This window comes from Trinickia terrae, from assembly GCF_005144415.1.
GTDB classification, from domain to species: domain Bacteria; phylum Pseudomonadota; class Gammaproteobacteria; order Burkholderiales; family Burkholderiaceae; genus Trinickia_A; species Trinickia_A terrae.
Genome location: NZ_SWJE01000025.1, coordinates 1 through 57116, shown reverse-complemented (window position 1 = coordinate 57116; position 57116 = coordinate 1). Strand labels below are relative to the sequence as shown.

Annotated in this window: 50 protein-coding genes (1 of these 50 running past the window's edge); 19 read left to right on the top strand and 31 right to left on the bottom strand. The window is 65.3% G+C overall.

Features of this window, described 5'->3' with window-relative positions; genetic code table 11:
- A protein-coding gene (locus FAZ69_RS31195; RefSeq protein WP_136899010.1) for a LysR family transcriptional regulator crosses the window boundary here: on the bottom strand, positions 1-953 show its 5' portion. It extends 19 nt beyond the left edge of the window; only the first 953 of its 972 coding nucleotides appear in the window; its start codon is at positions 951-953; its stop codon lies beyond the left edge, outside the window.
- A 101-nt stretch (positions 954-1054) separates the two neighbouring features.
- On the opposite strand from FAZ69_RS31195, the gene FAZ69_RS31190 reads away from it, so the two are divergent.
- The 5 genes from FAZ69_RS31190 to FAZ69_RS31170 all read left to right on the top strand — a co-directional run bounded on the left by FAZ69_RS31190 (position 1055) and on the right by FAZ69_RS31170 (position 6107).
- Positions 1055-2131, top strand: coding sequence for an ABC transporter ATP-binding protein (locus tag FAZ69_RS31190; RefSeq protein ID WP_136899008.1), 1077 nt, complete (start codon positions 1055-1057; stop codon positions 2129-2131).
- Between the two features lie 78 nt (positions 2132-2209).
- Positions 2210-2920, top strand: a complete 711-nt coding sequence (locus FAZ69_RS31185; protein ID WP_136899006.1) for an HAD-IA family hydrolase — start codon at positions 2210-2212, stop codon at positions 2918-2920.
- Positions 2921-2955: 35 nt separating this feature from the next.
- A complete protein-coding gene (locus FAZ69_RS31180) occupies positions 2956-4260 on the top strand; it encodes an NAD(P)/FAD-dependent oxidoreductase (RefSeq protein WP_136899004.1) in 1305 nt (434 codons plus the stop codon).
- Positions 4261-4431: 171 nt separating this feature from the next.
- A complete protein-coding gene (locus FAZ69_RS31175) occupies positions 4432-5301 on the top strand; it encodes an ABC transporter permease (protein WP_240702542.1) in 870 nt (289 codons plus the stop codon).
- Positions 5302-5306: 5 nt separating this feature from the next.
- Positions 5307-6107 carry an ABC transporter permease gene (locus FAZ69_RS31170; RefSeq protein ID WP_136899051.1) on the top strand — a complete coding sequence of 267 codons (801 nt, stop codon included), beginning with the start codon at positions 5307-5309 and terminating at the stop codon, positions 6105-6107.
- Between the two features lie 24 nt (positions 6108-6131).
- On the opposite strand, the gene FAZ69_RS31165 is transcribed toward FAZ69_RS31170, so the two are convergent.
- The 3 genes from FAZ69_RS31165 to FAZ69_RS31155 form a co-directional block, all read right to left on the bottom strand.
- Entirely contained in the window at positions 6132-7862 is a 1731-nt protein-coding gene (locus FAZ69_RS31165; protein WP_136899000.1) for a GMC family oxidoreductase, read from the bottom strand.
- A 61-nt stretch (positions 7863-7923) separates the two neighbouring features.
- A complete protein-coding gene (locus FAZ69_RS31160) occupies positions 7924-8955 on the bottom strand; it encodes an ABC transporter substrate-binding protein (RefSeq protein WP_439654817.1) in 1032 nt (343 codons plus the stop codon).
- Between the two features lie 288 nt (positions 8956-9243).
- Positions 9244-10170 (bottom strand): helix-turn-helix domain-containing protein, encoded by a 927-nt coding sequence (locus tag FAZ69_RS31155; protein ID WP_500809261.1) that lies wholly within the window; start codon positions 10168-10170, stop codon positions 9244-9246.
- 177 nt (positions 10171-10347) lie between these two features.
- Between FAZ69_RS31155 and FAZ69_RS31150 the strand changes: the two genes are divergently transcribed.
- Positions 10348-11259, top strand: a complete 912-nt coding sequence (locus FAZ69_RS31150; protein WP_136898996.1) for a DMT family transporter — start codon at positions 10348-10350, stop codon at positions 11257-11259.
- Positions 11260-11385: 126 nt separating this feature from the next.
- On the opposite strand, the gene FAZ69_RS31145 is transcribed toward FAZ69_RS31150, so the two are convergent.
- The 3 genes from FAZ69_RS31145 to FAZ69_RS33495 form a co-directional block, all read right to left on the bottom strand.
- Positions 11386-11739, bottom strand: coding sequence for a NirD/YgiW/YdeI family stress tolerance protein (locus tag FAZ69_RS31145; protein WP_136898994.1), 354 nt, complete (start codon positions 11737-11739; stop codon positions 11386-11388).
- Between the two features lie 92 nt (positions 11740-11831).
- Complete coding sequence (locus FAZ69_RS31140; protein WP_136898992.1) at positions 11832-12272, bottom strand: DoxX family protein; 441 nt, start codon at positions 12270-12272, stop codon at positions 11832-11834.
- A gap of 15 nt (positions 12273-12287) precedes the next feature.
- Positions 12288-12449, bottom strand: coding sequence for a hypothetical protein (locus FAZ69_RS33495; protein WP_169708828.1), 162 nt, complete (start codon positions 12447-12449; stop codon positions 12288-12290).
- A gap of 571 nt (positions 12450-13020) precedes the next feature.
- Between FAZ69_RS33495 and FAZ69_RS31135 the strand changes: the two genes are divergently transcribed.
- The 3 genes from FAZ69_RS31135 to FAZ69_RS31125 all read left to right on the top strand — a co-directional run bounded on the left by FAZ69_RS31135 (position 13021) and on the right by FAZ69_RS31125 (position 18333).
- Entirely contained in the window at positions 13021-13671 is a 651-nt protein-coding gene (locus FAZ69_RS31135) for a response regulator (protein ID WP_169708827.1), read from the top strand.
- A gap of 99 nt (positions 13672-13770) precedes the next feature.
- Positions 13771-17136, top strand: a complete 3366-nt coding sequence (locus tag FAZ69_RS31130) for an ATP-binding protein (RefSeq protein ID WP_136898988.1) — start codon at positions 13771-13773, stop codon at positions 17134-17136.
- A gap of 171 nt (positions 17137-17307) precedes the next feature.
- Positions 17308-18333, top strand: coding sequence for a class I fructose-bisphosphate aldolase (locus FAZ69_RS31125; protein WP_136898986.1), 1026 nt, complete (start codon positions 17308-17310; stop codon positions 18331-18333).
- Positions 18334-18360: 27 nt separating this feature from the next.
- Here the strand turns inward: FAZ69_RS31125 and FAZ69_RS31120 are convergent, their stop codons facing one another.
- From FAZ69_RS31120 to FAZ69_RS31105, 5 genes are all read right to left on the bottom strand, one after another.
- A complete protein-coding gene (locus FAZ69_RS31120; protein WP_136898984.1) occupies positions 18361-20019 on the bottom strand; it encodes an NRAMP family divalent metal transporter in 1659 nt (552 codons plus the stop codon).
- A gap of 103 nt (positions 20020-20122) precedes the next feature.
- A complete protein-coding gene (locus FAZ69_RS33490) occupies positions 20123-20272 on the bottom strand; it encodes a hypothetical protein (RefSeq protein WP_169708826.1) in 150 nt (49 codons plus the stop codon).
- A gap of 789 nt (positions 20273-21061) precedes the next feature.
- Entirely contained in the window at positions 21062-21337 is a 276-nt protein-coding gene (locus FAZ69_RS31115; RefSeq protein ID WP_136898981.1) for a hypothetical protein, read from the bottom strand.
- 95 nt (positions 21338-21432) lie between these two features.
- Entirely contained in the window at positions 21433-23229 is a 1797-nt protein-coding gene (locus FAZ69_RS31110) for an IlvD/Edd family dehydratase (RefSeq protein ID WP_136898979.1), read from the bottom strand.
- A gap of 85 nt (positions 23230-23314) precedes the next feature.
- Complete coding sequence (locus tag FAZ69_RS31105; protein WP_136898977.1) at positions 23315-24088, bottom strand: Mut7-C RNAse domain-containing protein; 774 nt, start codon at positions 24086-24088, stop codon at positions 23315-23317.
- A gap of 174 nt (positions 24089-24262) precedes the next feature.
- Between FAZ69_RS31105 and FAZ69_RS31100 the strand changes: the two genes are divergently transcribed.
- Complete coding sequence (locus FAZ69_RS31100) at positions 24263-25132, top strand: NAD(P)-dependent oxidoreductase (protein WP_136898975.1); 870 nt, start codon at positions 24263-24265, stop codon at positions 25130-25132.
- A 75-nt stretch (positions 25133-25207) separates the two neighbouring features.
- Positions 25208-25855, top strand: a complete 648-nt coding sequence (locus tag FAZ69_RS31095) for a LysE family translocator (RefSeq protein ID WP_136898973.1) — start codon at positions 25208-25210, stop codon at positions 25853-25855.
- Between the two features lie 111 nt (positions 25856-25966).
- Here the strand turns inward: FAZ69_RS31095 and FAZ69_RS31090 are convergent, their stop codons facing one another.
- Entirely contained in the window at positions 25967-27232 is a 1266-nt protein-coding gene (locus FAZ69_RS31090; protein ID WP_136898971.1) for a DUF3443 domain-containing protein, read from the bottom strand.
- A gap of 10 nt (positions 27233-27242) precedes the next feature.
- A complete protein-coding gene (locus FAZ69_RS31085) occupies positions 27243-27692 on the bottom strand; it encodes a DUF2844 domain-containing protein (protein WP_439654816.1) in 450 nt (149 codons plus the stop codon).
- A 655-nt stretch (positions 27693-28347) separates the two neighbouring features.
- Here FAZ69_RS31085 and FAZ69_RS31080 point away from each other — a divergent pair.
- Entirely contained in the window at positions 28348-28713 is a 366-nt protein-coding gene (locus tag FAZ69_RS31080; protein WP_136898967.1) for a response regulator, read from the top strand.
- A gap of 432 nt (positions 28714-29145) precedes the next feature.
- On the opposite strand, the gene argC is transcribed toward FAZ69_RS31080, so the two are convergent.
- Both argC and FAZ69_RS31070 read right to left on the bottom strand, forming a co-directional pair.
- Positions 29146-30093, bottom strand: a complete 948-nt coding sequence (gene argC, locus FAZ69_RS31075) for an N-acetyl-gamma-glutamyl-phosphate reductase (RefSeq protein WP_136898965.1) — start codon at positions 30091-30093, stop codon at positions 29146-29148.
- 247 nt (positions 30094-30340) lie between these two features.
- Entirely contained in the window at positions 30341-30943 is a 603-nt protein-coding gene (locus tag FAZ69_RS31070) for a YbhB/YbcL family Raf kinase inhibitor-like protein (RefSeq protein WP_136898963.1), read from the bottom strand.
- Positions 30944-31219: 276 nt separating this feature from the next.
- Here FAZ69_RS31070 and FAZ69_RS31065 point away from each other — a divergent pair, with 276 nt between their 5' ends.
- Positions 31220-31891: a response regulator gene (locus FAZ69_RS31065; protein WP_136898961.1), complete on the top strand. Its 672-nt coding sequence runs from the start codon at positions 31220-31222 to the stop codon at positions 31889-31891.
- A 121-nt stretch (positions 31892-32012) separates the two neighbouring features.
- Here FAZ69_RS31065 and FAZ69_RS31060 read toward each other — a convergent pair whose 3' ends face one another.
- Positions 32013-32699 carry an orotate phosphoribosyltransferase gene (locus FAZ69_RS31060; RefSeq protein WP_136898959.1) on the bottom strand — a complete coding sequence of 229 codons (687 nt, stop codon included), beginning with the start codon at positions 32697-32699 and terminating at the stop codon, positions 32013-32015.
- Between the two features lie 507 nt (positions 32700-33206).
- On the opposite strand from FAZ69_RS31060, the gene FAZ69_RS31055 reads away from it, so the two are divergent.
- Both FAZ69_RS31055 and FAZ69_RS31050 read left to right on the top strand, forming a co-directional pair.
- A complete protein-coding gene (locus FAZ69_RS31055) occupies positions 33207-35477 on the top strand; it encodes an NADP-dependent malic enzyme (RefSeq protein ID WP_136898957.1) in 2271 nt (756 codons plus the stop codon).
- Between the two features lie 316 nt (positions 35478-35793).
- A complete protein-coding gene (locus FAZ69_RS31050; RefSeq protein WP_169708825.1) occupies positions 35794-39546 on the top strand; it encodes an ESPR-type extended signal peptide-containing protein in 3753 nt (1250 codons plus the stop codon).
- 126 nt (positions 39547-39672) lie between these two features.
- Here the strand turns inward: FAZ69_RS31050 and FAZ69_RS31045 are convergent, their stop codons facing one another.
- Positions 39673-43269 (bottom strand): indolepyruvate ferredoxin oxidoreductase family protein, encoded by a 3597-nt coding sequence (locus FAZ69_RS31045; RefSeq protein WP_136898953.1) that lies wholly within the window; start codon positions 43267-43269, stop codon positions 39673-39675.
- Between the two features lie 384 nt (positions 43270-43653).
- Between FAZ69_RS31045 and FAZ69_RS31040 the strand changes: the two genes are divergently transcribed.
- Positions 43654-43836: a hypothetical protein gene (locus FAZ69_RS31040; RefSeq protein WP_136898951.1), complete on the top strand. Its 183-nt coding sequence runs from the start codon at positions 43654-43656 to the stop codon at positions 43834-43836.
- A gap of 129 nt (positions 43837-43965) precedes the next feature.
- On the opposite strand, the gene hppD is transcribed toward FAZ69_RS31040, so the two are convergent.
- Positions 43966-45063: a 4-hydroxyphenylpyruvate dioxygenase gene (gene hppD / locus FAZ69_RS31035; protein WP_136898949.1), complete on the bottom strand. Its 1098-nt coding sequence runs from the start codon at positions 45061-45063 to the stop codon at positions 43966-43968.
- Positions 45064-45206: 143 nt separating this feature from the next.
- Here hppD and FAZ69_RS31030 point away from each other — a divergent pair, with 143 nt between their 5' ends.
- Positions 45207-45731: an Lrp/AsnC family transcriptional regulator gene (locus FAZ69_RS31030; protein ID WP_136898947.1), complete on the top strand. Its 525-nt coding sequence runs from the start codon at positions 45207-45209 to the stop codon at positions 45729-45731.
- Positions 45732-45807: 76 nt separating this feature from the next.
- On the opposite strand, the gene FAZ69_RS31025 is transcribed toward FAZ69_RS31030, so the two are convergent.
- The 8 genes from FAZ69_RS31025 to paaA form a co-directional block, all read right to left on the bottom strand.
- Positions 45808-46476, bottom strand: coding sequence for a GNAT family N-acetyltransferase (locus tag FAZ69_RS31025; protein ID WP_136899046.1), 669 nt, complete (start codon positions 46474-46476; stop codon positions 45808-45810).
- 234 nt (positions 46477-46710) lie between these two features.
- Positions 46711-47316 (bottom strand): TetR/AcrR family transcriptional regulator, encoded by a 606-nt coding sequence (locus FAZ69_RS31020; RefSeq protein ID WP_136898945.1) that lies wholly within the window; start codon positions 47314-47316, stop codon positions 46711-46713.
- 29 nt (positions 47317-47345) lie between these two features.
- A complete protein-coding gene (locus FAZ69_RS31015) occupies positions 47346-48182 on the bottom strand; it encodes a DUF1835 domain-containing protein (RefSeq protein ID WP_136898943.1) in 837 nt (278 codons plus the stop codon).
- Between the two features lie 103 nt (positions 48183-48285).
- On the bottom strand, positions 48286-49374 hold the full coding sequence (gene paaE / locus FAZ69_RS31010) for a 1,2-phenylacetyl-CoA epoxidase subunit PaaE (RefSeq protein WP_136898941.1): 1089 nt from the start codon (positions 49372-49374) through the stop codon (positions 48286-48288).
- Between the two features lie 2 nt (positions 49375-49376).
- Entirely contained in the window at positions 49377-49916 is a 540-nt protein-coding gene (gene paaD, locus FAZ69_RS31005; protein ID WP_136898939.1) for a 1,2-phenylacetyl-CoA epoxidase subunit PaaD, read from the bottom strand.
- Positions 49917-49957: 41 nt separating this feature from the next.
- Positions 49958-50761 carry a 1,2-phenylacetyl-CoA epoxidase subunit PaaC gene (gene paaC, locus FAZ69_RS31000; RefSeq protein ID WP_136898937.1) on the bottom strand — a complete coding sequence of 268 codons (804 nt, stop codon included), beginning with the start codon at positions 50759-50761 and terminating at the stop codon, positions 49958-49960.
- 7 nt (positions 50762-50768) lie between these two features.
- Entirely contained in the window at positions 50769-51053 is a 285-nt protein-coding gene (paaB, locus tag FAZ69_RS30995; protein WP_136898935.1) for a 1,2-phenylacetyl-CoA epoxidase subunit PaaB, read from the bottom strand.
- A gap of 81 nt (positions 51054-51134) precedes the next feature.
- Positions 51135-52136 (bottom strand): 1,2-phenylacetyl-CoA epoxidase subunit PaaA, encoded by a 1002-nt coding sequence (paaA, locus tag FAZ69_RS30990; RefSeq protein ID WP_136898933.1) that lies wholly within the window; start codon positions 52134-52136, stop codon positions 51135-51137.
- A gap of 275 nt (positions 52137-52411) precedes the next feature.
- Here paaA and zwf point away from each other — a divergent pair, with 275 nt between their 5' ends.
- Positions 52412-53884, top strand: a complete 1473-nt coding sequence (gene zwf / locus FAZ69_RS30985) for a glucose-6-phosphate dehydrogenase (protein WP_136898931.1) — start codon at positions 52412-52414, stop codon at positions 53882-53884.
- 55 nt (positions 53885-53939) lie between these two features.
- On the opposite strand, the gene FAZ69_RS30980 is transcribed toward zwf, so the two are convergent.
- The 3 genes from FAZ69_RS30980 to FAZ69_RS30970 are packed head-to-tail and all read right to left on the bottom strand — an operon-like array spanning position 53940 to position 55270.
- Positions 53940-54422 (bottom strand): lytic transglycosylase domain-containing protein, encoded by a 483-nt coding sequence (locus FAZ69_RS30980; protein WP_169708824.1) that lies wholly within the window; start codon positions 54420-54422, stop codon positions 53940-53942.
- Positions 54423-54448: 26 nt separating this feature from the next.
- Positions 54449-54874: a hypothetical protein gene (locus FAZ69_RS30975; RefSeq protein ID WP_136898929.1), complete on the bottom strand. Its 426-nt coding sequence runs from the start codon at positions 54872-54874 to the stop codon at positions 54449-54451.
- Positions 54875-54889: 15 nt separating this feature from the next.
- Positions 54890-55270 (bottom strand): hypothetical protein, encoded by a 381-nt coding sequence (locus FAZ69_RS30970; RefSeq protein WP_240702538.1) that lies wholly within the window; start codon positions 55268-55270, stop codon positions 54890-54892.
- Between the two features lie 253 nt (positions 55271-55523).
- On the opposite strand from FAZ69_RS30970, the gene FAZ69_RS30965 reads away from it, so the two are divergent.
- Positions 55524-56804, top strand: coding sequence for an SGNH/GDSL hydrolase family protein (locus FAZ69_RS30965; RefSeq protein WP_136898927.1), 1281 nt, complete (start codon positions 55524-55526; stop codon positions 56802-56804).
- A gap of 28 nt (positions 56805-56832) precedes the next feature.
- On the opposite strand, the gene FAZ69_RS33630 is transcribed toward FAZ69_RS30965, so the two are convergent.
- A partial coding sequence (locus FAZ69_RS33630; protein WP_206171251.1) for a hypothetical protein occupies positions 56833-57116 on the bottom strand: 284 nt, incomplete at its 5' end.

Genomic DNA, 57116 nt, shown 5'->3' with positions numbered 1-57116 from the left:
GCCCGCTTCATCGCATCGCGCAGCCCGAGATCCGGATAGATCCGATCGACGGTGAGCATGTCGCGGTGCGTCTCCGCGATGATCCAGTCGCGGACTTCGGAGACGATCGGCCGCTCCGGGCGATTGGCCGGCGTCATCAGCACGCAGCGCCGGTTCGTCACGATCAGTTCCTGTTCGGCAGGCAGCAAGGCCCCTTGCGCGAGCCAATGCGACACCACGGAAAGCCATCCCAGCGCGACGCCCTGGCCGAGCAGCGCCGCCTGCACGACGATCGCGTAGTCGTTGAAGCTCAGCATGCTCGCTGCGCGCCGCCGGTGTTCGGCGAACGCGGCAAAGCGCTCGTGCCAGCCGCGCTCCTCGTCGTCCATCACGATCACGGTGTCGCCGTGATCGCCGCCCGCATCCGCGAGCAAGGCTTCGTGATAGCGCGCGTTGCAGACGGGCAGCAGCGTCTCGGGCATCACGAGGCGGCAGTGCTCGTCGATGTCGTCGTCCTTCACGAAGCGCATGCCGAGATCGACGTCGACGAGCGGCCCGCCGAGCCGCCCGGAAATCAGCTGAAAGCGCAAATCGACTGACGGAAACGCCTGGTTCAACCGATTGAGCCGCGGCATCAGCCAATGCGTGGTGAACGCCGTCGACACCGACAGCGAGACCGCTTCGACGCCGGTCTTGCGCGCCTCGATCTCGCGGATTGCATCCTCGATGCCGGCGAAGCCTTCGGAGATCCTGCGATAGAGGAGCCTGCCGCTCTCGGTCAACTCGATGCCGCCGTGCACGCGCTCGAACAGGCGCACGCCGAGCCGGTCCTCCATCCGCGCAAGCATGCGGCTCACGGCGGGCTGGCTGACGTAAAGCTCCTCGGCCGCGCGCGTGAAGTTGCCGCAGCGCGCGGCGGCCTCGAAGACGAACAGCGCGTTCGCGCTCGGAAGTTTTCGGCGGAGATTGGGCATGACTTGATGTTATGCCCAATCCAACAATTCGGGAATTGCCGTCAAAAACCTCGCCGCCTATATTGGACACATCCCAGTGTTTTTCGAGAGGAAGACGGGCAATGGATGCGAGAGCAAAAACCGGCGTATCGATCCGCTCGGCAAGCAAACGTTATGACGCCGTCGTCGCGCTCGACGACGTGTCCCTCGACATCGCGCCGGGCGAATTCGTGTCGCTGCTCGGGCCGTCGGGCTCGGGCAAGACGACGCTGCTCGGCATCCTCGGCGGCTTCGTGCAGCCGAGCTCGGGGAGCGTGTGGGTCGGCGAGCGCGACATTACCTACGCGCCGCCGCACAAGCGCGACATCGGCATCGTCTTTCAGAACTACGCGCTGTTTCCGCACATGACGGTCGGCCAGAACGTGGCGTTTCCGCTGCGCGCGCGCCGCCAGCCGAAAGCGGGCTGGGCGCAGAAGGTCGCCGACGCGCTCGCGATGGTCGAGCTCTCGGGCTACGAGCATCGCCATATCTCGCAGCTCTCGGGCGGGCAGCGCCAGCGCGTCGCGCTCGCCCGCGCGATGGTGTTCGAGCCGCAGCTGATCCTGATGGACGAGCCCCTTTCCGCGCTCGACAAGCAACTGCGCGAGACGATGCAGATCGAGCTGCGGCGCCTGCATCGCAAGCTCGGCGCGACGATCGTCTACGTGACGCACGACCAGCGCGAGGCGCTCACGATGAGCGACCGCGTCGCCGTGATGAAGAGCGGCCGGCTCGTGCAGATCGATACGCCCGAGCGCCTCTACGACCGTCCTGCCGACGCGTTCGTCGCGAGCTTCATCGGCGAGGCGACGCTGTTGCGCGTCGCGCGCGCGGGCGACGATGCCGTGCGCCTGGGCGATACCGTGCTGCGCTCGACGCAGCCGCTGCCGCGCGGCGAGAACCTGCTGCTCGCGGTGCAGACCGAAAAGCTCGTGATCGACGGCGGTCAGCACGCGGCGCACGTGAACCGCCTCGCGTGCCGCGTCACCGATGTGCTCTACCAGGGCGAAAGCCTGCGCGTGTTCGCGACGCTCGCCGACGGCACCGCGATCAGCCTGCGCCAGCCGGGCAGCCGGGATGCGCGCCTGCGCATCCCGGAGCCCGGCGGCGAAATGACCGTGGTGCTCGATCCGCACGACACGATTGTGGTTCCCGCATGAATTTCCGCGATGCCTGCCATGAAGCGGGCGCTGATTCTTCCATCGAAACTCCTGATTCAACTCATAGGATCACTAAAGATGAAACTGACTGACTTCAAGGTTCTGACGTTCGACGTGGTGGGCACGCTGATCGATTTCGAAACCGGCCTGCTCGCCTCGGTGCGGCGCCTGGGCGGCGCGGCCGCCAAAAACCTCGCCGACGACCAGATCTTCGAGCCCTACATGCGCGGCCGCGCGGCGTTCCCGGGCCGCTCGAGCCGGGCAATGGCGGACGTCTACAAGTCGCTCGCGAAGGAGCTCGACCTGCCCGCCGACGATACGAGCGCCGCAGCCTTCCAGCGCGACGTGCTCGACTGGCCGGCGTTCAAGGACTCGGTCGACGCCTTGAAGCGCCTGCGCAAGCATTTCCGTCTCGTGGCGATGACGAACGCCGACCGCGTCGCGCTGTCCGCCTACGCGCACACGCTCGGCGATCCGTTCGACGACAGCGTCTGCTGCGACGAGACCGGCGTTGCCAAGCCCGATCCGCGCTTCTTCGCCTACAACGCCGGGCGCCAGTCGGCGTTCGGCTACAAGTTCCGCGAGATCCTGCACACGGCGCAGAGCCAGTACCACGACATCGGCGTGGCGACGCAGCTCGGCTACGCGACCTGCTGGATCGAGCGCCGCCAGGGCCTGAAAGGCTTTGGTGCGACGCCGACGCCCGAGGCGGTGACGGCGCCGACCTTCACGTTCGCGACGCTCGGCGCGCTGGCCGACGCGGTCGAAGCCGAAACGCGCGCGGCGTAGGCCTGGGCCGGCGATAACAAAGGAGACGACGAGCGATGCAAGACGCGCCGTCACTGTGGAGAGCGATGGCCGGCCCGCTGGAGCAGAGGGTCAGCATGGGCGCGCCGCTCGATCGCGACCTCGTGACCGAGGTCGCGATCGTCGGCGCGGGCTACACGGGCCTCGCCGCTGCCTATGCGCTGCAAAAGCGCGGTATCGGCTCGATCGTGCTCGACGCGGGCGAGATCGGCTGGGGCGCGAGCGGGCGCAACGGCGGCGTGGTGTCGTCGAAGTTCCGCTTGTCGTTTCCGCTGATCGCGCGGCTGCACGGCCTCGATACGGCGAAGACGATGCACAGGCTCGCCCATGACGGCGTGCGCGCCGTCGAGCAGCTGATCGACGAGTTCGACATCGGCCGCGCGCAGTTCGAGCACACGGGCAGCCTGCGTTGCGCGCATACGGAACGTGCGTTGGAGAGCATCAAGTCCGAGGCCGACTGGGTGCGCACGGCGCTCGGCGACCGCTCGATGACCGTGCAGTCGCGCGCCGAAGTCACGCGCGAGACCGGCTCGAACGGCTTCGTCGGCGGCGTGCTGAGCGCGGACGCGGGCACCATCCTGCCGCTCGAATACGTGCGCGGGCTCGCGGCCGGGCTGGTGAGGCGCGGCGCCGAGATCTACGAATCGTCGCCTGTGCTCGACATGCACCGCGCCCCGGGCCACTGGGGCGTCATGCTGCGCACTTCGCGCGGCACCGTGCGCGCGAACCAGGTGATCGTCGCGACCAATGCCTACTCGAATCTCACGGCGGCGACCTCGCCGTTCACGCGCGAGCTCGTGCCGTTCCGCAGCGCGATGATCGCGACCGAGCGGCTGCCCGCCGAGCTCGACGCGAAGCTGATGGTCGAGCGCCGCAGTTACACCGAAACGCGGCGCATGATGAAATGGTTTCGCAAGGTCGATGGCCGCATGCTGTTCGGCGGCCGCGACGCGTTCGGCAAGGAAGGACAGACCGCGGGCCTCGACGCGCTGCGGCGCGCGATGGTGGCGCTCTTTCCCGAGCTGGCCGGCGTGCGCGTCGAGTACGGCTGGTCCGGCTACGTCGGCATGACGTTCAACGCGTTGCCGCGCGTCGGCCGCAGCGACGAGCGCACGACCTTCTGCCTCGGCTACAACGGCGCGGGCGTCGCGATGGCGAGCCTGCTCGGCCAGCACGCGGCGGCGCTCGCGCTCGGCGAGAAGCCCGAGCTCGCGCTCCTCGCGCAACGCGGGCTCAAGCCCGTGCCGTTTCATTCGCTGCGCGCGCCGGGCGTACGCGTCGTCGCCGCGTGGTACAAGATCCTCGACGCGATGGGGGCATGATGAACCACCCCCACGCTCACTATCGTTCGCTGCCCCCGGAGGGGGCCCATGCCTCCCTTGGGGCGGCCCTCGGCTTTGCATGGGGCCAGAGTAAGCGCTAAGGCGCTAACTCTGGCCGACACGGGAGGCATGATGCCGACAATCAACCGGCCTTTACATGGATGGGCTTCGATGCACGCTGTCGCGCCCGATCACGCGGCGCAATATCAGCGGCGCGAGGATCGCAAGATGCTGTTCCTGCTGGCGCCCGCGCTTGCCGTGATCGTCGTGCTCTTGATCGTGCCGCTCGGCTGGCTGTCGTGGCAGTCGGTCTATCACGACGGCGTCTTCACGCTCGCGAACTACCGGCGCATCTTCACCGGCACCTACCTCGACACGTTCCTGCTGACGTTCAAGCTGAGCTTCATCGTCACGGGAGTGACGCTGCTGCTCGGCTATCCGGTCGCGTACTTCGCGGCGTCGTGCTCGCCGCGAGCCGGCTCGCTGATTCTCGGGATGGTGGTGCTGCCGTTCTGGACCAGCGTGCTCGTGCGTACCTACGCCTGGCTCGTGCTGCTGCAGCGCACGGGCCTCGTCAACAAGACGCTGATGTCGCTCGGCATCGTCGATACGCCGCTGCAGCTCGCCTACAACCAGCTCGGCACCGTCATCGCGATGGTGCACATCCTGCTGCCGTTCATGGTGCTGCCGCTCTACTCGGCGATGCAGAAGATCCCGGCGAACCTGATGCAAGCGGGTGCGAGCCTCGGCGGCTCGCCTTCGCACGTGTTCCTGCGCGTGTTCCTGCCGCTCTCCATGAGCGGCGTGCTCGCTGGCGTCACGCTCGTCTTCGTGCTGTGCCTCGGCTTCTACATCACGCCGGAGCTGATGGGCGGCGGCAAGTCGATCATGGTATCGATGGTGGTGAGCCGCAACGTCGAGATCTACAACAGCTGGGGCGCGGCGAGCTCGGTGAGCCTCGTGCTGCTCGTCTGCGTGTTCGCGGTCTTCTATCTCGCGAGCCGCTTCGTGCCGCTCGAAAAGACCCTGGGGGCGAAATGAACAGCATGAAGCCGATCCCGTTCGGACGCATCGCGCTCGGCGCGGCAGTCGTCCTGATCCTCGCGTTCCTGATGCTGCCGGTGCTGATCGTCGTGCCGATCTCGTTCTCCGACACGCGCTTCATGACGTTCCCGCCGCCCGCCTATTCGCTGCGCTGGTACGGCTCGTTCTTCGGCAACCCCGAGTGGATCGAGGCGGCGAAGACATCGTTCACCGTGTCGGCGTTCGCGACGCTCTTCGCGACGCCGCTCGGCATCGCTGCGGCCTACGCGATCCAGAACGGCAAGCACCGCTTCATGCGCCGCCTGCGCACGCTGCTGATGCTGCCGCTGATGGTGCCGATCATCATCGTCGCGGTCGGCGTGTTCTTCGTCTATGCGAAGACCGGCGTCGTCAACAGCCTGCCGGGCCTCATCGTCGCCGATACGATGCTCGGGCTGCCTTACGTGCTGATCTCGGTCGGCGCGGACCTGCGGACCTTCGATCCGACCCAGGAGATGGTCGCGCGCAGCCTCGGCATGAACCGTTTGCGCAGCTTCATGACGGTGACGCTGCCGCAGATCAAGTCGAGCGTGATCGCAGGCGCGGTGTTCGTGTTCATTCAGGCGCTCGACGAAACGGTGGTCGCGCTCTTCATCTCGGGCGGCGACAACCAGACGCTCACCAAGCGGATGTTCGTCACGCTGCGCGACGAGATCGATCCGACGATCGCGGCGGTCAGCACGATGCTGACCGCGCTGACACTGTGCCTGATCCTGGTGGTGGCGGTGAGCCGGAAGTCGAAGGGGGCGGCGGTGCGGGCTTGAGCGTGGGTTGCGCCAGGCTCGCGCTTACTGCTGCTGCTGCTGCTGCTGCGCCTGGCCGGCTTCGAGGCCGGCGCCCGCTTCGGCGCGGATCATGTCGGCGATGCGCTCGGCGATCATGATCGTCGGGACGTTGGTGTTCGCGCACGGAATCGACGGCATCAGCGATGCGTCGCAGACCCGCAGGCCCGTCACGCCGCGCACGGCGCCGCTCGCGTCGGCGACCGCGAGCGGGTCGCCGGCCGCGCCCATCCGGCAGGTGCCCGACGCGTGCCAGGTGCAGCCGACCGAGCGTCGCACGAAATGCGTCAGCGCTTCATCGTCGGCGAGCAGGCGCTCGAGCGTCACACCCTGTGTGACGACGGTTCGGATCAGCCATCCGCGCAACGGGCCGGCGATATCGAGCAGCGCGCTCAAGAGCCCGCGCTGGAGCGCGTTGGCGAGGCCCGGTACGGCCACCTTGGCGACGCGCGGCGAATAGCTCGACGGAAAGACGGCGCCGTCATGTTGTGTCAGCGCGGGAATCGCGCGCAGCGTTTGCGCGCCGAAGCGAACCGCCTCCTTGAGCCTTGCGAGATCGCGCGGATCGGACAGCATGTCGAACTCGACGACGGGTTCGTCGGACGGATCGGTCGAGGCGAGCGTGAGCCGGCCGCGCGAATACGATTTGTTGACCCAGAAGAAGATCGTCCCGAGGCGGTAGCCGATCGAATGCCAGCCCGAGCGAGACAGGATCGCGCCGTGCATGTCGCCCGGCGCGGTGTCCGGCAGACGCGACGAGAAGCGCACGATCGCCTGCTCGTGATGCTCGGCGGGAAACGGCGTGCGCGCCGCTTTCGGCAGGAACGCGGAGACGGCAATCGACGGATGCTCCATCAGGTTGCCGCCGACGCCGGGGACGTCGGCCACGACGGGAATGCCGAGCGCGTCCAGGTCCCGGGCCGGCCCGATGCCGCTGCGCAACAGGATCGCCGGGCTGTGGATCGCGCCGGCGCAGACGATCACCTGCTTCGCGCGCACGTCTTCGCGCCGGCCGTCCGGCAGGACGAGGCGCGCACCGGCGGCGCGCGCGCCGTCGCACAGCACGCGCTCGACGAGCACGCCCGTGCGCAGGCTGAGGTTCGCGCGCTGGCGAACCGCGCCGGTGAGGTAGGCGACCGAGGTCGGAATCCGCTCGCCCGCTTCGCTGACGGCGATTGCGCCGATGAACGTGCCGTCCTCCCACGGCCCGTTCTGGTCGGCTCGGTGCGGATGGCCGAGCCGCTCGAGCGCGTCGAGCACGGATCGCACGAACGGCGAAATGCGCGGCCGTTCCGTGCGGCGTATCCGCACCGGTCCCGCCTGGCCGTGCAGCTCGCCGTCGAAGTCGCAGTCGCTTTCGAGCTTGCGGAAGTACGGCAGGCATGCCGCCCAGCTCCACCCGCGCGCGCCGAGCGCTTCCCACTCGTCGTAATCGGCGGGTGCGCCGCGGTTGGCCATCAGCGCGTTGATCGCCGAGCCGCCGCCGAGGATGCGCGCCTGCTCATAGCGCCGCGGCGGCGCGATGGCGCTCATGCGCGCGGCGAGGCGCTTCCAGATGTTGTTCGTGTCGAGATAGGCGCGGCCCGGGTAGCGGCTGCGAATGGCGTCCGGCATCGTCGCGCGCGAGATGTCGCGTCCGGCTTCGACGAGGCATACGGTTTTGCCGGCCTCTTCGGAGAGGCGGGCCGCCAGCACGCATCCTGCCGATCCGCCGCCGAGGATGAGGTAGTCGATCACGTCGCGATGAAGGCTGCGGGAAGAAGATTGGCCGCGCGCGCAACGCGCGGCTTCCTTGGGCTCACTGCTGCATGAACTTCAGCCAGCGCGCCTTCGCATCGATGCCGGCCGGCGACGCCCACCATTCCTCCTGCATCAGCACCTGCCTGGTCGCGTTCTGCGGGGAGCTCGGCAGTTGCGCGGCGCGCTGGGACGATATCTTGCCGGTCTTGTAGGCGGCCGGGTTGCCGGGACCGTAGTCGATATAGAGCGGCAGGTTCGCCTGCAGCTCGGGCGAGACCGCCGTGTTGACGAACTGCACCGCGGTGCTCAGGTTCGGCGCGTTCTTCAGGATGCACAGCTGTGTGTTCTGCAGGATGCCGTCGTTGTACGTGAAGGCGATGTCCGGGTTGTCCTTCATGACGGCGCTCGCGCGGCCGTTCCAGATCATCTCCATGTCGACTTCGCCGTCGTGCAGCAATTGCGCCGCCTGGCCGCCCGAGGTCCACCACACCGCGATGTCGGGCTTGATCTGCGCGAGCTTCTTGAACGCGCGGTCGACGTCGAGCGGATAGACCCTGTCGCGCGGCACGCCATCGGCGAGCAGGGCGGCTTCGAGCACTGTCTGCGGGTCGTTGCGCAAGGCGCGCTGGCCCGGGAAGTCCTTGACGTTCCAGAAGTCGGCCCAGCTGCTGGGGACCTTCTTGAGTGTCTTCTTGTTGTAGGCGATCACCGTCGAATAGAACTCGTAGGCGACCGAATACGGCGTGCGGTATTGCTCCGGCATCGCCGCGGCGTTCGGCATCTTCGAGAAGTCGAGCTTTTCGAGCAGGCCGTCGTGGCCGCCGCGCAGGCAGTTCGACGTCGGCGTGTCGACCACGTCCCAGATCGGCTTGCCGGCGGCGCCCTGTGCCTTGATCTGCGGCCACGCGTCCGGGGCGCTGTCCTGGTTGATCGTGATGCCGAGCGCTTTGGCGGCGGGATCGAGAATGGCCTTCGTCTGCGCTTCCTGATAGACGCCGCCTTGCGACACGAAGGTGATCTTGCCTTCGGCGAGCGCCGCGTTCGTGCCGGCGAGGGCGAGCGTGACGGACAAGACGATGGGGCGGAGGATGGGTTTCACGGCGGCGGTCCTGATGGTCGAGTTGACGTGGACAAAAAGGCCCTTGGCGCCCGGGACGCACGGCGGCGTCCGATCGGCCGCGCAAAATGTAATGGCTGGCGTGCTGGACGGTCAGGCAAGACTCAAGCGCGGCGCGCGGCAGTGCAGCAAGACGGCGACAAGTGGCAGCGGGCTTGAAAAAAATATACGAAGCCATTTAGGGAATGGCAACGCACGAATTGTTGGAGCGGCCATAACGTGATGTCATGGCCCAATGGTATGGAAGCGAGGGGAGACGAGTCAGGCAGGCGTCATCGCCCGCCGGTAAGCGAGCGGGCTCGCGCCGGCGGCCGCGCGGAAGCGATGGCTGAAGTGGCTGCCGTTCGCGAAGCCGCACAGCGCGGCGACTTGCTCCAGCGGCAGCGCCGTGGCTCGCAGCAGGCCGCGCGCGCGGTCGATGCGCTGCTGCGCAATCCAGGCATGCGGCGGCATGCCGAACGACGTCCGGAACATGCGCGCCAGATGAAACTCCGACAGGCACGCGACGTTGGACAGCTCGCCGAGCGTCAGCGTTTCGGTCAGGTTGGCGTCGATGTAATCGCGCAGGCGGCGCCGCGTCGATACCGCGAGCCCGCCCTTGATGACCGCGTTCTCGCGGCGCACCGACTGGCCGCGCAGCAAAAGGCTCAGCACTTCATGGGAGATTTCGTTGGCGCGCAGGCGTTCGTCGATGCCGTCCCACGGCAGCTGCGCGAGCGATTGGCACAGCGCGGCGATGCGCGGGTCCTCGAAGTAGGTGCGGTCGGCGAGCGTCAGCTCGCGCGGCTCGCGATCGAGCTCGAGCACCGCGCGGCGCGTGAAATGCTCGGGCAGGAAATACAGATGCAGGAAGTGCATGTGGCCGCGCACCCACCAGCGCGATTCGTGGTCGCCCGGCAGCGCGCAGAGCCGCTGCGGCGCGCCGAAGCGGCCTGGAATCTTCTGGCGCTCGGTCCGGTAGCCGCCGTCGATGTAGCACGAGAGCGTGTGATGCCCGGGATGGTCGTAGGCGGTCTCGGCCACGTCGATATCGCGCGTCCAGACCGCGATCGCGAGCTGGTCGCCGAGCCACGCGAAGCGCTCGAGCGTCGCGTTGGCGTCGGCGAGCGTGCGGCAGACGGACTGCACGCCGAAAGAGGCGCCGGCGTGTGCGTCGAGCGTGGTGGAGGCGGGTGGGCAGACCGTCACGGGTGTGGATGCAATGAGTGGCACGATGGCCTGAGTATAGAGGCCGCACGGGGCCTGCGTCCGGGCGGGGATAGCCAAGCCGGATAAAAGCGCAAGGATGGACAAGAACCGGCGCCGCGCCGATCGCATAGTCGGCCTATCGCGCGGCTTTCGCGCGCCTTCTCGCCCATTCGACTCATGAACCTGATGCTCTATGTCGTTACCGTGCTGATCTGGGGGACCACCTGGATCGCGATCAAATGGCAACTCGGCGTCGTCGCGCCGCCGGTGTCGATCGCGCTGCGCTTCTGGTGCGCCGCGTTCGTGCTGTTCGCGCTGCTGCGCGCGATGCGCCGCCCGATCCTGCCGCCGCGCGCGGCCTGGCCGCTGCTGGCGGCGCAAGCCCTCACGCTTTTCTGCGTGAACTTCCTGTGCTTCTACTATGCCGAGCGGATCGTTCCGAGCGGCCTCGTCGCCGTGGTCTTCTCGACCGCGCCGCTGCTCAATTCGATCAACGGCCGCCTGTTCATGGGGCGTCCGCTGCGTGCGAGCGCGATCGCCGGCGCCTTGCTCGGGCTCGCGGGCATCGGCTGCCTGTTCGCGCAGCAGATGGCCGGCCATGCGGGCGACGAGGCGATGTGGCTCGGCCTCGCCGTTGCGTTCATGGGGACCATGTCGTTCTCCGCGGGCAACCTGCTGTCGAGCCGGATGCAGTCGATGGGCTTGCACCCGATCGTCACGAACAGCTGGGCGATGCTGATCGGCGCGGCAGTGCTGACCGTCGGCAGCCTGCTCGCGGGGCTGCCGTTCGAGCCCGAGCTTTCCGTGCGCTATCTCGGCGCGCTCGCGTACCTCGCGGTGCCCGGCTCGGTGATCGGCTTTACCGCATACCTGATGCTGGTGGGGCGAATCGGGCCCGAGCGGGCCGCGTACTGCACGGTGCTGTTTCCGATCGTCGCGCTGGCCGTATCGACCGTGTTCGAGGGCTACCGATGGTCCGCGCTGGCCGTGTTGGGATTGATGCTCGTGGTCGTGGGGAACCTGGTTGCGTTCGACCTGGCGAAACGCGTGTTCGCCTCGCGGATCGGGGGGCGGCGCGCGCTGGAGTGAACGCGCTGGAAGCGCCGCGGCGGCGCCCGCGCTGCAAAAACGACATGGCCTCACGCGAAGTCGCGCGTGAGGCCATGTGCGTTTCGGGGCGTCCGGCGGCGTTCTATGCCGCCGCTTCGCGCGGCATCAGTCCAGAACCGTCAGTTGATCGACCTCGATCTCCGAGTGCTTGCTCACCCATTCCTTGTCGAATTTGCCGGTGATGCGCACGCGCGTCTTGTCGTCGATGGGACGGCCGGCGGGAAACAGGTGCGGCTCGATTTCGACCTTGACCTGGCCGGTGTCGTCGGCGAACAGATAATCGTCGCCACCGATTTTCGACACGATGCGGCCTTGCAGCGTGACGTACTGATCGTCGCGGGCATGCTCGTGCAGCGCCTTGACGCTCGTGACGGCCGTTGCGGCATTCGGGCCTGCATATTGAGCGCTGGCTGCCGCGCAGACGAAGCAAAGTGCGGCTGCAGTAAGAACGCGTTTCATCGTGAATCTCCTTGGTGACAGGGTTGAAGACGGCGCGCGAGGCGCACCGGCACTACGTTGACCAGCAGGGCGCGACGCGGGCTTGACCGGGGTCACACGCTGAGCAATCGCGCGTGCCCCGGCAGCCGCTTGCGCAGCCAGGCGTCGACCGACCAGCGGCCGCCGCCCGTCAGCACGTACGACAAGCAGACGAACGCCCACAGCGCGGGGTACTCCCATCCGCCGCCCGGATTGGCCCAGGTGAAGCCGAACTGCTCGTGATGACCAGAGAACAGCGAGACGACGAGGTAGAGTGCGGCGCCGACGGCCGCCACGCGCGTGAACAGCCCGAACGTGAAGCCGATGAACGCGGCGAATTCGCACAGGCCGGCGATGATCACGAAGACGGTAGGGAAGCCGACGCTGTGAAAGTACGCAACGACGTTGTCGAAGGCCTGGGGCCCGAGCAGGCCGAATTTCTCGGCGAAATGGTGAGAGAAGTCGATACCGATATAAATCCGTATCAAAAACAAATGAATATCTTTTGGATTCATGATATTTCCGAGGTTTCAGAATTGCCCGTCGCGCTTTTTTACGGCATCGGTTTCAAAAGGGAGTTTGCGAAATCCTGCTGCCAATGCCTTTGAAAGATATCTCTCGGTGGCGGTAAACTCATATTTGCCGTTTCCTTCAAGGGATGCTCGTGGCGGCTTCAGCCAACGCCCCTTCATTGGTTGCTTCCAGGCGCTCTCCAGGCGACGAGCCAATTCTGCGGATTGATGTCTCAATTGGAAATAGGATTATTCCTATTTAATTTAACGGTGAGGCGGGTAAATTACGATTTTAGTTAGCCGATCCGCATCACATCAAAGCGAAATTGCGTTGCGGACGCGCTTGCCTTCTGGGGGGGCAAGTTGAGGCAACATGCAGTAGAGGCAACGAAGCCGGAGCGTGTAATGGGCCGATTCAGTCGATCCGCATTCGCCCGCGACGCTCCATTTGCTCCGTTGCCCGGCTATCCCAAAAGCCGGAGGAGTTTTTCCGGCAACGCAATCGCGCAAGTTCGCGATTTTTTATCCGCAGCGGCGCAAACAGTTTTAATCGTAGCGCCTTGCGACCGAGCAAATACGGCAGGAATAATCGACCGCATGCCAAAGGTATTGGGCTAGAATTGTCTCAATATTGCGCGAGGGTGTTTCTTGGCCGGGCATTTATTCGCGAGTGGTTGATGAGATGATAGACAGCATATCAAGACAAGAACCCGGGCGCTTCGCGTCCGACGATGCGACCGCCAAGGATTCGTTGCGCAAGACGAATGTCGTCGTCGCGGACGATCATCCGGTCGTCGCCATGGGCATCGGCAAGGTGTTGGAGGGACGCCCGGACATTCGGCTCGTCGCGGCTGCGGCGTCCATTTCCGAATTGCTCGAGACGTTGCAGACGAAGCCGTGCGATATCCTGATTTGCGACTATTCGTTTGCCGGCGACATCGAGCCGGACGGCATGCAGTTGCTCGAGCGCGTCCGCGGGCTGTATCCCGGCTTGAAGATCGTAGTGCTCACCGTGAACGACAGCCTCGCTGTCGTGCGGCGCATCATGAGCCTGCGCGTGGCGGGCTTCGTCAGCAAGTCGAGCCGCGATTTCCATGCGCTGCCGGAAGTGATCGAACGCGTGATGCGGGGCGAGCGCTATATCGATTCGCATACCTCGAAGATGGTGGTCCAGCGCATGCTCGACAGCGAGGACACCTCGCGCGCGCAGGCCTCGGCGCAGCTCACCGCGCGGGAAATGGAAGTGGTGCGCATGTTTGCGTCGAACATGTCGGTCACCGACATCGCCAAGCATACGAACCGCAGCCTGAAAACGATCAGCACGCAAAAAAGCAAGGCGATGATCAAGCTCGGCGCGAGCAACGACATCGAACTCGTCAACGCGTTCAAGCAACTCTATTGAACGGCCCTATGAGATAGGCGGATGGTCAGCGGACTGTGGCGGCAACCTCTTGCAAGATTGCGCGAGCGAATGCAGCGCGCGGCGGGAAGCAGTCCTGATTTGCCGGGCCGCTACTATCGCGCGCTCCTGTACGGCGGCGGAGTCGTCGTCACGCTGTCGATCCTGGGGGCGGGGCTGACCGGAGTCGAGCACCTCTTCGAGCAGTACTTCGTCGAGCGGCAGCATGTCTTTCTCTACCAGCGGGACCTGGTCCAGGCATCGGTGGACCGTTATCAGGCGCGCCTGAAGCAGACGGTCGAGGCGTACGAGCTGCTATGGAACCTGCACGACCACGACGACGTTCCCGCGAGCCGCTACCGCTTCGAGCTCGAGAAGGACCACGGCGCGGTCACGACGGGGCCGGACGTGACGGTCTCGCCGTTCTCGGTGCTCTCGACGCTCACGCAGCCCGATGACGAAGCCAGGCTCGCGGTCCTGCTGCGGCTCATCCGCGAGATCTCGCCGTCGCCGGTCCTGCGGTTGCGCGACGCCGGCTATTACCTGGGCGGCTTCATGTTCACCGAGGATCACCGTTTCCTCGCAACCTGGCCGCCGCTGCCCGACCGGGTGCTCGCCACGGCGCGCACGGGTGGCGCCGAGCCGCTCGTGGCCCGCTATACGGCGCAAGTCGAAGCGGAGCTCGCCAAGTACACGGACCGCCAGTTGCGCGAGCAGCGCATCTTCTGGGTCGCGCTCTACGATTCCCCGATGTACGGCGCGCTCGTCACGCACTACGCCGTGCCGATCTACCGCGGCGACCGGCGAGTCGCGGTGATGGTCGTCACGATTCCGTTCACGCAGTTTGGCCAGCTATTCCAGTCGAGCGGCCACGATCCGGACTTCTTCGTTGTCTCGCGCGACCGGAAGCACCTGTTCGGCTTGAGCGATGCGAATCCGCGCGAAGCGCAATGGACGCGTGCGGTGCTGTCGGCGACCAAGCTGTTCGAGAGCGCCGACGCGCGCGTGCAGATCGTGCGCAAGGGCTTGAGCTTCTTCGTGATCCAGCGCGTTCCAGGGCCGGACTGGATCGCCGTCTACGCGTTCGACTGGCGCAAGATTCTCGCCGACCTGCACGACCAGCTGCTCCTGATGGCCACGCTGATGGTGGTCGTGCTGGCCATCCTCTGGGCCTTCATCGTGATGCTCGACCGCGCCGTACTCGCGCCGCTGCGTTCGCGTGCGCGGCAGGTGTACGAAAGCGAGGCGTTCAGCCGCACGGTGCTGAACACGGCGCCGGTCGGGCTGACCGTGTTCGATCCGCACACTGGCGGCATCGTCATGCAGAACGAGATCGCCGAGTCGCTGCTCGCCGCCTCGCCCGACGAAGGCGGCTTCTACCAGCGGCTGCTCGGCGGCCGCTCGCGCAAGCGCAAGACCGGCTCGTCGCCATACGACGACGTGGCCGAGGCCGCCGAGACGGCGCAGGGCGTGCGGGTTGCCGAGGCGTCGGTGGCGAGCGCGGACGGCAAGCGGCGCGAGATCTCGGCTGCGTTTTCGCGCGCACGCTACCAGCAGCGCGAAGTGGTGCTGTTCGGCTTGACCGACATCAGCCGCCAGAAGGCGACGCAGCGCCTCTTGCAGCAGGCGCGGCGCGCCGCCGACGAGGCCAACGAGGCCAAGTCGGTCTTCGTCGCGACGATGAGCCACGAGATCCGCACGCCGCTGCACGGCGCGCTCGGCAATCTCGAGCTGCTCGCGATGGCCGACCTGACGCCGATGCAGAAAGAGCGCGTGACGGCCGTACGCCGCGCGTTCGACGCCCTGCTCGCGCTCGTCAACGACGTGCTTGATCTGTCGAAAGTGGAAGCGCAGGAGTTGCAACTGCACTTCGAGCCGTTTCGTCTTGAGGACGTGCTCGAGCGCTGCGCCCAGACGTTTGCGCCCGTCATCACCGGCAAGGGGCTGCACTTCCTGTGCTTGATCGATCCGCGTCTCGCGGGCACCTGGAGCGGCGACGGACATCGCATCGCCCAGATTCTGATGAACCTGCTCGGCAATGCGCGAAAGTTCACCGAGACGGGGACCATCGCGCTGCGCGCCGAGCTGCGCGAGGCGACGGGCAATCGGGCATGGGTGAGATTGTCGGTCGCGGATTCCGGCATCGGCATTCCCGCAGCGCAGCAGGAGCGCATCTTCGAGCCGTTCGCGCAGGCAGACCGCTCGATCGCGAGCCGCTACGGCGGCACCGGGCTCGGGCTGTCGCTGTGCAGGCGGCTCACCGACCTGATGGGCGGCCGGATCTTCGTCGAGAGCATCGACGGCGAGGGGGCGGTGTTCACCGTGGATTTGCCGCTCGTGCGCGAGCGCAACGACGAAGAGGTGCCCCGCGCGCTGACGGAAGTCGCGTTCGATACCGTCGTCATCGCGTGCGAGCGGCCTGCCTGGCAGGACACGCTCGCTGCGCGCATCAAGCACTGGTTTCCCGGCGTGCGGATCGTGGAGGCCCGGCAGGATACCGCGCTCGAGCCGGAATACGATCAGTCGATCGTCGTCTTCGGCTGCCGCGACGACCTCATTCCCGATGCGTGGCAGGAGATTCATCCGCTCTATGTCGACACGGTGGTGCTGTCGGCGGGCGGCCCGCTGTATCCGGAGCGCCGCGACGACGCGATTCGCGTCACGTCGCTGTCCGCACCGATGCTGCGGCTCGCGCTCTCCGCCTGCGGCAAGCCCGACGACGCGCTCGACGGGGCCCCGATCGCCGCGCCCGCGCCTGCGGCGGCGGAGCATCGCGAAGCGCGGATTCTCGTCGCCGAGGACGACCCGCTCAATCGCACGCTGCTCGAGCATCAGCTGGCGGCGCTCGGCTACGGCCACGTCGACAGCGTGACCGACGGCAAGGCCGCGCTCGAGTGCTGTCTCGCGGCGTCCTACGACGTGGTCGTGACCGATCTCGGCATGCCGTACATGGATGGCCGCGAGCTGATCGCGGCATTGCGCGCGAAGGGGATCGACTGGCCGGTGATCCTCAATACGGCCGGATCGGGCGACGATCGCGGGGCCAAGTCCGACGGTTTCGCCGACGTGCTGCACAAGCCCGTGATGATCGATCGCTTGCGCGCCGCGCTCGAACGCGTGCTTGGCCAATCGCCGCCGCGCGCCGCGGCGTTGCTCGCGCCACAGCCGGCCGCGCCGGCCAATGCGCAGATGCAAGGCGTGTTCCTCGCCACTTGGCCCGACGACGAGGCCGCGTTGCGCGACGCAGTGGCGAACGTGGACGCTGCGGCGTTCCTGAGCCGCCTGCATCGCCTGAAAGGGGCGCTGCTGGTCCTGAACGAGCGGGATGCCATCGCCTGCTGCGACGCGATGCGCCGCGATGTCGAGGCGTACGGCATGCCGGCGATTCAAGAGCAGGTGATGGCGTTCTGGGACGTGATGGCGCAGATCGTCGTGCGCTATCGCCGCAATACCGAAGCGGTTTCGTAGCGGGCCAGGCCTGCCGGGCATCCGGCTTGCTCTTCGCTGATCGGACTGCGAGGCCTCGACCGCATTCGGCGCGATCGCGCGCTGGCGCATCCTGCCTTTGCCGCGCAGACTAAAAGTTTGCCTGCGCGCGAGCGAGGCTTCGCGCCGGCCACTCCCACGGAGGACCACACCATGAGCACTCGGGACGAACTCCAGAGCACGATCGACGCGCTCGTCCAACCCGGCAAGGGCTTGCTCGCCGCTGACGAAAGCGGTCCCACCATCGCGAAGCGTTTCAAGACGATCGGCGTCGAATCGACCGAGGAGAACCGCCGCGCGTGGCGCAGCCTGCTGCTGTCGACCGCCGGCCTCGGCGAGTTCGTGAGCGGCGTCATCCTCTACGAAGAGACGCTCGGCCAAAGCGCCGGCGACGGGACGCCGCTGCCGGCGCTGGCGGCGCGTCAGGGCGTGGTGCCGGGGATCAAGGTGGATGCGGGCAAGATCGCGCTCGCCCTTGCGCCCGGCGATGAAGTCACCGAGGGGCTCGACGGTTTGGCGAAGCGCCTCGACGGCTACAAGAAGCAAGGCGCGCGTTTTGCGAAGTGGCGTGCGGTGTACAACGTGTCGGATATGCTGCCGAGCCGCCTTGCGATCGAAACCAATGCCGCGTCGCTCGCGCGCTATGCGGCGATTTGCCAGGAAGCCGGCGTCGTGCCGATCGTCGAGCCGGAGGTGCTGATGGACGGCGATCACTCGATCGAGCGTTGCGCGCAAGTGACCGAGGCCGTGCTGCACGAGGTGTTCGCGGCGCTCCATCATCATGCGGTGACGCTCGAGCACATGCTGCTCAAGCCGAGCATGGTGGTCGCGGGCAAGGAGCACGCGCGGCAGGTGCAGAGCGGCGAGATCGCCGCGCGGACAGTCGCCGTGCTCGGGCGCACCGTACCGGCTGCGGTGGCGGGCATCTTCTTCTTGTCGGGCGGACAGACGCCCGAGGAGGCCACGGCGAATCTCGACGCGATCAACCGGACCGGCCGGCGTCCCTGGCCGCTGAGTTTTTCTTACGGACGCGCGTTGCAGGAGCCGCCGCTCGCGGCCTGGAAGGGACAGGCGGCGAATATCGGCGCGGCGCAGAGCGCGCTGATGAAGCGCGCGCGGCTGAACGGCGCGGCAAGCGTGGGGCAGTACGACGCCGCGCAGGAAGCCGCTGCCGTGTGACAGCGGAAGTACGCAGATGGCGTTATTTCAATGCCAGGCCATCTGCACGACCTTGACGATCACGAGCCCGACGGCGATCACCAGATAGGCGCGCAACACACCCATCCAGACCCGCTTCGCGAGCGTGAGATTCGGCTTCGGCAGCTCGTGGAGCGGCGGCATGCGCCAGGTGTCGCGGACCTTCTTCAGCGCGTCCTTGTTCAATGCGGGCGTTTCATTCGCGGCTGCCGCGCCGCGCGTCTTGCGCACGATTTCGGTGGCCGCGTAGCCGACGATCGCGAGCACCGTCCCGCCGATGAGGATCTCCATGATCGCCTTGCCGCTGATGTCCGGATACACGGTGGCGGCGGTCAGGATGATCGACAGCACGACCAGCGTCCAGATCACGGCGCCCGTGAACAGGTTCAGCTTCTTGCCGTTCACCCACGGACCGAGCACGGCTTTGTCGTTGCACAGGAGCAGCAGGAACACCGTTGCGCTCGGCAGCAGCACGCCGGCGAGCGTCTGCACGGCTTCGGTCAGGAGGCCGAGCGGGCTGCCCGGCATCAGCACGAGCGCGGCGGCGAGCGCGATGATGCCGAAGTAGACGAGGTAGAAGCCCTTTGCGTCCAGCACGCTGCGATGCAGCGAGTGGCGGATCTTGAAGACGTCGCCGATCGCATAGGCCGTTGCGAGCGACACGGCGGCCGCGCCGATCACCGAGGCGTCGAGCAGCGCGACGGCGAAGATCGTCGCCGAGGTCGGGCCGACGTACTTGTGCAGCCCGGCGATCACGCCGCCCGCGTCGGTGAAGTTGCCGAACTCGGGGCGTCCCGCGAAGAGCGCGGCGCAGAAGGCCATCATCGCGACGGCGCCGACGATCACGAAGCCGATGCCGATCCACAGGTCGGCCTTTTCGTACTTCATGAAGCGCGGGGTGATGCGCTTGTCGATCACGTAGCTTTGCTGGAAGAACAACTGCCACGGCGCCACCGTCGTGCCGACGATGCCGATCACGAGCAGCATGACGTCGGAGAGCTTGGAGTGCGCCGGCCAGCTCGGGATGAAGAAGTCGCGCGTGATGACGCCGACGGGCGGATGGATCGACACGAGGACCGGCACGAGCAGCAGGCTCAGCAGGCACAGCACGATCGCGAAGCGTTCGAAGCGCCGGAAGTTGCCGGTGCTCACCGCGGCCATGGTCAGCACGGCGGCGATGCACACGCCGAGGATCTTCGACACGCCCAGATAGTCGAGCGCGAAGGTGATGCCGATGAACTCGGTGACAATCGTGAGCGCGTTGAGCAGGAACAGGTCGATGACGCTGAAGGCGCCCCAGAACTTGCCGAAGCGCTCGAAGATCAGGCGCGCGTGACCGACGCCCGTCACCGCGCCAAGCCGCAGCACCATCTCCTGGTTCACGTAGAGCACGGGGATCAGCAGCGCGAGGGTCCAGAGCAGCGTGGTGCCGTAGTTCTGGCCGGCCTGCGTGTAGGTGCCGAACGCGCCGGCGTCGTTGTCGCCGACCATCACGATCAGGCCCGGGCCGAGAATCGCGAGCAGCGTGCGCAGGCGGGCCCACCAGTTGGTGCGCGGCGCGGTGTCGTGGTGCGCGATCGTGCCGAAGGCGCCGCGGATGTCGCCGATGTGGGCGTCATCGAGCACGGCGCTGCGCGTCGTCGGCGAGACGTTGGCAGGTGTGGACATTTTTAGTTTTCCTATGGGTAGAGCGAATGCGGTCGTGGCGCAGCCCGCGTTGCGGCCTGGAGTCGATTGACGCCGCGCGGCGGGCTGCGCTGCCTGAGTGTCGTTAGCGGGCGAGCTTCTTGAGCGCGGTCCAGAACGCGGCGGCTACGCGGGTCGTCACGTGCGAACGGGGCTCGAGCGTCAGCATCGCGTCGTAGTGGGTGCGGGCTTCGTCGACGTGCGGAAGCTGCGATACGAGCAGAGCGAATTGCATGATGAATCCTCCAAGAACATTGAAACCGTGGGCCTGAGGGTGGGCCGATGCGGTTTCAGCTCACACGGATCGAGGCGATCGGACGTGTGGGGAGGAACGAATGCGGGCCTTCCGTCAGGCGAAGCAAAAAGCGGGGCGCATGAGTGCGCGGGTATGGCAAGAGCGACTAGGTTCAGGGTCGGGCATCGTGATTTCCTTTGATTTCTTCCGGATTCACTGCGGATCGCGGCGAAATACGGATGTGTTGAACCGCACGCCGTTTCGCGCCGCATGCTGCCGGCGTTAGAAAAGGCGTAAACGAACTGCGCCGCGAGCCTGTCGGCTCGATGCGCCAAGCCATCGAGCGCGCATATGCGAAAGCGCACACGTCGCGAAGACGGCGTATCAATCGAAGAGGTGCACGAAGGAAGTACTGCGGAAGCTACTGCGATGCGCACCGTCTGCCTGCTGGCATGACGGCGGCTAAAGAAGGATCAGCGCGGGGCGTCGTGCCTGTCAGGCAGAGAAACTGTTCGAAGATCGACTACTGCAACTGTCCAAGGCATATGCCCCATTTGTGAAAACAACTGAATTTTAGTTATGCGCCATAAGCCAAGTCAACGCATATCGCAGGAAAATTTTCTTACGATTCAATTACATGGCGGGTAGGCGGCAAATTCTTCTGCATGTCTGCGCATTTCTGTCTGTAGGCGGGGCGCCAGTCGAATAAGCACTGCGTAGCAATTTTTCCTGCAGGCCCGCCCGGGCGGCGGGAGGGTGGCGCTCCGAGCGCCACCTCGGCTGAGCCGGTTAGTTCGCCGCGAGCGCTTGCCGTAGAAGCTCGTCGAGCAGGCCGTTCATGCCCTCGGGATGGCTGGCCGCGCGCTCCTTGAGCGTGGCCACGAGCTCGCCATCGAGCTTGCAGGCGAACGGCACGAGCCCTTTCGCCTGATCGAGCTTGCGCTGCTCGCGGCGGTCGAGCACGTCGCCCGCGCCTTTGCCGAAGCGCTCGGAATGCGCCTGCTTCATCGATTGGGTCAGTTTCAGCGCCTTGTTCTTCTCAAGGTCGGTTTTCTTCATTGCCATGCGGATTCGTCCTGCTGCGGGTGGAGTGGGCTGGGCTGGCCCATCGAGGGCCGGCCCGTATTGTACGCAGTGCGCGCCGGCCGCTTCCGTGGAGGTCAATGATTGTGGCGCGACTCGCCGCGTGTCTCGATGACGTTCAGATAGAGCGTCGCGTGCTCGAGGCAGGCGCCCGTCGCATGCTGGCCGACCATGCTGCGGTAGATCTCCTCCCACGGCGTCTTGTGCTGCAGGAGCGGCGGTGTCCACGCGGCGCGGCGCTCGGCGAGTTCCTCCGCGGAAATCATCACGTCGACTTGGCGCTTTCGCAGGTCGATGCGGATCTTGTCGCCGGTCTTGAGCAGCGCGAGGTTGCCGCCCACCGCCGCCTCGGGCGACACGTTCAGGATCGACGGGCTCGCCGACGTGCCGCTCTGGCGGCCGTCGCCGATGGTCGGCAGCGTATCGATGCCTTGCTTGATGAGCGCGGCGGGCGGCTGCATGTTGACGACCTCCGCGCCGCCCGGATAGCCGACCGGCCCGCAATTGCGGATCACGAGCACCGACTGCGCGTCGACGCCGAGCTCCGGGTCTTCGATGCGCTCGTGATAATCCTCCGGCCCTTCGAACACGACGGCGCGCCCTTCGAAGACGCCGGGATGCCCGGCGTCCGAGAGGAAGCGCTTGCGGAACGCCTGATCGATCACGCTGATCTTCATCACCGCGCTGTCGAACAGGTTGCCCGACATCACCACGTAGCCCGCCGCTTCCTTGAGCGGTTCGCGATAACGGCGGATCACTTCGCGATCCGGCTCGGCGACATCGGCGAGATCTTCCGCGAGCGTGCGCCCGGTCACCGTGCGCACGCTGCCGTCGAGCTTGCCCGCGTCGAGCAGCTCCTTCATCACGGCGGGCACGCCACCCGCTCGATGGAACGCCTCGCCGAGAAAACGCCCGGCCGGCTGGCAATCGACGAGGAGCGGCACCTCCGGCCCGAGCCGCTGCCAGTCGTCGAGCGTGTGCTCGACGCCCATGTGGCGCGCGATCGCAATCATGTGGATCGGGCAGTTCGACGAGCCGCCGAGCGCCGCCGCGGCGACGACTGCGTTCTCGAACGCGCCCTTGGTCATGATGTCCGACGGACGCAGGTTCTCGTGGATCATGCCGACGATGCGCTTGCCGGTCGCGTAGGCCATCTGCCCGCGCTCGCGGTAGGGCGCGGGAATCGCGGCGCAGCCCGGCAGCGACATGCCGAGCGCTTCGGCGAGCGAATTCATCGAGAGCGCGGTGCCCATCGTGTTGCAGTGTCCCGCCGACGGCGCCGACGACGCGACCATGTCCATGAACTGCGCGTAATCGATCTCGCCGGCCGCGAGCTGCTTGCGCGCATGCCAGATGACGGTGCCCGAGCCCGCGAGCTTGCCGTGCCACCAGCCGTCGAGCATCGGCCCGCCCGAGAGCACGATCGCCGGGATGTTGACGGTGGCCGCGGCCATCAGGCAGGCGGGCGTGGTCTTGTCGCAGCCCGTGGTGAGGACCACGCCGTCGAGCGGATAGCCATGCAGGATCTCGACGAGCCCGAGGTAGGCGAGATTGCGGTCGAGCGCGGCGGTGGGGCGTTTGCCGGTCTCCTGGATCGGATGGACGGGGAACTCGAGCGGGATGCCGCCCGCGTCGCGGATGCCGTCGCGCACGCGCTGGGCAAGCTCAAGGTGGTGGCGGTTGCACGGTGCGAGGTCCGATCCGGTCTGGGCGATGCCGACGATCGGCTTGCCCGACTGGAGTTCCTCGCGCGTGATGCCGTAGTTCATGTAGCGCTCGAGATAGAGCGCCGTCATGCCGGGGTTGGACGGATCGTCGAACCAGCGGCGGCTGCGCAGGCGGCGAGGCTGATCGGAATCCGGGCGATGGCGCATGGTGGGTGTCTCCGGTGTTTGGCTCGATGTTCGATGGCGTGGCGCGGGCGCCGGCGGCGTGCATGCCGCGCCGCCGGCCGAGCTGTCATTGTGCGCTTCCCGGAGCGGGCGCGGCGCCGTCGACGACGGCGTCCATCAGCGCGCGCATGCGCCGCCAGTGCGAGCCCTCCCAGAAGACGCGCCGGCAGATGTCGCAGGTGACGAATTGCGAGTGCCGCTCGAGCACGCCTGCGGGCGCGCGGCCCGCCGCCTCGTCCTTCGCGATGCGCCGCAGCGGCGCGTTGCAGGTCAGGCACAGCCGGAACGGCTGCGCGCTGCCCGCCAGATCCAGGCGGCCGAAGATTTCGCGCAGCTGCGCCTCGGGCTTGAGCGCGCGCACATAGCAGCCGTGCGTGATGGTGCGGCGCTTCAGCAGCTCGCGGTCGCGCGTGAGCACGATGCGTCCTTCGGCCGACGCAAGCGCCTCGATGGCGGCATCGGCGAAGTGGTTGTCGTAAAGCGTGTCGAAACCGGCGAGCCGCAGCAGTTGCGCGAGACCGCCGAGATGCGCGTCGGCGACGAAGCGGATCACGCGCAGCGGCGCGGCCCGCACGCGCAGGAGCGGGCGGATGTCGAGCGCCTCGAATTTCGGATAGACCGCGACGCGGTCGCCGTCTTCGAGAATCCGCTCGAAGCCCGCCGACTCGCCGTTCACGAGGATCAGCTCGACCTCGGTGTGCGGCACGCCGAGCGCTTCGATCATATGTTTGGCGGTGGCGGCGGGCGGGCACGCGCAACTGAACGACCGCCTGCGCAGCGGCCGGGCGATGAAGTCGTTCAGCTCTTCGTAGAAGCGGAAAGTCGCGGTGACGGATGCCATCGAATCAGTATGGCACCAAGGCGCGCAGTGCGCCGGACGCTTTGCGGGGCGTATCGTGGCCCGTTCCGTGCGGCAGAACGGCTGCAGCCTTTTGTAATCCTGCAAGCCTCGCCGCCAGCAAGCTTCACGCGCTTGTGCTCTACTCGATGGTTCTTTGCGACGAAGGAGCAATTCATGGATATCGGTTTTATCGGTCTGGGCAATATGGGCGTGGCGATGGTGGCCAATCTGCTGAAGGCGGGGCACCAGGTCCGCGTGTGGAACCGCACGGCGGAGCGCGCCCGCGCGCTCGTGGAGCTCGGGGCTCAGATGGTCGAGACGCCGGCTCATGCGTTTGCGGGCGATGCCGTGCTGTCGATGCTCGCCGACGACGCGGCGGCGCGCGCGATCTTCGATGCCGGGCTGCTCGAGCACGCGCCGCGCGGCCTGATCCACGTGAACCTCGCGACGATTTCGGTCGCCTGCGCGGAGGAGCTTGCGCACGAGCACGCCTCGCGCGGGCTGCACTATGTGGCGGCGCCGGTGATGGGGCGGCCCGATGTGGCGGCCGCGGCGAAGCTGACGATCATGGCCGCGGGCCCGGCCGAGGCGATCGACCGCGTGCAGCCGATATTCGACGCGATCGGCCAGAAGACCTGGCGCCTTGGCTCGCTGCCGCAGCACGCGAACGTCGTGAAGCTGGCGGCGAACTTCACGCTGGCCTCGGCGGTGGAGACGCTCGGCGAAGCGTCGGCGCTGCTTTCCGGCTACGGCGTCGCGATGACGGATTTTCTCGACGTGATCACGAGCAGCGTGTTTCCGGGGCCGGTGTACCAGGGCTACGGCAAGCTGATCGCCGAAGGGCGCTACGAGCCGGCGCTCTTCAAGGCGAGCCTCGGCCTCAAGGACGTGCGGCTGGCGCTGGCGGCGGGCGAGGCGGCGTCGACGCCGCTGCCGGTGGCGAGCGTGGTGCGCGACAGCCTGCTCGACGCCATCGCGCACGGCGACGGCGACAAGGACTTCGCGGTGCTGGGACAAGTGGCGGCGAGGCGGGCAGCGAGGTAATGCACACCACGCGACGGCGTGCGCAGGCATAATCGAACACTCTCCGACCCATTTCGACTATCCCTTGGGATTGCCATGAGCCTGCACACCTGGTGGCTTTACGTCGCCACCGTTTTCGTCGTTTCCGCCATTCCCGGCCCCAACATGCTGCTCGTCATGACGCATGGCGCGCAGCACGGCCTGCGCCGCTCGAGCGCGACGATGGCCGGGTGTCTGTCGGCGCTGGTGCTGATGCTGTCGGTTTCCGCAGCGGGGCTCGGCGTGTTCCTCGAAGCCTGGCCGGCAATGTTCAATGCGCTGCGCCTGATCGGCGCTGCCTACCTTGTCTACCTCGGCGTGAAGGCGTGGCGCGCGAACGTCGACGCCGAGCCCGCCGAAACGGCGGCCGACGAAGCCGGCAACACCCTCGCGAAGCCCGTCCGCTCGCCCGCGACGCTGTTTCGCAACGGCTTCCTGGTCGCGAGCAGCAACCCGAAGGCGATCCTGTTCGCGGCTGCGCTGCTGCCTCAGTTCATCAACGAAGCGGCGCCGAAGCTGCCGCAGTTCGGCATTCTCGTCGTGACGTTCGCCGTGATCGAGGTGAGCTGGTATCTCGTGTACGCGGGCTTCGGCCTGCGCATCGGCGCGACGCTGAAGAGCCGCAGCGTCGCGAAGGCGTTCAATCGCCTGACGGGCGGTGTGTTCGTCGGCTTCGGCGCGATGATGGCGCTTGTGCGGCACTGATAGCGCCGCTGCAAGCGAGCGCGGAAAAAGGGAGCGCCGGCCGCGCTCCCTTCTCTATGTCGATCAGAGTTAGCGCTTCAGCGCTTACTCCAAGCCCGCAGCGATGCGCGTTCAATACGCGTAGTACGGGCCGCTGCCGCCGGGCGTCGATTGCTGTTCGATCGCGGCGTAGACATTGCGGCCGTAGAAGAACGGCAATCCCCAGTCGAATACCGTCGAGGCAACGAACGCTGGCCCTGCGAGCAGCGGCAGCGCGGCCTCGCCGCTTTCCGTCTGCGCGATCGTCGTGGCGTTGCCGACGGTGAATGACACCGAGCTGGTCACGCCGTTCGTGCCTTCGTTCATCGCGCTGAATTGCTCGGTCGATGCGGGGCAGTAGTAGGCGCTGTTCGGGCTCGCGCACTGGGGCATCTGGCTGCTGACGAAGAAGATCCCGGTGGAGCCGCTGTCGATCAGGCTGCGCGTATAGGTCGTGCCGTTCTGCACGGTCGTGAAATCGCCGGTCGATGCGCTGGTGGCGATCACCTGCGCCGAGCCGAGCCCGTTGTTGCTCTGTGTGCCGATGCCGAAGATCAACTGCCCCGTGACCGACGCCGCGCCGCCCGCTGCGACGGCCGGCAAGCTGACGATGGCGCCGTTGTTGTCGGTCGAGAAGTAGGGGATCGGGTTGGCGACCTGCAGCGATTCGGCGACGGCGAGCGATGTGCAGTTGGTTCCGCTGCATGCGTAGTACGTCCCCGCGAGCGCCTGCGTCGCGCAGGCCGCGCCGCAATCGTGCTTGAAGACGCCGATCCCGAGGATGCCGTTCGCCGCCAGCGTGCCCGGAGTGTTGCGGGCGGCGCCGGTGCTCGAGCAGCTGGAGGGTACGGCCGCGTAGTTCGGGTCGATCACCTGGATCGGCAGCGATGCCGCCGTTTCTCCCGAGATCTTCACGTCGGCGATCCGCACGGCGCCCCAGGTGTAGCCGTCGAAGAACTGCATGCATTCGGCGAGCGCGTTGCCGGTCGTGTCCTTTTCCTGCGCCAGCGCGACCGAGGCTGGCAATTGCGATGCGAAGACGCGCAAACCCCACGAGCCGGTATCGACGAGCACGTGATCGATCGTCTGGCAATTGCCGGTGCCGGGCGCGCAAACCGTGACGCTGACGAACGGCATGTTCGGAATGTTCGAGATGCCGCTGTCGACGCTGATCGTCGCGACGTTGGCCGCATTGGCGACCGTGCTGGTGGTGCTGCTGCTCGACGTCGAGGTGTTGTTCACCGACGCGGCGGCGCTTGAAGATCCGCCGCCACCGCCGCACGCGGCGAGCATCGCGACGGCGCAGACGCCCGCAAGCGCGAGACGGCAGAGCGAAGAGAGCGAAGCAAGGTTGCGCATGTTCGCTCCTTCACTGAATGACGCCGGCATCGACGCCGGCCGGCAGCGCCGCCGGCAGATAGGCGTGTCCGGCGAAGGCGCGCAGATGCCCGCCCGAATACACGACGAGGTCGTCTGCGGATACCGCGAGCGGATTGCCGTTGCGCGTCGCGTTGGCCGCGGCATAGCGATTGAACGCGGCGCCGAGCGTGGCCTTGAGGTCCGGCAGCGTCGGGCCGTCCCAGGCGACGCCGAACACCAGGCCGCTTGACGCGACGTACTCGCGCACCACGGTGCCGGACGGCAGCGTAATCGTATGAATGGAATAGGCCGGCTGCCCGACGCTCACGTGACTGACTGCGTGCATCGACACTTCGTCGTTCGCGACGGAGCTGACGGCTTGGCCGAGGGACCCATAAGCGAGCGGCGTATAGACGAGCGCTGCCCCGAGCATTGCGCGCGCAACGCTCGTATCGAAAATCGGTTTCACGAAACTTCCTTTGCGGTGAAAGCCGCTTGCGAGCCTTGACGACGCGCAAGCGAAGAACGGCAAAACATCCTTCGCATACGGCTTTCCTTGCTACTGCCGCTACGGAACGGACTCTGTTGAACTGCTTGCCTGCGTCTACGGAACGGCGGAGCGGAACTTTAGTGAGCGGACGACACAATTTCTCTGTTGCCCGCAATCGTTTGCGTCCTAATTTGAGGGGTTCGATCAATGCGGACTGTTCGAGACCCGACGTTCGAGCACCGATGGCGCGGGGCGTTGACGCGTTTTTGTGGAGGGGGCGGGCGTTTGAATCGAACTGGTGAGCGGGTTATGCGAAATGAATCGGGAAAAAAGTTTCCGACCCGATGGAAAACGATTTTCTTTTAATCGACCGCTGAAAAGCCTTGCGCAAACCGGCGTTTCAGACAACAGTTCGGAGTGCGATTCACAGGAAAAGATGTGGTGAATGCGGCGCGGCCTGCTCGGAGGCCATCAGATTGTTGCGGAAAAATGAAATCTAATCGGCATGGAACCGATCAAAGGGAGAAACGAAGCGGACACGAAACTTGCCGGCACGTTGGGAGAACTGGCTTTTGGGCGGCGCCCGGCTGCCTGGGCCACGCAGGAAACACATCGGGAGACTGGGGTGCATAAGACCATATTGATTGCCGATCGCGACGACGGCGCGCTGGCCGGTCTCGCCAACCTCGTCGAGGAGATGGGTTACGACGTGCTCCTCGCGCATACGGCGGCCGATGCGCTCAACATCGCACGGCAGCGCTGGCCGGATGTCGCGATTCTCGACCTCGGCGGTCCCGAGCTCGACGGCTTGGCCGCCTCGCGCGAGTTGCGCGGCATGGCGGCGGCGCGCTCGCTGCTGCTGATCGCGCTGACCGGGTGGGGGCAGCCGCAGCACTGGGACATGGCGCTGGCGGCGGGCTTCGACGTGCATCTGGTGAAACCGGTGGGGCTGGATCAGTTGAGCTTCATCTTGTCGATGGCGTATGAATGAGCGCTTGATTCTCGCTTGTTGCGTAAATGCAACGCAACCGCCGGGCGAATCGAGGGATGTTGCACTGCATCACAGGGTTTGCTATAGTAGGAACTGTCTCCTCCATGTCTCCTCTGATATGGATTCAGCCCGCCAACCTAGGCGGGCTTTTTTTTCGTGTCGACCCAAGTTAGCGCTTTAGCGCTTACTTGAGTCCCATGCAAAGCTCTTCAAAACTTGTACGAAAGCGCGACGAACGTGATGAGCGGGTCCGCTTTCAATTCCGCCTGCGAAACGGCGGAATGAATTGCCGATCTGTATTGAATTTCTATTGGATTTTAAATTATGTAATTCATATTGCGTGATATTGGAGATTTAAAGCGATGGCGAGGGGCGTTGAAATAAAAAAGCCGGCTCGATCGAGCCGGCTTTGCTGGGCGAACGGAATCGCGCTCAGCGATTCAGGCCGGTGTCTTCGGCGGCCCCGATGCTGAGGTTCATGCACTGGATCGCAGCACCCGACGCGCCCTTGCCGAGGTTGTCGAGCCGCGCGACGGTGACGAAGCGCTCCTCGTTGCCGAACACGAACAGGTCGACGCGGTTGGTGTCGTTGTTCGCCTGGACGTCGAAGAAGCCGGCATCGAGGCTGTCTTCTGCATCGAACGGCGCGACGCGCACGAACGCTTCGCCCGCATAGTATTCGGCGAAGATCGCCTGCACGTCTTGCGGACGCACGCGCTTCGCGAGGTCGCCCGGCGAGAAGTAGGTCGTGACGGCGAGGCCCTTGTAGAAGCTGCCGACGATCGGCGTGAAAATCGGTGCCGACTTCAGGCCGGTGTGCGCGGCCATCTCCGGCAGGTGCTTGTGCGTGAGGCCGAGCGCATAGGGGCGCGGGCTCATGAGCTTGGCGTTGCCGCCTGCTTCGTAGTCCGCAATCATTTTCTTGCCGCCACCGCTATAGCCGGTGATCGAATAGCTGTGTGCGGCGAACTCGGGCGACACCACGCCGGCGCCGACGAGCGGCCGCATCGCGAGCACGAATGCCGACGCGTGGCAGCCCGGCACCGCGATGCGCTTGGCCGTGCGCAGGCGCTCGCGCTGGGCGCGCGCCAACTCGGGCAGGCCGTAGGCCCAGTCGGCGTCGGTGCGAAACGCGGTGCTCGCATCGATCATGACGGTGCGGTCGTTCTCGACGAACGAGGCCGATTCGCGCGACGCGACATCGGGCAGGCACAGGAACGTGACGTCGGACGCGTTGATGAGCCGGCGCCGCTCGTCGACGTCCTTGCGCTTCGCTTCGTCGATACGCAGGATCTCCACGTCGTTGCGCTGCGACAAGTACTCGAAAATCTTCAGGCCGGTTGTCCCTTCCTGTCCGTCGACAAAAACCTTCGTGCTCATCTCTATCTCGCTCTACTGACTGAATTCACCAGATGGGCGCTCGCCCGCGGAATCCGTGATTTTAAGACCGGACGGCGGCGCGTGCGTACGGACATGTCCAAAAAACACGTTGCATCGGTCAAATGACGCAGATATGACACAAATGCCGGCAGTTCCCGGGCGGTTGCTCGTCGTTCGAGGCCGATTCGCCGCGCCATGCGGCGCTTTCGTCAAGGGCCGAGCGGTGTGCGCGGCGTGGACAGGTCCGTCAACGTCCGTAGTTGACGACGAGCCGCGCCGAACCTAGCGCGGCCGTGCCGATCTCGTGGTCGAACATCATCGCGGGCCGGCCGGACGCAAGCCGCAGATCGGCGGTGTCGAGCGCATAGACGGTGATCACATAGCGGTGAGGCTTGCCGGGCGGGGGACACGGGCCGCCGTAGCCGTCGGTGTCGAAGTCGTTGCGCGCTTCGACGGCGCCGAGCTTTTTCAGATAGCCCGATGCGCTCGCGTTGGCGGGCAGTTGACGAACGTTGGCGGGGATGCCGGCCACGGCCCAGTGCCACCAACCGGGGCCGGGCGAGTCCGGGTCGAACATCGTCACTGCGAAACTGCGGGTGCCGGCCGGCGCGTCACGCCATGAAAGCTGGGGCGACCGGTTGCCGCCTTTACAGTCGCCCTGGTCGAAGACCAGGGCTTGCGGCACCGTGCTGCCGGGCCGAAGGTCGATACTGGTCACGGAAAAGGCGTCTTCTGCGAGCGCGCCGGGGCCGTTGGCGATTATGATGGCGGCGCTCAGGAGCGTGAGCGCCAGATAAGGCAGGCGGGGGGGAAGCGAAGTGGGTGGAACGATCTGGCAACGCTTGCGCATGTGCCGACTCTCCTGTCAGGGGCGATGCTTCAAGGTTTTCTTTGAACGATTAGTGTCCCAATAATGTGCCCGGACATGGATTCAAGTCTAACATTAGGGGTGCGCGGTGGTTATCGGGATTACCGCGACGAGATGCGCGGTACTGGGTCTCGGCCATTTCGGGGGGCTGTTAGGGATGCCGACAGCCCGGCACAGGCCGGTCGGCGTCACGAACACAAATAAATAACGGTTTGCATGAACGAATTATCGGAAAGCGCAATATCCGGACGGAAGCCAATGCAACATCGAATGAAAGTGGTCGTAGCGGACGACCATCCGGTGATTTTGCTGGGGGCCGAGCAGGCGCTGATGAAATTTCCGGATGTCCAGGTGGTGGCGCAGGCACGTCAATCGACCGAGCTCGTCAAGATCCTGCAGACGGTGCCTTGCGACGTGCTGGTGACCGATCTCGCGATGCCGGGCGGCCAGTATGGCGACGGCTTGCCGCTCATCAGCTACATCCTGCGCCACTTCCCTAGCCTGCGCATCGTCGTGCTGACGATGCTCGAGAACGCGGCGCTCTTGAAGCGGCTCGGCGAGATCGGCGTGATCGCGGTCGTCAACAAGTCGGACGACCTTGCCCATATCGGCCTGGCGATCCGCCATGTGATGCGCGACCTGCCGTACTCGAGCCCGTCGGTGCGGACCTCGCTCGACACGCTGCGCATCAACGCCGGCGGCAAGACCGAGGACGTGATCTTGTCGCGGCGCGAGCTCGAAGTCGTGCGGCTCTTCGTGTCCGGGATGACCATCAAGGAAATTTCGACGCAGCTCAATCGCAGCATCAAGACCATCAGTACGCAAAAGAACATGGCGATGCGCAAGCTCGGGCTCGAGCGCGACTCGGAGCTGTTCCAATACGCGCAGAGCAACGGGTTGATGAACCTGTCGTCCAACGCCCCCGAGTGAGTTGAAGGACGCTCGGCTTGCGGGCTGGGGAACGTGCGGTGAAAAAAAGCCGCCTGTCGCGACGACAGGCGGCTTTTGCTTTCGTGCGGTCAACGAAACCTCGATCGCCGCGTGCCCGGCCTTACTGCGGCGCCGCCGTGGCGCCGCCGTGCGCGGCCGACCACTCGGCCGGAGCGTGCAGGAACTTCTCGACTTCGTCGAGCGTGTTGGTGTCGAAGTAGCCCGACGCCTTCGCGACGCGCAGCACGTCCCACCACGTGGCGAGCGCGTGCAGGTCGACGTCGATGTCCTTCAGCACCGAGACGCTCTCCTTGAAGATGTTGTAGTGGAACAGCACGAAGCAGTGGTTCACCTTCGCGCCGGCCGTGCGCAGCGCGTTGATGAAGTTGATCTTGCTGCGGCTGTCGGTGGTCAGGTCCTCGACGAGCAGCACGCGCGAGCCCTCTTCCAGGTTGCCTTCGATCTGCGCATTGCGGCCGAAACCCTTCGGCTTCTTGCGCACGTATTGCATCGGCAGCATCAGGCGGTCGGCGATCCAGGCCGCGAACGGGATGCCGGCGGTTTCGCCGCCCGCGACGGCGTCGATCTGCTCGAAGCCGACGTCGCGCAGGATCGTCGCTTCGGCCATCTCCATCAGGCCGCGGCGCACGCGCGGATAGGAAATCAGCTTGCGGCAATCGATATAAACGGGGCTCGCCCAGCCGGACGTGAAGATGTACGGCTTTTCGGCGTTGAAGTGCACCGCCTGCACTTCGAGCAGGATCTTGGCGGTCGTGTCGGAGATCGTTTGGCGATCGATGCCTGTCATGGGGCGAATCCTTGGGTGATAGCAAAGCAAGAGAGGCGGGCGCGTAGCCCGGGCGGCGCTGGTCAATGCGTCCGGAGCCGCGATGGGCCGGGCGCGGGCCGCGCAAGACTGTCAAGCGGCCGGTTTGCTGCGCGCGTAGGCCGACATTTTACCCGACTTGGGACCCCTTGAGCGGACCGGCCTGCCCTTATGCCGGCTGGTCGACGCCCCGGGTCGGCGCATGCGTCCGGGCGCAGCCGCGAGGTCCGTCATGCTGCCTTGCAGCATCGCGGCCGCCCGTCTGTCGCGGCTTGCCGCCGCTCGCCATGCCGCACGAATTTGGGATTAGGGGGTGTACACTAACTCCCCCTGAAAAATGTACTGCGCTGTCTTGCCACCGCCAAGGCTCGATGCCGCGCCCAACCGGCGCGCAGAAGAGCCGCTGCCGCCGACCCTCCGACCGGAATTCGCCAACGCGGCTCGTAGCGCAGTGCTGGGCCCTATTCATAACGTCTCGCAGGCCAAAACATGGACGAACAACTGAAGCAAAGCGCTCTCGCGTACCACCAGAACCCGAAACCCGGCAAGATTTCGGTGACGCCCACCAAGCCGCTGTCGAACCAGCTCGATCTGTCTCTTGCGTACTCGCCCGGCGTGGCCGCCGCGTGCGAGGCGATTCATGCCGATCCGCTCGACGCGCAGAAGTACACGTCGCGCGGCAACCTGGTCGGCGTGATCACGAACGGCACCGCGGTGCTCGGCCTCGGCAACATCGGCCCGTTGGCCGCGAAGCCGGTGATGGAAGGCAAGGGCTGTCTCTTCAAGAAGTTCGCCGGCATCGACGTGTTCGATATCGAGCTCTCCGAATCCGATCCCGACAAGCTCGTCGACGCGATCGCGATGCTCGAGCCCACGCTCGGCGGCATCAATCTCGAGGACATCAAGGCGCCCGAGTGCTTCTACATCGAGAAGAAGCTGCGCGAGCGCATGAAGATCCCCGTTTTCCACGACGACCAGCACGGCACGGCGATCATCGCGTCGGCGGCGATCCTGAACGGCCTGAAGGTGGTCGGCAAGGATCTCGGCAGCGTGAAGCTCGTTTGCTCGGGCGCGGGCGCGGCGGCTATCGCGTGCCTGGACCTGCTCGTGAACCTGGGCCTGTCGAAGAAGAACGTGCTCGTCGCCGATTCGAAGGGCGTGATCTATGAGGGCCGGGGCGGCCTCGATCCGTCGAAGGAGCGCTACGCGGCGAACACCGATGCGCGCACGCTCGGCGACGCGATCAAGCAGGCTGACGTGTTCCTCGGCTGCTCGAGCGCGGGCGTGCTGAAGCCCGAGATGGTCAAGGAGATGGCCGACAAGCCGCTGATTCTCGCGCTCGCGAACCCCGAGCCGGAAATCCGCCCGGAGGAAGCGAAGAAGGTGCGCCCGGACGCGATCATTGCGACGGGCCGTTCGGACTATCCGAACCAGGTCAACAACGTGCTGTGCTTCCCGTTCATCTTCCGCGGCGCGCTCGACGTCGGCGCGACGACGATCACGGAAGAGATGAAGCTCGCCTGCGTGCGCGCGATTGCCGAGCTCGCCGAGGAAACCGACCAGGGCGACGAAGTCGCGAAGGCCTATGAAGGCCACACGCTCGAATTCGGTCCCGAGTATCTGATTCCGAAGCCGTTCGACCCGCGCCTCATCATCAAGATCGCGCCGGCCGTGGCGCAGGCGGCGATGGATTCGGGCGTCGCGACGCGCCCGATCCTCGACATGGACGCCTACCGCGAGCAGCTCGGCGCGACGGTCTACCGCACCGGCATGGTGATGCGCCCGGTGTTCGCGTCGGCGAAGCAGAAGGGGGCGCGCATCGTGTTCGCGGAAGGCGAGGACGAGCGCGTGCTGCGCGCAGCGCAATTCGTGCTGACCGAGAAGATTGCGAAGCCGATCATCGTCGGCCGTCCGGCGGTCGTCGAGATGCGCTTGAAGAAGATGGGCTCGAAGCTCAAGTGCGGCGAGGATTTCGAGATCGTGAATCCCGAAGACGACCCGCGCTACCAGAAGTGCTGGCAGGCGTATCACGAACTGGGTGCGCGCGACGGTGTGACGCCGGAGGTCGCGAAGGCCGCGATGCGCAAATTCAACACGCTGATCGGCGCGATTCTCGTGAAGCTGGGCGACGCGGACGGCATGATCTGCGGCTTGATCGACACCTACCACAGCCATCTGAAGTTCATCGACCAGGTGCTCGGCCGCGCGTCGAACGCCGAGCATTTCGCGGCGATGAACCTGCTGATGCTGCCGGGGCGCAACCTGTTCATCTGCGACACCTACGTCAACGAGACGCCGAGCGCCGAGCAACTCGCCGAGATGGCGATCCTGGCCGCGAGCGAAGTCGAGAAGTTCGGCGTGGCGCCGAAGATCGCGCTGCTGTCGAATTCGAACTTCGGCAGCGCGCCGTCGGCGTCGTCGCGGCGGATGGCCGAGGCGCGCGAGCTGATCGCGGCGCGCGCGCCGCAGCTCGAAGTGGACGGCGAGATGCATGGCGATGCGGCGCTGTCGGAAGCTGTCCGCAAGCAGGCGTTCCCGGGCACGACGCTGCACGGCGAGGCGAACCTCCTCATCATGCCGAACGTCGAGGCGGCAAACATTACCTACAACCTGCTGAAGATGATCGGAGGCGAGGGGGTGACGGTGGGACCGGTCCTGCTGGGTGCGGCCAAGCCGGTGCATATCCTGACGCCGGCGGCGACGGTACGCCGCATCATCAATATGACGGCTGTTGCAGCGGCGAACGCGCAGGTTGGGTGATGGGCCGATGCTGATGTAAATCGACGCGCCGCTGCATGGCGGTAGCGTTTGATTGCTGGAAATGAACGCCACGAAACGAGAGTTTCGTGGCGTTTTTCTTTGCGCGTCGGATCCTGTTTGCGGGAAGTGAACGCCGATGCAAGCGGAGTTATGCCCGTCGAATGTCTATCTGAAAAATGCGAACGGGTAATTCAGGTCTTTTCAGCATCCTTGATGTGCCGCTCATAAAAATTAGGAATTGTCTGATTCGGTATCGGATTGGGTGTCTGTAAATTGGTCTCAAAGCACGGCAGCCAGTTAGTTAGTGCGGCGACGCTTGTCTCATTTCCCCGCTGTTTCTCCAGCTAGGCTCCGAATCGACGTATTGAGATCGGTTGGAAATGTCGTGCCATCTCATTTCAATCGCTCCGAATATTGCAAAGGAAAGACCGTGAACAAGGCATATCGCGTGATCTGGAACGAAACTACCGGCATTTGGACGGCGGTTTCGGAGCTGGCTCGCAGCAACACAAAAGGCACCCGTTCCGCGCTCGGCGGCAAATTGCTGGCCGTTATCCTTGCCATGGCCGGCGCGGATCTCGCTCTGGAATCGAAATCGGCACACGCAACAAGCTACGTTGCAGGTGGAGGCACCGCGACCGGCTTGAATGACGTGGCGGTGGGACCCTCTTCAGTTGCCGACGCGGTTAATGCCCCGGGGACCGGGAGTGACGACTATGCCGCGGCGTTTGGCTATATGGCCAAAGCTTATGGTGCCGGCTCCGCTGCTTTCGGGGCGGGTGCTTCAGCTGGTACGGTGGGCACGAATAATCAAGCGCTCTACGCGACGGCTATCGGCTCGGGCGCCACTGCGTCGGCTGGGAATTCGGTTGCCCTCGGTCACACGGCATCCGCGACCAGCATAAATGCTGTTGCGATCGGCTTTAACACGGGCGCTTCTGCACAAAGTACTGTCTCGATCGGCGCGAACATTGTGTCGTCCAAGTCTGGCGGCGTCTCAATCGGTTCGAACATAACAAACAGCGGACAAAACTCCATTGCCATGGGCTATCTGGCCGGGGTGTCTGCTGACAATGCTATCGCGTTTGGCACGGGTAGCACCGCCTCCGCGACCTACGGCGTAGCGCTTGGCAACAACTCGGTTGCCAGCCGCGGTGCAGTCACGAGTACGGCTGATCCGCTGTCGTACAGCAAAGCGACCGTCACGACTTCTATGGGTGAGGTCTCGGTCGGTTCGTCGAGCGCTCAGCGCCAAATCACCAACGTCGCCGCCGGGACGCAGGCCACCGACGCAGCCAACGTCGGACAGGTGTCGGCCGTGAAGACTGTTGTCGATACCAACGCATCACGCGTGGTGGCTGCGCTGGGCGGCGGCTCGGCGGTCGGTACGGACGGCACGATTTCGGCGCCGAGCTATACCGTCGGCGGTACGGCGTTCTCCAATGTGGGCGGTGCGTTGTCAAATCTCGATGGCCGAGTGACGGCGAACGCGACGAACATCACGGCCAACACGGCGAGCATTGCGGCCAACGCGCAGGCAACCGCGAGTGCACTGGGCGGGGGGGCGACGGTGGGCTCGAACGGCACGATCACGGCGCCGTCGTACAGCGTCGGCGGTGCGACGTTTGCGAATGCGGCAGGCGCGTTGACGAACCTTGACACGCGTACTTCGGACAACAATACGGCGATCAACGCGGCGCAATCGCAGTTGAACACGCTGAGCGGCGTGGCAGCCACGTACGACAGCACGGCCAGGAGCACGATGACGCTGGGCGGTGCGAGCGGCACGAAGGTGACGAACCTGCAGGATGCGACGCTGTCGGACGCGAGCACGGATGCGGTGACGGGGCGTCAATTGTCGGCGGTTAAGAGCACGGCGGATCAGAATACGGCGAGCATCGGTGCGCTGAGCACGACGGTGAGCGGCATTGACACGCGTGTTAGCACGGCGGAAAGCGGCATCAGCGACTTGGATACGCGAGTCACGGCGAACAACACGGCGATTGGTTCGGCGCAAACGCAGTTGAACACGCTGGACGGCGTGGCGGCGAAGTACGACGACACGAACAAGGGCACGATGACGCTGGGCGGTGCGAGCGGCACGAAGGTGACGAACCTGCAGGATGCGACGCTGTCGGACGCGAGCACGGATGCGGTGACGGGGCGTCAGCTGAACGCGACAAACACCAGCGTAACGAATCTGACGAGTACGGTGAGCGGCCTTGGCACGCGCATGACGACGGCCGAGGGCAATATCGACACGTTGACCACGAATGTCTCGAACCTGACGTCGCAAATCGGCTCGGGCTCGGTGGGCCTGGTGCAACAAGACGCGGATACGAAGAACCTGACGGTAGGCAAGAGCGTGGGCGGCACGGAAGTGAGCTTCGCGGGTCAGGATGCGAATGGCAACGCGATCACACGCAAGCTGACGAACGTGAGCGAGGGCACGAGCGCGAACGACGCGGTCAACTACAGTCAGTTGTCGACGGTACAGAGCGCGGTAGACCAGAACACGAAAGATATCGCCACGAACACGACGAACATCTCGACGAACACAGCGAGCATCGCGGCCAATGCGAAGGCGACGGCAGCGGCGTTGGGAGGCGGTTCGACGGTAGGCGCGGACGGCACGGTGACGGCCCCGAGCTACACGGTGAACGGCAAGACGGTGGACAGCGTGGGTGATGCACTGACCAACGTGGATGGCGCATTGACTGACCTCGATGGCCGTGTGACGAAGAACACCGGTGATATCACGGATCTCACCGCCAAGATCGACAGCGGCTCGGTGGGCCTGGTGCAACAAGACGCGGATACGAAGAACCTGACGGTAGGCAAGAACGTGGGCGGCACGGAGGTGAGCTTCGCGGGTCAGGACGCGAATGGCAACGCGATCACGCGCAAGTTGACGAACGTGAGCGACGGCACGAACGCGAATGACGCGGTGAACTACGGTCAGCTTTCGGCTGTGAAATCCAACGTAGCCAAGAACACCGAGGACATTGCTACCAACACGACCGACATCAGCAAGCTGTCACAGCAGATCTCGTCGGGCTCGGTCGGCCTGGTACAGCAAGACGCGACGACGAACGCGATCAGCGTGGGGGGCACGACTGGCGGCACGACCGTGAGCTTCCAGGGTACCGCTGGCGCCCGCACCCTCATGGGCGTGGCGGCAGGCGACATCAGCGCGGGCAGCACGCAGGCGGTCAATGGCGGCCAACTGTATGACCTTGACCAGAAAGTGACGCGGAACACTGACGACATCAAGTCGATCAACACCTTGATCGCAAGTGGTGGCGTGGTGCAGAACGCGATGCAGTACGACTCGGCCTCGCACGACAAGGTCACGCTTGGCGGTGAGGATGCGACATCGACGGTGTCGATGACGAACCTGACGGCCGGCACGCTGTCGGCCGACAGCACCGACGCGGTCACGGGCGCCCAGTTGTACGCCACGAACCAGCAAGTCGCGGACTTGAACCAGCGCGTGATCAACAATCAGACCACCGGTAGCTCGGGTACCAGCGTTAACACGACGGGCGCGGCTGCTGCGGCGACCGGTTCGGAATCGGTGGCGATCGGCGGATCCTCGAATGCTTCGGGTGCAAACTCGACTGCAATTGGCAGCGGAGCCCAAGCGACGGGGGCGAACTCGGTCGCGTTGGGTCAGGGTTCGGTGGCCAGCGAAGACAACACGGTCTCGGTCGGATCGCAAGGCAGCGAGCGTCGCATCACCAACGTCGCCAACGGCCAGAACGCGCATGACGCAGTCAACTACGGGCAGCTGAATCAATTGCGCAACGACATGAACAACAGCATCAACTCGGTCGCGAAAGCTGCATACGGCGGTATCGCCGCGGCGATGGCAATGCCGAACATGACGCCGAGCGGTCCCGGCAAGACGGTGGTGGCAGCGGGTGCGGCCAACTACAAGGGGTACAACGCGATTGCCGCAGGCGCGACGTACCGTTCGCGCAGCGGCAACCTGCTGGTGAACGGTGCAGTATCGATGACGCAATCCGGCGAAGCCGGGGTTCGCGCCCAGGTTGGCTACGAGTTCTAAGAAGCGCCGAAGCGACTGAAAAAGGCGGCTGTCCGTGAGGGCAGCCGCCTTTTTTGTTGGCAAGCGGTGATCGAATGGGTTGCCTCTCCATCCATCCAATCGATTCACCGCGCTGACGATGGTCGCTTATGCCGCGTGCCGAGCCTTCCCGCCGCCCGGCGTGCGCCACCGCGCGAGCAAGTCGTTCCACTTCACGCGAACCGCGCGCAGGTTGTTCTCCTTGACGTGGCCGTAGCCGCGAATCCCGTCCGGCAGGTTCGCGAGCTCGATCGCGAGCGCTAGCTTGCCGGCCTTCAGCCCGCCGATCAACTCGCGCACCAGCGCCTCGTATTCGCCGATCAGCGCACGCTCGGTCTTGCGCTCCTCGGTCCTGCCGAAAATGTCGAACGTGGTGCCGCGCAGGAACTTCATCTTCGCAAGGATGCGGAACGCGGACATCATCCACGGGCCGTATTGCTTCTTGACCAGATGGCCTTGCGCGTCCTTCTTCGCGAAGGTCGGCGGCGCGAGATGGAAGTTGAGCTTCCAGTCGCCGTCGAATTGCGATGCCAGCTTCGCGAGGAATGCCGGGTCCGACTGCAGCCGCGCGACTTCGTACTCGTCCTTGTACGCCATCAGCTTGTACAGATTGCGCGCCACGGCTTCGGTCAGCGGCTCGCTTGCGGCGTCGCCGTCGAGCGCGCGTTCCGCCGTGCGAACTTCGTCGACGAGCGCAGCGTAGCGCTTGGCGTAGGCCGCGTTCTGATAGGAGGTCAGTTGCTCGACGCGCTTCGTGATCAGCGTATCGACCGCTTTCTTCGTGTGCAGCGTGATGACCGTCGCGCTCGTCGCGTCGGTGACGGCGACGCCCGTGCTTGCCGGCGACGCCGCACGCCTCACGCTCGCCAAGTCGTGCGCGGCGCGGCGTCCCCATTCGAACGCGGCGAGATTCTTCTCGACCTGCACCGCGTTCAGCTCGATCGCGCGCCGCAGCGATTCATGCGTGAGCGGCAGCCAGCCGCGCTGCCACGCGTAGCCGAGCACGAACGGATTGGTATAGATCGCATCGCCTAGCAGCGCGACAGCGAAATGGTTCGCGTCGACGAGATCGACGTCGTCGCCTGCCGCTGCGCGCACGTCCGCCTCGGTGCTCGCGCCCGGGAACGTCCAGTTGGGGTTCTTGATGAACGCGGCGGTCGGCGTCTTGGCGCTGTTGATGACCACGCGCGTCTCGCCATGCTTCATGCGCGACGTGCATTCGTCGCTTGCGGTGACGATCGCGTCGCAGCCGATCACGAGATTCGCTTCGCCCATCGCGATGCGGGTGGCGTGGATGTCGGCGGGCGCGTTGGCGATCTGCACGTGGCTCATCACGGCGCCGCCCTTTTGTGCGAGGCCGGTCACGTCGAGCACGGTGACGCCTTTCTGCTCGAGGTGCGCCGCCATGCCGAGCAGCGCGCCGATCGTCACGACGCCGGTGCCGCCGACACCCGTCACGAGCACGCCATACGGCCGGGCGATGGCGGGCAGCTCCGGATCGGGAATCTCCGGCAATTCGCCGACGTCGCCGCCGACGGCCTTGGGCTTCTTCAACTGCCCGCCTTCCACCGTCACGAAACTCGGGCAGAAGCCCTTCAGGCACGAGAAGTCCTTGTTGCAGCTTGACTGGTTGATCTGCCGCTTGGTGCCGAACTCGGTTTCGAGCGGCTCGACCGACAGGCAGTTCGACTGCACCGAGCAATCGCCGCAGCCTTCGCACACGGCCTCGTTGATGACGACGCGCCGCGCCGGGTCGGGGAACTCGCCTTTCTTGCGGCGGCGGCGTTTTTCGGTCGCGCAGGTCTGGTCGTAGATCAGGATCGTCGTGCCGGCGATCTCGCGCAGTTCGCGCTGGATCGCGTCGAGCGTGTCGCGGTGATGGATCGTCACGCCCGGCGCGAGCAGCGTCGTGCCGTGGTACTTCTGCGGCTCGTCGGTGACGATGACGATCTTCGCCGCGCCTTCGGCCGCCAGCTGATGCGTGATCTGCGGCACGGTCAGCACGCCGTCGACAGGCTGCCCACCCGTCATCGCGACCGCGTCGTTATAGAGGATCTTGTAGGTGATGTTCGCCTTCGACGCGATCGACGCGCGAATCGCGAGCAGCCCCGAGTGGAAGTAGGTGCCGTCGCCGAGGTTCGCGAACACGTGCTTCTCGGTCGTGAACGGCGCCTGACCGGTCCACGCGACCCCTTCGCCGCCCATCTGGCTGAACGTGCTCGTGTTGCGGTCCATCCAGACGGTCATGTAGTGGCAGCCGATGCCGGCCATTGCGCGCGAGCCTTCCGGCACGTTCGTCGACGTGTTGTGCGGGCAGCCCGAGCAGAACCACGGCTTGCGCTCGGCTTCGACGCGCGGCTTCGCGAGCGCTGTCTCCTTCGCTTCGATCACGGCGATGCGCGCAGCGATGCGCTCGCGCACGTCGGACGGCAGGTCGAACTTGTCGAGCCGCGTCGCGATAGCCTTCGCGATGATCGCCGGCGACAGCTCGTAGTGCGCGGGCAGCAGCCAGTTGCCCATCGGCACCGACCATTCGCCGCCCGCGCCGTCCTTCTCGTCGAACTTGCCGAACACGCGCGGACGCTGGCCGTCCGGCCAGTTGTACAGCTCTTCCTTGATCGCGTATTCGAGAATCTGGCGCTTTTCCTCGACGACGAGAATTTCGTCGAGCCCGCGTGCGAACGCGTGCGCGCCTTGCGCTTCGAGCGGCCACACGCAGCCGACCTTGTAGAGACGAATGCCGATGCGCGAGCAGGTTTCGTCGTCGAGGCCGAGGTCGACGAGCGCCTGGCGCACGTCGAGGTACGCCTTGCCGCCGGTGATGATGCCGAAGCGCGCATGCGGCGAGTCGATCTCGACGCGGTCGAGCTTGTTCGCGCGCACGTACGCGAGCGCCGCGTACCACTTGTAGTCGAGCAGGCGCGCTTCCTGGACGAGCGGCGGATCGGGCCAGCGGATATTTAGGCCGCCGTCGGGCATCGCGAAATCGGCGGGCAGCACGATCTGCGTGCGGTGCGGATCGATATCGACCGAGGCCGACGATTCGACGACGTCGGTCACGCACTTCATCGCGACCCAGAGGCCCGAGTAGCGGCTCATCGCCCAGCCGTGCAGGCCGAAGTCGAGATATTCCTGCACGTTCGACGGGAACAGCACCGGCAGGCCGCACGCCTTGAAGATGTGCTCGGACTGATGCGCGAGCGTCGACGATTTGGCCGCGTGGTCGTCGCCGGCGAGCACGAGCACGCCGCCGTGCTGCGACGAGCCGGCCGAGTTGCCGTGCTTGAACACGTCGCCGGTGCGGTCCACGCCCGGACCCTTGCCGTACCACATCGAGAACACCCCGTCGTACTTCGCGCCGGGGTAGAGATTGACTTGCTGCGAGCCCCAGACCGCGGTCGCGGCGAGGTCTTCATTGATGCCGGGCTGGAACACCACCTGGTGGGCTGCGAGGTGCTTCTTCGCTTTCCAGAGGGAGAGGTCGAGCCCGCCGAGCGGGGAGCCGCGATAGCCGGAGATGAAGCCGGCCGTATTGAGCCCGGCGGCCTTGTCGCGTTCCTGCTGCAGCATCGGCAGGCGCACCAGCGCCTGGATGCCGCTCATGTACGCGCGGCCGCGTTCGAGCGTGTATTTGTCGTCTAGCGTGACGGAATTCAACGCGGCTTCGAGCGAGGCTCGCTGACCAGCGTCTAGCGGGGCATTCATTATGTGGACTCCTCCAACCCAGTCTGGGATCGCCAAAACTTCTGGGCCTGGAACATCTTGTGAACGCTCCGGCCGGGGCCGCTATATTGACGGTTTTCGAGAAATCCTAGCACTGGTGGAAACCCGCCGCAGAGCGCCGATAAAGCCTTATCTGACGCGGCTAACCACGGTTTGTGACATGCCGATTACGCCGGGCGGCGCGGGATGCAACGGAATTTGGCGTTCTGTAACGTCCTGTAAAACCTCGTGCACAGGCGGAACCGGTCATAGAACCTCTGTCTAATTCCCCACTTGCTTGATCTGCGCGTAGGCGCAGCGCCGCGAGGCTCTGTAAGGTGCGTCGCGGCCGAAAGGCAGTTTTGCAGTGTAGAAAAAGGAGTCTCTATGAACACTCGGAATATCCAGACCTTCCTCATGGTCTCCGCCGCGTTCTTCGCGATGAGCGCGCCGGTTCGGGCGACCAGCGGCAACACGCTCGCGGCAGCGGTCGCGCACACGGCGCAGACCGCCGAGGCTGCAGCGGACACGCACCAGGTCCATTTGACGATCGAGGACACGCGCTTCTGACGCGCGAGCCACGCGGAAAAGCAAAAGGGCGAAGATCGCGAGATCTTCGCCCTTTCTACTTACGGTCCTTTTGTTTTTAGGTAGCGCGTCGCCGCAGTCGGCGTGCGACGCGCTCAAAGCCCCCGCTTATCAGTTCTTGTCCTGCACGACGCCGCGCCGGATCTGATCGAGCTCGATCGACTCGAACAGCGCCTTGAAGTTGCCCTCGCCGAAGCCCTGATTGCCCTTGCGCTGGATGATCTCGAAGAAGATCGGGCCGATCTGGTTCTCGGTGAAGATCTGCAGCAGCAGGTCTTCCTTCGCGCCGTCGATCAGGATCTTGCGCTTCTTCAACTCGTCGAGCGGCTCGCCGTGATCGGGCACGCGGCGGTCGACGAGCTCGTAGTACGTGTCGATCGTGTCGAGCAGCTTGATGTTCGACGCGCGCAGGCCGTCGACGGTGCGATAGATATCGGTCGAGCCGAGCGCGATGTGCTGGATGCCTTCGCCGTGATACGCGTCGAGGTACTCCTGGATCTGGCCGGCCGTCTCCGAGCCTTCCTCGTTGATCGGGATGCGGATCTTGCCGCACGGCGAGGTCATCGCCTTCGACTTCACGCCCGTCACCTTGCCTTCGATGTCGAAGTAGCGGACCTCGCGGAAGTTGAAGAGACGCTCGTAGAACGACGCCCATTCCTGCATGCGGCCGCGGTGGACGTTGTGCGTCAGGTGATCGATATAGGTGAGGCCGTGGCCGGCGGGGTTCTGGTCGGCGCCGGGGATCGGCTCGAAGTCGACGTCGTAGATGTCGATGTCGCCGATGCTGTTCGGCTGCGCGCCGTTCTTGCCGCGCCAGCGGTCGACGAAGTAGATCAACGAATCGCCGATGCCCTTGATTGCCGGGATGTTCAGCTCCATCGGACCGGTCTTGTTGTCGAAGCCCCAGGCGCCGAGTTCGAGCGCGTGCTTGTAGGCCTTGGCGGCGTCTTGCACGCGAAACGCGATCGCGCAGATCGACGGGCCGTGCAGGCGCGCGAAGCGCTGCGCGAACGAATCCGGATCGGCGTTGACGATGAAGTTGATGCCGCCCTGGCGGTACAGCGTCACGTCCTTGTGGCGATGCCGCGCGATGGCCGTGAAGCCCATCTTCTCGAACAATTGCCCGAGCGCTTTCGGGTCCGGCGCGGTGTACTCGATGAACTCGAAGCCGTCGGTGCCGACGGGGTTATCCCAGGGTTGGAACTGCATGTGTGTCTCCTGACGGGGGCCGTTAGCCGTGTTGAATAGACGCAAGTGTAGAGCGCGAGGCGCGGCGGAAACTTGCGAACTTAATCGGCTGTGGCTACGATGGCGCAATTTACTGCCTTAAATAATGTGATTGGAGACGGGAAATGGCTGCCATCGAACTGGATGCCGTCGACAGGCGAATTCTTGCGGTTCTTCAGGAGAATGGCCGCCTCTCGAACCAGGACATCGCGGAGCGCGTGAACCTGTCGCCGAGCCCTTGCCTGCGGCGCATCCGGCGGCTGGAGGAGAGCGGGGTGATTCGCGGCTACGTCGCGCTGCTCGACGCGCAGAAGCTCGGGCTCGACCTGCTCGCGTACGTGAACGTACGGCTCGAAAAGCGCGGCAGTCCGGCCGATGTTTTGCCGGGGCGGCGCGGCGACGCATCGGTGCGCGCGGGGGCGACGCACGCGGAGCTGTTCAAAGCAGCCGTGCAGACTTGGCCGGAGGTGGTCGCCTGCCATGCGATGGCGGGCGATATGGATTACCTGCTGCGCGTGCAGGTCGAGGACATGGCGCACTTCTCGCGCTTCGTGCAGGAGCAGTTGCTGCACCATTCGTCGGTGATCGACGTGAAGACGAGCTTTTCGCTCGAGCGCGTCAAGGAGACGACCGCGCTGCCGATCCGCTGAGCAAGCGCGGCGCCATAAGCAACGCGGGCGGCCTGCAAGAGGCCGCCCGCGTTATTGAATCAGCCGGGGAAGGCGATCAGGCCGCGAGATCCGACGGCACCATCGCTTCGATGAATTGTGTCGTGCGGCGCATCTGGCGCTTGATCGCGTAATCGAACACCGCAGCTTGCTCCTGGAGCATTTCCGCGATGATGCTGGTCTGGTCGGCCGGCGGCAGCGTCAGGTAGGCATCGGCTTCGCCATACGCATATTCGATCTTCATGCCGGCCTTCTTCGCGATGTGCATCATCGTCGAGTTGCGCGACAGGCAGTGCATATAGAGCTGGCTGACGTGCGAGTTGCGGCTGCGGATTGCCGCGCGCTCGAAGAGCTTGGTGCCGATGCCATGGCCGCGCGAGCTTTCCAGCACCGAGACGCCGAATTCCGCGGTGCGCTTGTCGCCTTCGGCGGGCAGGTAGGCCAGATGGCCGACGCCCACCAGTTCGAGGTCGTCGCCGAACACGCCGAACACGGTATCGCGCGAGAAGTCGATCATGCGGACGTAGTTTTCGATCACGTGATCCGGCACGATTTGACCGAAACGCAGCAGACGATCGTCTGAACCGAGCGCGAGGAAGTGCGTGAGCAGGCGCTCGCGGTCATTGGAAGTCAGTTCCCGGACGAGAGCAGGCGCGCGAACAGCGGCTTGCAACGGACGATCGGAAGTCTCGATCGGCTCGGCGGCGCGGTTACGGTGCAATTTCATCATGGGTTCTCCTTTTCATCAGGTGCGACATTGCTGCAACGCAATATGCATTTTAACGGAAAGGTACACCGTGGACTAGGGAAAACCCGGATTCCAGACTGAGTGCGGCTTCTAGTTTCTGGGGAATTGTGGTGTAAGTTATTGTTTTATAAGGATATGCATATTGCGTTGCGCAATTGCATCACCTGCGGTTGTGGCAATCGGACGCTGCCGCGAACATGCTGCTGTGCGAGATCACGGCTCGGGGCGCAACCCGTGATCGAGGACGCTGACGACCTGATCGGCGAATTCGCGGTACCCCAGCGGGCCGCCCGGCTTGAGCCAGGTGAACGTCCAGTTGATCATGCCGAACACCATCATCGTGAGCGCGGTCTGGTTTTCCTTCGTGGCGCGCTCCGGATAGGCGCGGGCGAGCTGGCGGGCGAACGCCGCGACGATGTCGCGCTGACGGTTGAGCACGATCTCGCGCTGCGTCTCGACGAGATATTTGACGTCGTTCAGGAGCGCGACATGGCGGCTGTGCGACGTCTCGTACTCGACGAGAAACGCGCGCACCAGCTCGGCGAACGTTTCGCGCTCGGTGAGCCCGCGCCGCTGGCTCGAGCCTTCGACCTCGGCGATGATCAGCATCAGCCGCTTCGTGTAGCGGTCGAGCAGGTCGAAGAGGATCGCCTCCTTGCTCTCGTAATAGTGATAGAGACGCGCTTTCGACGTGCCGCTCGCTGCGGCGAGATCGGCCATCGACGTGCTCGGGTAGCTCGTCTGCGCGAATTTCTCGGCGGCGAGCTCGAGGATCTGCTCGCGCTGGGATTCGTGATCGGGTGCTCGGGTGCGGGCCATGGCGTGGGGCGGTGAGTCGTCTTGAGTTGTTATTGGGGGGCGGTGCTGTGGCAGGCCGCGACGGCGGCGCGCAGCTCCAGCGTGCGCCAGTCCGCGCCGTGGGGCGACGCGCCGCGCAGCTCGATGCGTCCCGCCGCGGCGGCTTCCCGGCAGCGCCAGAGTGCGATCGAGTCGCTGACCAGAAAGCCGACGTCGGCGGCCATCAGCTCGCCGGCCACGCGAGCGGCGGCCTGCCAGCCGTCGCTCGCGCGCTGGACGAGAATCGCGTCGAGCTCGGCGAAGCTGCCGCTTTTGAACGTGTTGTCCTGCCAGCGCCGCGTTTCCGCATTCGCCTGCTTGACCTCCTGCCATTCGAGCGCGAGGCGGCCGATGCGCAGCACGGAGATCGGCGCTGCATCGAGCAGCTTCGCGGCGAGAATCTCGGGGCTGAACATGCCGGCCGCCGTCGCACGGTCGGAACGCGCCGTTTCCAAGGCACGGGGGCCAAGATCGTCGACCGACAGGCGCACTTCGTTGAGCCGCTGCGGCGCATCGCGCAGGTGGTAGGCGACGCGCCTCAGCATCAGCTGGTCGGCGGCGCTTTGCGCATGCCAGACGACGAGCTGCGCTTCGGCCGCGACGATCCGCTCGATGCGCGCGGCTTCGCCCTGGAGTTCCTGCGCGAAATCGATGTCGACGCTCGTCTCGTCGAACACGCGCGCCCAGAACGCTTTGCGAACGTCGGGCATGTCGTCGGCGCCGCGCAGCGGGCCGATCGCGAGATCGTCGCGCAGCTCGACGACTTCGTCGTTTCGTCCCGCATGGAGGAGCGCGACGCGCAAGGCTTCGGCGGCGGACCCGCCGGGGATGACGTGGATTGGGCTCATCGGCTTACCGCGTGAATACTAGGGGCCGCTCGCCGGCCGGACCAAAGCGTCCGGCCGGCGAGCGGCCCCTAGTGTACGCGACAAGCGTGAGCGCTCCAGCCGCTCAGCGCTCGTCGTAGCTCACGACAACCTTCTCGCTGACCGGATGGCACTGGCAGGTCAGCACGAAGCCGTCGCGGATCTCCTGCTCTTCAAGCGTGTAGTTCTTTTCCATCCGAACCTCGCCTTCGACGACCTTCGCGCGGCACGTGCAGCAGACGCCGCCTTTGCACGCATACGGCAGCGCGAGCCCGGCGCGCAGGCCGACGTCGAGCAGGCTCACGCCTTCGTACGGCAGCCGCAGCTTGCGGCGCTTGCCGTCGAGGACGATCTCGAGGTCCGCCGCGGGCGTCTCGTCGGTGATCTCGACGACGGGCGCGCCGGCCTGCGGCAGCGGCATGCCGAAGCGCTCGACGTGGATCTTCTCGGTTGCGATGCCGGCGTTCTTCAGCGCGGCTTCGGCGGCATCCATCATCGGCGCGGGGCCGCAGATGAACGCTTCGTCGATGGCGGCGGCGGGCACGAGCGTGTCGAGGAAGGCCGCGCATTTCTCTTGGTCGAGCACGCCGTTGAAGAGCTCGACGTCCTGCAGGTCGTCGGACAGCACGTGATACAGCGCGAAGCGATTCATGAAGCGGTTCTTCAGGTCTTCGAGCTCCTCGGCGAACATGATCGCGTCGACACTGCGATTGCCGTAGATCAGCGTGAATGTGCTGCGCGGCTCGACTTCGAGCGTCGTCTTGACGATCGCGAGCACCGGCGTAATGCCAGAGCCGCCCGAGAACGCGACGTACTGTTTGCCCTGGTCGGCGTTCAGGTGCGTGAAGAAGCGGCCGTCGGGCGTCATCACGTCGATCGTGTGGCCGGGCTGCAGCGTATCGAACGCGAAGTTCGAGAAGCGCCCGCCGCGCACGCGCTTGATGCCGATGCGCAGCTCGCCGTCGCGGTCGTAATCGGTGACGCCGACGCAGATCGAATACGAGCGGCGCATCTCCTCGCCGTCAATGCGGGTCTTCAGCGTGACGAACTGCCCTTGCGTGAAGCGATATTGGTCGCGCAACTCGAGCGGGACTTCGAACGAGACCGAGACCGCGTCGGCGGTTTCGGGCCGCACCTCGCGGATGCGCAGCGGATGGAATTGCGGGGTGGCCATATTCAGTAGGGTTTGAAGTAATCGAAGGGTTCGCGGCAATCGAGGCAGCGATAGAGCGCCTTACAGGCGGTCGAGCCGAACTGCGCGAGGCGCTCGGTGTGCGCCGAGCCGCAGCGCGGGCAGGCGGGCGCCGCGAGCGGGCGCGGGGCGAAGCGGATGACCTTCTCGACGGCGCCGCCTCCGCATTGGCCGGTCGGCGGCGCGATGCCGTAGGCGCGCAGCTTCTCTTTGGCTTCGTCGGTGATCCAGTCGGTCGTCCAGGCCGGTGCGAGCGCGGTGTCGATCCGGTACGGCGCGAGCCCCGCGCAATCGAGCGCATGCGCCACGTCCTCCGCGATCTGTGACATCGCCGGACAGCCCGAGTAGGTCGGCGTGATGACGACTTCGAGCGCGCCGTCCGCGGCGCGGCTGACGTTGCGCAGGATGCCCAGCTCGCGGATCGAGACGACCGGGATCTCCGGGTCCGGCACCGCTTCGAGCGCGGACCAGGCGTGTTCGAGGGCTGGGTCGGAAGAGGAGGCGAGGGCTGCTGCCGAGGTCATCGTCGAAACTCCTTGTGCCGTTTGCGTCATCGGCAGGCCGATTACCAGGTCGCGCCCGGGTGCTGTCGCGCCACGCTTTGCATCGTCGCGAGCAGGTAGCCCATGTGCTCGGAATGCTCGCCGTGCTTGCCGGTCGTCACGTGCTCGACGGGCTCGGGCAGCGTGAGCGTCGCTTCCTCGAGCGCGGCTTTTACGTCTTCGAGCCACGCCGCTTCGAAATCGGCGGCTTTCGGACCGATGCTCTCGGCGGCGACGGCTTCTTCTACCGCGTCGGTGGCGAAGAACTCGCGCGTGTACGGCATCAGGTAGTCGAGCGCCGCTTGCGCGCGGCGATGCGATTCGTCGGTGCCGTCACCGAAGCGGATCAGCCATTCGCGCGCGTGATGGAGGTGGTAGCGCGTCTCCTTGATCGACTTCGAGGCGATCGCGGCCAACTGCGAATCGCTCGAGGTTTCGAGCGCCGTCCACAGGTGCGCCATGAGCGCCGCATAGAGGAAGTTGCGCACGATCGTCACTGCGTAATCCTTGTTCGCGTGCGTGGTGCCGGCGAACGGGCCGAAGTGCGGCAGCTCGGCGAGCGTGTAGTTCCGGAACTCGCGCTCGGCGCGCTGGTACGCGTAGTCGTCCTCGGTCTTGCTCGCGCCGCTGAGCGCGAGTTCGAGCACCGCTGCGTGCGAGTAGAGCAGGCGCGCCTGGCCGATCAGGTCGAGGCTCATGTTCGCGAGCGCGATGTCCTCTTCGAGAACCGGGCCGTGGCCGCACCATTCGGTGTTGCGCTGGCCGAGGATCAGCGCGTTGTCCGCGAGGCGCAGCACGTACGAGAGATGTTGGGGCGTAGTCTTCATGTCGCGCTTACATGTGGTTGACTTCGTCGGGCAGCGTGAAGAACGTCGGGTGGCGATAGATCTTGTCGCCGGCCGGTTCAAACATCTCCGCCTTTTCGTTCGGGTCGGACGCCGTGATCGCCGCCGAGGGCACCACCCAGATGCTCACGCCTTCCTGGCGGCGCGTGTAGACGTCGCGGGCCATGCGCAGCGCCATCGAGGCGTCGGCGGCATGCAGGCTTCCGCAGTGCTTGTGATCGAGCCCTTGCTTGCTGCGCACGAACACTTCCCAAATCGGCCATTCCTTGTCCATCGAACTACTCCTTCCTCAATTCTGTTTGCGTCTTGCTCGCGCCCGCATCGGGCGGGCGCTCACGAGTTCGTCGATTCGCCGTCAAGCGGCTTCCTGATGCGCGCGGCGGCGCTGTTTCTCTGCATGCGCGAGAGCCGCTTCGCGAACCCAGGCGCCGTCTTCGTGCGCCTTGACGCGCGTGGCGAGGCGTTCCTTGTTGCACGGGCCGTCGCCGTTCACGACGCGCCAGAACTCGTCCCAGTCGATCGCGCCGTAGTCGTAATGGCCGCGCGCTTCGTTCCACTTGAGATCGGGGTCCGGCAGCGTGACGCCGAGCACCTTCGCCTGCTCGACCGTCGCGTCGACGAACTTCTGCCGCAGGTCGTCGTTCGTGATGCGCTTGATGCCCCATTTCGCCGACTGGTTGCTGTGGACCGAATCCTTGTCGCTCGGCCCGAACATCATCAGCACTGGCCACCACCAGCGGTCCACGGCCTGCTGGACCAGTTCGCGCTGGGCCTCCGTGCCCTTCATCATCGCGAGCAGCGCGTCGAAGCCCTGGCGCTGGTGGAACGACTCCTCCTTGCAGATGCGGATCATCGCGCGCGCGTAGGGGCCGTAGGTGCAGCGGCACAGCGGGATCTGGTTCATGATCGCCGCGCCGTCGACGAGCCAGCCGATCACGCCGACGTCCGCCCAGGTCGGCGTCGGATAATTGAAGATGCTCGAATACTTGGCGCGGCCGGCGTGCAGCGCGTCGGTCAGCTGATCGCGCGAGACGCCGAGCGTCTCGGCTGCGCTATACAGATAGAGCCCGTGTCCTGCCTCGTCCTGGACCTTGGCGAGCAGGATCGCCTTGCGCTTCAGGCTCGGCGCGCGGGTGATCCAGTTGCCCTCGGGCAGCATGCCGACGATTTCCGAGTGCGCGTGCTGCGAGATCTGCCGCACGAGCGTCTTGCGGTAGGCGTCGGGCATCCAGTCCTGCGGCTCGATCTTGCCGTCGGCCGCCATCACGGCGTCGAAGCGGGCCTGCTGTTCGGGCGAATCGGCGGCGGCGTCGAGCGGGGCGACGTTGCCGGGGATGTCGAGGGATTGCGTATACATGAGGAACGCTCTCGTCCGAAGTTGTCGTTGCTGGAGTATAAATCAACCGACCGGTCGGTTAATAAATAATTTTGCGATGTCGTCGATGGCGGGGGGAGCGCTTGAGAGCGACGGATTGACATGTGTCAGGCGCACAGTGGGGGCAAGCCGGGCGGGCGTGGTACAAAAGGGGTCAGGCCGCCACCCGCGCTTCGTGCAAAAAATCCGGCAAACTTGCACCATTGCTGTTCTGAGGACATTCCTCATCCTTTTCCCTTGATCCGGCACGTCCCATCATGACCCAGTCTCCTTCCACTGCCCCAGACCTTCCCCTCGACATGATCATCTTCGGCGGGGGCGGGGATTTATCCGCGCGCAAGCTGCTGCCGGCGCTCTACATGGCGCACCTGCACGGCAATCTGCCTGGCGACACGCGGATCATCGCCATCGGCCGCAAGGATTGGACGCGCGAGCAATACCTCGCCTTCATGGACGAGCACTCGCGGCCCTTCGTCGAGAAGGATGCGCTGGATTCGCAGGCGTGGGACAAATTCCTCGCGCTGTTCGAGTACGTGCGAATCGACATCGGCGCCGCCGGCGACTACTCGCGCCTGTGCGCGACGGCCCGGCGCAACGCGCTGCGCGTCTTCTATCTGGCGACCTCGCCCGAGCTCTTCACGGCGATCTGCGACAACCTCTCGGCCTGCGGACTTTGCGACGACCGTGCGCGCGTCGTGCTCGAGAAGCCGCTCGGCCACGATCTCGAGTCGGCCAAGGCGATCAACGCAGCGGTGGGTCGTCACTTCGAGGAGTCGCAGATCTACCGGATCGACCATTACCTCGGCAAGGAGACCGTCCAGAACCTGATGGTGCTGCGCTTCGGCAACGCGATCTTCGGCCCGCTATGGCAGGCGCCGTACATCAAGAGCGTGCAGATCACGGTGGCCGAGACGGTCGGCGTGGGCAGTCGCGCGGGCTTCTACGACCAGACGGGCGCACTGCGCGACATGGTCCAGAACCACTTGCTGCAACTCTTGTGCATCGTCGCGATGGAGCCGCCCGTTTCGTTGGATCCGGATGCCGTGCGCGACGAGAAGCTGAAGGTGCTGCGCTCGCTGCGGCGCATGACGGTGGCCGACATCGCACGCGACACCGTGCGCGCGCAGTACACGGCGGGCGCGGTCGACGGCGAGCCGGTCAAGGGCTATCTGGAGGAGGACAACGTGCCGGCAGGCAGCGGCACGGAGACCTTCGTCGCGCTGCGGGCGCACATCAACAATTGGCGCTGGGCGAACGTGCCGTTCTTCCTGCGAACCGGCAAGCGCTTGCCGAAACGGCACTCGGAGATCGTCATCGAGTTCGCCGATATGCCGTTTTCGATCTTCCCGAGCGGCCCGCGCAACTACGGCAACCGCCTCGTGATCCAGTTGCAGCCTGAAGAATCGATCCAGCTGCAGATGCTTGCGAAAGAGCCCGGCAGCGGCATGCACATGCTGCCAGTCAACCTGAATCTCGATCTGCAGCAGGCCATCCACGGGCGCCGCGCGGAAGCCTACGAGCGCTTGCTCATCGACGTAATCCGCGGGCGCCTGACCCATTTCATGCGCCGCGACGAGGTCGAAGCGGCCTGGGCCTGGGTCGAGCCGGTCATCGCCGGCTGGAAGGAGTTGGGCGACCGACCGCGCAACTACACGGCGGGCACGTACGGGCCGGCGGCGTCGTCGGCGCTGATGGCGCGCGAAAACATGTCGTGGGCGGAAGAGGCGTAATCGGCGCGGCGCCTCTGCGCCGCTTTCGCCGAGAGAGGGCTGGCTTCGGCCGTCCTCACTCGACGGGCGCAGCGCCCCACGACACCAGCACTTTGTAGATGCCGCGCGCGTACTGGTCGCGCGGCTGCGGGGTCTCCGAGTGATAGGCGCCGATCGCCTTCCAGGTGTTGCCGTAGCGAATCATCTTCTGCTTGAGCAGCCACGCGGCCACGTAGACGTTCACGCAGGCGTCCTTGAGCGCGCCGGGCGGCACGCCGTAGCGGCGCAGCTCGCCGAAGTGGACCGAGTTGATCTGTGCCTGGCCGACGTCGATGCTGCCGTCGGAGTTGCGATGCACGGCGTCGGGGTTGCCCTTCGACTCGAACCAGGCGATCGCTCGCAGAATCACGGGGTTCACGCCCTGGTACGCGCCGGCGCGATCGAAACAGTTGTCGTCGGCATGGCTCACCGCCGGCAGCGAGAAGCCCAGCAAGGCAAGCAGCGAAGCGATGGCGGCGCGGCGCAGCGCTGTCATGGCAAGCATCGAATTCATGATCATGGCGGACCTCGGCTTTGTGCGGCGCGCTAGCGCGTCAATGCGACCGCCACCGATCCGGCGGCGACATGCCGGTCATGCGACGGCGCTTGCAGGAGCGAGTCGAGTTGCGTTTCCACGCCCGTCAGGTAGGCGTGCGACTCGTCGCTGACGACCATGTGCACTTGCATCTCGGGGGCTTTGCGAGGCGGGGCGCGGTGTCCCTTTTTCGAATGCCGGGGCCCGGCGGGCGCGGACGAGTCGTCGTCGCTGTCGCTCGAGGTTGGCGGTAGCGACGCAAACGACGGAATCGGCGGGAAGACCTGGTTCGGGGCGGCGCTCGCCGTGGTCGGCTTGATCGCGAACGGCTTGGCCGCATCGATCGGGTTGACGGCGGCTTGCGCCTCGTCGGCGGGCGGTGCGGCGCACGCTGTGCCGCACGCGAGCGCGGCGACGGAGATCATGAGTCGGAACATCGCGAAGGCTCCCGGTTACTCGGTCGGCTTGACCTGGACGCTGTAGGGCTGGCAGCTGCCCACGGCGACGTTTTCGAGCCGGACGGCAGTCATCCGCTGCGGGGCGATCCCGCGCTTCACTGACTGATTCAGATAAGCGAAATCCTGCGGCAGGGCGGCGACGACGACGGTCGTCGGCTGCGGCTGCTTCGACGCCACGGAGCCCACTTTGGCGAGCACCTCAGTCAGTTGGGGATCGCGGGCGCCGAGCGCGTCGGCCGGAACGACGAAGTCGACGATTTTCTTGGATGCGGCGGCGGGCGCGCCGGCGTTTGCGCTGGCGTCCGGACGCTGCGACTGGAATTGGGCGCACCCGGATAGGGCCGCCACGATGACGAGGCCGATAAGCAGTTTCACGTGTCTCTCCCACGACTAGAGTTGCCTTATCGGCAGGTAAAACGAATGGTTTAGGCCTCGCGCAAACGATTGCCGTGCGACAAGGGATGCGGGCCATCATCAGAGGAATGGTTTGTTTTTAAGCGCTTCCTTAGGAGTGTTTGGCTGGTGCACTTGTATGATGAAAGTGTCGGCAGATCGCGCGCCGGCTCGCGGCGTAAACGCCAATCGATCAGGCACAATTGTCGTCTCGCCCGACATCGACGTCATCTGAATGGCCTTTCGTAAACTTATCGCCCTGAGCGCTACGGCATGCGGCGCGGCACTGATTTCGCAATTCTTCGCGATCCCTGCCGCCATTGCCGGCGACACACCCTCCCATTGGGTCACTTCCTGGGCGACAGCGCTCCAACCGATTCCGAATCGCGCTGACCTGCCGCCGCTCTACCGCGCGCCGGAAGTGGCCGGACGCACGGTGCGGCAGATTGTTTACCCGACGTTGTCCGGCCACGGGGTGCGTGTCCACTTCAGTAATGCCTACGGCAGGGAGCCGCTGGTTCTGGGAGACGTGCAGATCGCGCAATCGGCCGGTGGCGCGGCGCTGAGAGGTGGTAGCTCGATGCAGGTGACGTTTGCCGGGCGCAAGTCCGCTGTGGTACCGCCCGGGGGGGAGCTGGATAGCGACACGGTGTCGACGGAAATCGTCGCGGGCGCACCGTATGTGATCAGCACCTATATGGGACCGCAACAGACGCTCGCCGTATGGCACCGCGTCTCGAACCAGGTCAATTACGTGTCGACGCTTGGCAACCACGCTGCCGATCCTGGAGCGGAGGCCTATCGGACGAGATTCACCCAATATGCGTGGGTAACGGCGCTGACGGTCGACGCGCCGTCTTCGGCGGCGATTGCCGCGATCGGCGACTCGATCACCGACGGCATGCGCTCGAGTCTGAACCGGAACCAGCGCTGGCCGGACGCGTTTGCGCGCCGGCTCGCCTCTACGGGCAATCGCTCGACCGCGATTTTGAACCTGGGGATCAGCGGCAACCGACTTCTGAGCGACTCCCCTTGCTACGGCGACGCAATTGTGCGTCGCTTCGACCGCGACGTGCTAGCGCATCCGGGCGTGAAGGCGGTGGTCCTGCTGATCGGGATCAACGACATCAACTTCCCGTCGATGCCGCCGCGCGCGGGTCTCGACTGCGACTTCCCGCACACGCCGGTGACGGCGCAAAGCTTGATCGCCGGCTACGAGGAGGTGATTGCGGCGGCGCATCGGCATGGTTTGCGGATTTTCGGCGCCACCCTGACGCCGGCGTCGCTACCGCGCGAGCGTGAGGAACTGCGTTTGTCGATCAACCAATGGATTCGCAAGGGCGGCGCGTTCGATGGCGTGGTCGACTTCGACGCCGCGTTGCGCGACCCTGCGCATCCGGAGCGCCTGCTGCCGCGTTACGACAGCGGCGACCACATTCATCCGAGCGACGCGGGCTATGCGGCAATGGCCGAGGCGGCCCCGCTTCCGATGCCAACAGAGGCGGCGCATCGCTGAGCGCGAAGAAAGTTGCGTCACACCCTTGTCACGGAGCGATGATTGGCCTACTATTCGCTTCCTCGTTTTTGAAGCGAGAGCCGCTGCAGAAACCAGCGGCCGCAAAGTCAGCAAGATTTAAGCGAATGCAAAAAAACTTGTTGACGGGGTGCAAAAGGTTCTTCATAATCTCGTTTCTCTGCTGCTGATGCAGCGACGCAAGACGGTAGCGAAGTTGGGTGCTGTTGAGCGATGCGATCTTTAACAATTTACAGCCGATAAGTGTGGGCGCTTGATGGCGACGCGGGCGGGTTCTTCGGAGCTTGCCGACAT

What these genes read in the sequence shown, in the direction of transcription:
- FAZ69_RS31190 (WP_136899008.1), top strand. Translation starts at nt 1,055, where the DNA reads ATGGATGCGAGAGCAAAAACCGGCGTATCGATCCGCTCGGCAAGCAAA.
- FAZ69_RS31185 (WP_136899006.1), top strand. Translation starts at nt 2,210, where the DNA reads ATGAAACTGACTGACTTCAAGGTTCTGACGTTCGACGTGGTGGGCACG.
- FAZ69_RS31180 (WP_136899004.1), top strand. Translation starts at nt 2,956, where the DNA reads ATGCAAGACGCGCCGTCACTGTGGAGAGCGATGGCCGGCCCGCTGGAG.
- FAZ69_RS31175 (WP_240702542.1), top strand. Translation starts at nt 4,432, where the DNA reads ATGCACGCTGTCGCGCCCGATCACGCGGCGCAATATCAGCGGCGCGAG.
- FAZ69_RS31170 (WP_136899051.1), top strand. Translation starts at nt 5,307, where the DNA reads ATGAAGCCGATCCCGTTCGGACGCATCGCGCTCGGCGCGGCAGTCGTC.
- FAZ69_RS31150 (WP_136898996.1), top strand. Translation starts at nt 10,348, where the DNA reads ATGAACCTGATGCTCTATGTCGTTACCGTGCTGATCTGGGGGACCACC.
- FAZ69_RS31145 (WP_136898994.1), bottom strand. Translation starts at nt 11,739, where the DNA reads ATGAAACGCGTTCTTACTGCAGCCGCACTTTGCTTCGTCTGCGCGGCA.
- FAZ69_RS31140 (WP_136898992.1), bottom strand. Translation starts at nt 12,272, where the DNA reads ATGAATCCAAAAGATATTCATTTGTTTTTGATACGGATTTATATCGGT.
- FAZ69_RS33495 (WP_169708828.1), bottom strand. Translation starts at nt 12,449, where the DNA reads ATGAAGGGGCGTTGGCTGAAGCCGCCACGAGCATCCCTTGAAGGAAAC.
- FAZ69_RS31125 (WP_136898986.1), top strand. Translation starts at nt 17,308, where the DNA reads ATGAGCACTCGGGACGAACTCCAGAGCACGATCGACGCGCTCGTCCAA.
- FAZ69_RS31120 (WP_136898984.1), bottom strand. Translation starts at nt 20,019, where the DNA reads ATGTCCACACCTGCCAACGTCTCGCCGACGACGCGCAGCGCCGTGCTC.
- FAZ69_RS33490 (WP_169708826.1), bottom strand. Translation starts at nt 20,272, where the DNA reads ATGCAATTCGCTCTGCTCGTATCGCAGCTTCCGCACGTCGACGAAGCC.
- FAZ69_RS31115 (WP_136898981.1), bottom strand. Translation starts at nt 21,337, where the DNA reads ATGGCAATGAAGAAAACCGACCTTGAGAAGAACAAGGCGCTGAAACTG.
- FAZ69_RS31110 (WP_136898979.1), bottom strand. Translation starts at nt 23,229, where the DNA reads ATGCGCCATCGCCCGGATTCCGATCAGCCTCGCCGCCTGCGCAGCCGC.
- FAZ69_RS31105 (WP_136898977.1), bottom strand. Translation starts at nt 24,088, where the DNA reads ATGGCATCCGTCACCGCGACTTTCCGCTTCTACGAAGAGCTGAACGAC.
- FAZ69_RS31100 (WP_136898975.1), top strand. Translation starts at nt 24,263, where the DNA reads ATGGATATCGGTTTTATCGGTCTGGGCAATATGGGCGTGGCGATGGTG.
- FAZ69_RS31095 (WP_136898973.1), top strand. Translation starts at nt 25,208, where the DNA reads ATGAGCCTGCACACCTGGTGGCTTTACGTCGCCACCGTTTTCGTCGTT.
- FAZ69_RS31090 (WP_136898971.1), bottom strand. Translation starts at nt 27,232, where the DNA reads ATGCGCAACCTTGCTTCGCTCTCTTCGCTCTGCCGTCTCGCGCTTGCG.
- argC (WP_136898965.1), bottom strand. Translation starts at nt 30,093, where the DNA reads ATGAGCACGAAGGTTTTTGTCGACGGACAGGAAGGGACAACCGGCCTG.
- FAZ69_RS31070 (WP_136898963.1), bottom strand. Translation starts at nt 30,943, where the DNA reads ATGCGCAAGCGTTGCCAGATCGTTCCACCCACTTCGCTTCCCCCCCGC.
- FAZ69_RS31065 (WP_136898961.1), top strand. Translation starts at nt 31,220, where the DNA reads ATGCAACATCGAATGAAAGTGGTCGTAGCGGACGACCATCCGGTGATT.
- FAZ69_RS31060 (WP_136898959.1), bottom strand. Translation starts at nt 32,699, where the DNA reads ATGACAGGCATCGATCGCCAAACGATCTCCGACACGACCGCCAAGATC.
- FAZ69_RS31055 (WP_136898957.1), top strand. Translation starts at nt 33,207, where the DNA reads ATGGACGAACAACTGAAGCAAAGCGCTCTCGCGTACCACCAGAACCCG.
- FAZ69_RS31045 (WP_136898953.1), bottom strand. Translation starts at nt 43,269, where the DNA reads ATGAATGCCCCGCTAGACGCTGGTCAGCGAGCCTCGCTCGAAGCCGCG.
- FAZ69_RS31040 (WP_136898951.1), top strand. Translation starts at nt 43,654, where the DNA reads ATGAACACTCGGAATATCCAGACCTTCCTCATGGTCTCCGCCGCGTTC.
- hppD (WP_136898949.1), bottom strand. Translation starts at nt 45,063, where the DNA reads ATGCAGTTCCAACCCTGGGATAACCCCGTCGGCACCGACGGCTTCGAG.
- FAZ69_RS31030 (WP_136898947.1), top strand. Translation starts at nt 45,207, where the DNA reads ATGGCTGCCATCGAACTGGATGCCGTCGACAGGCGAATTCTTGCGGTT.
- FAZ69_RS31025 (WP_136899046.1), bottom strand. Translation starts at nt 46,476, where the DNA reads ATGAAATTGCACCGTAACCGCGCCGCCGAGCCGATCGAGACTTCCGAT.
- FAZ69_RS31020 (WP_136898945.1), bottom strand. Translation starts at nt 47,316, where the DNA reads ATGGCCCGCACCCGAGCACCCGATCACGAATCCCAGCGCGAGCAGATC.
- FAZ69_RS31015 (WP_136898943.1), bottom strand. Translation starts at nt 48,182, where the DNA reads ATGAGCCCAATCCACGTCATCCCCGGCGGGTCCGCCGCCGAAGCCTTG.
- paaE (WP_136898941.1), bottom strand. Translation starts at nt 49,374, where the DNA reads ATGGCCACCCCGCAATTCCATCCGCTGCGCATCCGCGAGGTGCGGCCC.
- paaD (WP_136898939.1), bottom strand. Translation starts at nt 49,916, where the DNA reads ATGACCTCGGCAGCAGCCCTCGCCTCCTCTTCCGACCCAGCCCTCGAA.
- paaC (WP_136898937.1), bottom strand. Translation starts at nt 50,761, where the DNA reads ATGAAGACTACGCCCCAACATCTCTCGTACGTGCTGCGCCTCGCGGAC.
- paaB (WP_136898935.1), bottom strand. Translation starts at nt 51,053, where the DNA reads ATGGACAAGGAATGGCCGATTTGGGAAGTGTTCGTGCGCAGCAAGCAA.
- paaA (WP_136898933.1), bottom strand. Translation starts at nt 52,136, where the DNA reads ATGTATACGCAATCCCTCGACATCCCCGGCAACGTCGCCCCGCTCGAC.
- zwf (WP_136898931.1), top strand. Translation starts at nt 52,412, where the DNA reads ATGACCCAGTCTCCTTCCACTGCCCCAGACCTTCCCCTCGACATGATC.
- FAZ69_RS30980 (WP_169708824.1), bottom strand. Translation starts at nt 54,422, where the DNA reads ATGATCATGAATTCGATGCTTGCCATGACAGCGCTGCGCCGCGCCGCC.
- FAZ69_RS30975 (WP_136898929.1), bottom strand. Translation starts at nt 54,874, where the DNA reads ATGTTCCGACTCATGATCTCCGTCGCCGCGCTCGCGTGCGGCACAGCG.
- FAZ69_RS30965 (WP_136898927.1), top strand. Translation starts at nt 55,524, where the DNA reads ATGGCCTTTCGTAAACTTATCGCCCTGAGCGCTACGGCATGCGGCGCG.